Annotated in this window: 51 protein-coding genes (2 of these 51 cut by a window edge); 23 read left to right on the forward strand and 28 right to left on the reverse strand. The window is 68.9% G+C overall.

Annotation, left to right across the window (positions count from 1 at the left end):
* Both ilvD and ACFSJG_RS20630 read left to right on the forward strand, forming a co-directional pair.
* Positions 1–1,091 carry the 3' portion of a dihydroxy-acid dehydratase gene (ilvD, locus tag ACFSJG_RS20625; protein WP_378487102.1) on the forward strand. Its footprint begins 631 nt before the window's first position, so the window shows 1,091 of its 1,722 coding nt (coding positions 632–1,722); its start codon lies beyond the left edge, outside the window; the stop codon is at positions 1,089–1,091.
* Positions 1,084–2,109, forward strand: a complete 1,026-nt coding sequence (locus tag ACFSJG_RS20630) for an adenylate/guanylate cyclase domain-containing protein (RefSeq protein WP_378487103.1) — start codon at positions 1,084–1,086, stop codon at positions 2,107–2,109. The genes ilvD and ACFSJG_RS20630 overlap by 8 nt, the downstream gene beginning before the upstream one ends.
* Positions 2,110–2,181: 72 nt before the next feature.
* On the opposite strand, the gene ACFSJG_RS20635 is transcribed toward ACFSJG_RS20630, so the two are convergent.
* The 3 genes from ACFSJG_RS20635 to ACFSJG_RS20645 form a co-directional block, all read right to left on the reverse strand.
* The gene (locus tag ACFSJG_RS20635; RefSeq protein ID WP_378487104.1) at positions 2,182–2,943 is read right to left on the reverse strand and encodes a DUF6319 family protein; all 762 of its coding nucleotides are present in this window, start codon (positions 2,941–2,943) and stop codon (positions 2,182–2,184) included.
* A 6-nt stretch (positions 2,944–2,949) separates the two neighbouring features.
* Positions 2,950–3,603 carry a chymotrypsin family serine protease gene (locus tag ACFSJG_RS20640; RefSeq protein ID WP_378487105.1) on the reverse strand — a complete coding sequence of 218 codons (654 nt, stop codon included), beginning with the start codon at positions 3,601–3,603 and terminating at the stop codon, positions 2,950–2,952.
* 279 nt (positions 3,604–3,882) lie between these two features.
* Complete coding sequence (locus ACFSJG_RS20645) at positions 3,883–4,566, reverse strand: TetR/AcrR family transcriptional regulator (protein WP_378487106.1); 684 nt, start codon at positions 4,564–4,566, stop codon at positions 3,883–3,885.
* A gap of 106 nt (positions 4,567–4,672) precedes the next feature.
* Between ACFSJG_RS20645 and ACFSJG_RS20650 the strand changes: the two genes are divergently transcribed.
* Complete coding sequence (locus ACFSJG_RS20650) at positions 4,673–6,229, forward strand: MFS transporter (protein ID WP_378487107.1); 1,557 nt, start codon at positions 4,673–4,675, stop codon at positions 6,227–6,229.
* 60 nt (positions 6,230–6,289) lie between these two features.
* On the opposite strand, the gene ACFSJG_RS20655 is transcribed toward ACFSJG_RS20650, so the two are convergent.
* Positions 6,290–7,558 carry an acyl-CoA dehydrogenase family protein gene (locus ACFSJG_RS20655; RefSeq protein ID WP_378487108.1) on the reverse strand — a complete coding sequence of 423 codons (1,269 nt, stop codon included), beginning with the start codon at positions 7,556–7,558 and terminating at the stop codon, positions 6,290–6,292.
* The gene (locus tag ACFSJG_RS20660; protein WP_378487109.1) at positions 7,555–8,691 is read right to left on the reverse strand and encodes an acyl-CoA dehydrogenase family protein; all 1,137 of its coding nucleotides are present in this window, start codon (positions 8,689–8,691) and stop codon (positions 7,555–7,557) included. The genes ACFSJG_RS20655 and ACFSJG_RS20660 overlap by 4 nt, the downstream gene beginning before the upstream one ends.
* A gap of 215 nt (positions 8,692–8,906) precedes the next feature.
* Between ACFSJG_RS20660 and acuI the strand changes: the two genes are divergently transcribed.
* The 3 genes from acuI to ACFSJG_RS20675 are packed head-to-tail and all read left to right on the forward strand — an operon-like array spanning position 8,907 to position 12,885.
* Entirely contained in the window at positions 8,907–9,890 is a 984-nt protein-coding gene (acuI, locus tag ACFSJG_RS20665) for an acrylyl-CoA reductase (NADPH) (RefSeq protein ID WP_378487110.1), read from the forward strand.
* 10 nt (positions 9,891–9,900) lie between these two features.
* Positions 9,901–11,130, forward strand: coding sequence for an FAS1-like dehydratase domain-containing protein (locus ACFSJG_RS20670; RefSeq protein WP_378487111.1), 1,230 nt, complete (start codon positions 9,901–9,903; stop codon positions 11,128–11,130).
* A gap of 48 nt (positions 11,131–11,178) precedes the next feature.
* Positions 11,179–12,885, forward strand: a complete 1,707-nt coding sequence (locus ACFSJG_RS20675; RefSeq protein ID WP_378487112.1) for a class I adenylate-forming enzyme family protein — start codon at positions 11,179–11,181, stop codon at positions 12,883–12,885.
* Between the two features lie 114 nt (positions 12,886–12,999).
* On the opposite strand, the gene ACFSJG_RS20680 is transcribed toward ACFSJG_RS20675, so the two are convergent.
* The 5 genes from ACFSJG_RS20680 to ACFSJG_RS20700 are packed head-to-tail and all read right to left on the reverse strand — an operon-like array spanning position 13,000 to position 18,176.
* Positions 13,000–14,085, reverse strand: a complete 1,086-nt coding sequence (locus tag ACFSJG_RS20680) for an acyl-CoA dehydrogenase family protein (protein ID WP_378487113.1) — start codon at positions 14,083–14,085, stop codon at positions 13,000–13,002.
* Positions 14,082–15,278 (reverse strand): acyl-CoA dehydrogenase family protein, encoded by a 1,197-nt coding sequence (locus ACFSJG_RS20685; RefSeq protein ID WP_378487114.1) that lies wholly within the window; start codon positions 15,276–15,278, stop codon positions 14,082–14,084. The genes ACFSJG_RS20680 and ACFSJG_RS20685 overlap by 4 nt, the downstream gene beginning before the upstream one ends.
* Positions 15,275–16,069 carry an enoyl-CoA hydratase/isomerase family protein gene (locus ACFSJG_RS20690; RefSeq protein WP_378487115.1) on the reverse strand — a complete coding sequence of 265 codons (795 nt, stop codon included), beginning with the start codon at positions 16,067–16,069 and terminating at the stop codon, positions 15,275–15,277. The genes ACFSJG_RS20685 and ACFSJG_RS20690 overlap by 4 nt, the downstream gene beginning before the upstream one ends.
* Positions 16,066–17,019: an acyl-CoA dehydrogenase family protein gene (locus ACFSJG_RS20695; RefSeq protein ID WP_378487116.1), complete on the reverse strand. Its 954-nt coding sequence runs from the start codon at positions 17,017–17,019 to the stop codon at positions 16,066–16,068. The genes ACFSJG_RS20690 and ACFSJG_RS20695 overlap by 4 nt, the downstream gene beginning before the upstream one ends.
* On the reverse strand, positions 17,016–18,176 hold the full coding sequence (locus ACFSJG_RS20700; protein WP_378487117.1) for an acyl-CoA dehydrogenase family protein: 1,161 nt from the start codon (positions 18,174–18,176) through the stop codon (positions 17,016–17,018). The genes ACFSJG_RS20695 and ACFSJG_RS20700 overlap by 4 nt, the downstream gene beginning before the upstream one ends.
* 107 nt (positions 18,177–18,283) lie before the next feature.
* Between ACFSJG_RS20700 and ACFSJG_RS20705 the strand changes: the two genes are divergently transcribed.
* From ACFSJG_RS20705 to ACFSJG_RS20740, 8 genes are all read left to right on the forward strand, one after another.
* Complete coding sequence (locus ACFSJG_RS20705) at positions 18,284–19,084, forward strand: FadR/GntR family transcriptional regulator (RefSeq protein ID WP_378487118.1); 801 nt, start codon at positions 18,284–18,286, stop codon at positions 19,082–19,084.
* A gap of 382 nt (positions 19,085–19,466) precedes the next feature.
* A complete protein-coding gene (locus ACFSJG_RS20710; RefSeq protein WP_378487119.1) occupies positions 19,467–21,050 on the forward strand; it encodes an SMP-30/gluconolactonase/LRE family protein in 1,584 nt (527 codons plus the stop codon).
* Positions 21,047–21,904: an SDR family NAD(P)-dependent oxidoreductase gene (locus ACFSJG_RS20715; RefSeq protein WP_378487120.1), complete on the forward strand. Its 858-nt coding sequence runs from the start codon at positions 21,047–21,049 to the stop codon at positions 21,902–21,904. The genes ACFSJG_RS20710 and ACFSJG_RS20715 overlap by 4 nt, the downstream gene beginning before the upstream one ends.
* A 63-nt stretch (positions 21,905–21,967) precedes the next feature.
* Positions 21,968–23,344: an aromatic ring-hydroxylating oxygenase subunit alpha gene (locus ACFSJG_RS20720; protein WP_378487121.1), complete on the forward strand. Its 1,377-nt coding sequence runs from the start codon at positions 21,968–21,970 to the stop codon at positions 23,342–23,344.
* A gap of 46 nt (positions 23,345–23,390) precedes the next feature.
* A complete protein-coding gene (locus ACFSJG_RS20725) occupies positions 23,391–25,217 on the forward strand; it encodes a flavin-containing monooxygenase (RefSeq protein ID WP_378487122.1) in 1,827 nt (608 codons plus the stop codon).
* 39 nt (positions 25,218–25,256) lie between these two features.
* The gene (locus tag ACFSJG_RS20730) at positions 25,257–26,186 is read left to right on the forward strand and encodes an SDR family NAD(P)-dependent oxidoreductase (RefSeq protein ID WP_378487123.1); all 930 of its coding nucleotides are present in this window, start codon (positions 25,257–25,259) and stop codon (positions 26,184–26,186) included.
* Entirely contained in the window at positions 26,176–27,882 is a 1,707-nt protein-coding gene (locus ACFSJG_RS20735; protein ID WP_378487124.1) for a thiamine pyrophosphate-binding protein, read from the forward strand. The genes ACFSJG_RS20730 and ACFSJG_RS20735 overlap by 11 nt, the downstream gene beginning before the upstream one ends.
* A 36-nt stretch (positions 27,883–27,918) precedes the next feature.
* Positions 27,919–29,343, forward strand: a complete 1,425-nt coding sequence (locus ACFSJG_RS20740; protein WP_378487125.1) for an aldehyde dehydrogenase family protein — start codon at positions 27,919–27,921, stop codon at positions 29,341–29,343.
* 79 nt (positions 29,344–29,422) lie between these two features.
* On the opposite strand, the gene ACFSJG_RS20745 is transcribed toward ACFSJG_RS20740, so the two are convergent.
* The 3 genes from ACFSJG_RS20745 to ACFSJG_RS20755 are packed head-to-tail and all read right to left on the reverse strand — an operon-like array spanning position 29,423 to position 32,700.
* Positions 29,423–30,190, reverse strand: coding sequence for an enoyl-CoA hydratase/isomerase family protein (locus ACFSJG_RS20745; RefSeq protein ID WP_378487126.1), 768 nt, complete (start codon positions 30,188–30,190; stop codon positions 29,423–29,425).
* Between the two features lie 52 nt (positions 30,191–30,242).
* Positions 30,243–31,517 (reverse strand): acetyl-CoA hydrolase/transferase family protein, encoded by a 1,275-nt coding sequence (locus tag ACFSJG_RS20750; RefSeq protein ID WP_378487127.1) that lies wholly within the window; start codon positions 31,515–31,517, stop codon positions 30,243–30,245.
* A gap of 4 nt (positions 31,518–31,521) precedes the next feature.
* Positions 31,522–32,700 carry a CaiB/BaiF CoA transferase family protein gene (locus ACFSJG_RS20755; protein WP_378487128.1) on the reverse strand — a complete coding sequence of 393 codons (1,179 nt, stop codon included), beginning with the start codon at positions 32,698–32,700 and terminating at the stop codon, positions 31,522–31,524.
* Positions 32,701–32,784: 84 nt separating this feature from the next.
* On the opposite strand from ACFSJG_RS20755, the gene ACFSJG_RS20760 reads away from it, so the two are divergent.
* The 7 genes from ACFSJG_RS20760 to ACFSJG_RS20790 all read left to right on the forward strand — a co-directional run bounded on the left by ACFSJG_RS20760 (position 32,785) and on the right by ACFSJG_RS20790 (position 42,225).
* Positions 32,785–34,356 (forward strand): class I adenylate-forming enzyme family protein, encoded by a 1,572-nt coding sequence (locus ACFSJG_RS20760; protein WP_378487129.1) that lies wholly within the window; start codon positions 32,785–32,787, stop codon positions 34,354–34,356.
* Positions 34,353–35,129: an SDR family NAD(P)-dependent oxidoreductase gene (locus ACFSJG_RS20765; protein WP_378487130.1), complete on the forward strand. Its 777-nt coding sequence runs from the start codon at positions 34,353–34,355 to the stop codon at positions 35,127–35,129. The genes ACFSJG_RS20760 and ACFSJG_RS20765 overlap by 4 nt, the downstream gene beginning before the upstream one ends.
* Positions 35,130–35,351: 222 nt before the next feature.
* Positions 35,352–36,143 (forward strand): enoyl-CoA hydratase/isomerase family protein, encoded by a 792-nt coding sequence (locus tag ACFSJG_RS20770; RefSeq protein WP_378487131.1) that lies wholly within the window; start codon positions 35,352–35,354, stop codon positions 36,141–36,143.
* A gap of 83 nt (positions 36,144–36,226) precedes the next feature.
* Complete coding sequence (locus ACFSJG_RS20775) at positions 36,227–37,204, forward strand: ABC transporter substrate-binding protein (protein ID WP_378487132.1); 978 nt, start codon at positions 36,227–36,229, stop codon at positions 37,202–37,204.
* A gap of 128 nt (positions 37,205–37,332) precedes the next feature.
* Positions 37,333–39,672, forward strand: a complete 2,340-nt coding sequence (locus ACFSJG_RS20780; protein ID WP_378487133.1) for a CaiB/BaiF CoA-transferase family protein — start codon at positions 37,333–37,335, stop codon at positions 39,670–39,672.
* 62 nt (positions 39,673–39,734) lie between these two features.
* Positions 39,735–40,682, forward strand: a complete 948-nt coding sequence (locus ACFSJG_RS20785; protein WP_378487134.1) for a quinone oxidoreductase family protein — start codon at positions 39,735–39,737, stop codon at positions 40,680–40,682.
* Positions 40,683–40,716: 34 nt separating this feature from the next.
* A complete protein-coding gene (locus tag ACFSJG_RS20790; RefSeq protein ID WP_378487209.1) occupies positions 40,717–42,225 on the forward strand; it encodes an AMP-binding protein in 1,509 nt (502 codons plus the stop codon).
* 3 nt (positions 42,226–42,228) lie between these two features.
* Here ACFSJG_RS20790 and ACFSJG_RS20795 read toward each other — a convergent pair whose 3' ends face one another.
* The 15 genes from ACFSJG_RS20795 to ACFSJG_RS20865 form a co-directional block, all read right to left on the reverse strand.
* The gene (locus ACFSJG_RS20795) at positions 42,229–43,125 is read right to left on the reverse strand and encodes an IclR family transcriptional regulator (protein ID WP_378487135.1); all 897 of its coding nucleotides are present in this window, start codon (positions 43,123–43,125) and stop codon (positions 42,229–42,231) included.
* A gap of 140 nt (positions 43,126–43,265) precedes the next feature.
* Entirely contained in the window at positions 43,266–44,093 is an 828-nt protein-coding gene (locus ACFSJG_RS20800; protein ID WP_378487136.1) for an alpha/beta fold hydrolase, read from the reverse strand.
* A complete protein-coding gene (locus tag ACFSJG_RS20805) occupies positions 44,093–44,413 on the reverse strand; it encodes a 4Fe-4S dicluster domain-containing protein (protein ID WP_378487137.1) in 321 nt (106 codons plus the stop codon). Before ACFSJG_RS20805 ends, ACFSJG_RS20800 begins: the two co-directional genes overlap by 1 nt.
* A gap of 3 nt (positions 44,414–44,416) precedes the next feature.
* Entirely contained in the window at positions 44,417–45,427 is a 1,011-nt protein-coding gene (locus ACFSJG_RS20810; protein ID WP_378487138.1) for an NAD(P)/FAD-dependent oxidoreductase, read from the reverse strand.
* A 156-nt stretch (positions 45,428–45,583) separates the two neighbouring features.
* Entirely contained in the window at positions 45,584–46,372 is a 789-nt protein-coding gene (locus tag ACFSJG_RS20815) for a class II aldolase/adducin family protein (protein ID WP_378487139.1), read from the reverse strand.
* Positions 46,373–46,408: 36 nt separating this feature from the next.
* On the reverse strand, positions 46,409–47,242 hold the full coding sequence (locus ACFSJG_RS20820; RefSeq protein ID WP_378487140.1) for an ABC transporter permease: 834 nt from the start codon (positions 47,240–47,242) through the stop codon (positions 46,409–46,411).
* Complete coding sequence (locus tag ACFSJG_RS20825; RefSeq protein WP_378487141.1) at positions 47,239–48,048, reverse strand: ABC transporter ATP-binding protein; 810 nt, start codon at positions 48,046–48,048, stop codon at positions 47,239–47,241. The genes ACFSJG_RS20820 and ACFSJG_RS20825 overlap by 4 nt, the downstream gene beginning before the upstream one ends.
* The gene (locus tag ACFSJG_RS20830; protein WP_378487142.1) at positions 48,045–49,025 is read right to left on the reverse strand and encodes an ABC transporter substrate-binding protein; all 981 of its coding nucleotides are present in this window, start codon (positions 49,023–49,025) and stop codon (positions 48,045–48,047) included. Before ACFSJG_RS20830 ends, ACFSJG_RS20825 begins: the two co-directional genes overlap by 4 nt.
* 225 nt (positions 49,026–49,250) lie before the next feature.
* Positions 49,251–50,198 carry an NAD(P)-dependent oxidoreductase gene (locus ACFSJG_RS20835; protein WP_378487143.1) on the reverse strand — a complete coding sequence of 316 codons (948 nt, stop codon included), beginning with the start codon at positions 50,196–50,198 and terminating at the stop codon, positions 49,251–49,253.
* A gap of 81 nt (positions 50,199–50,279) precedes the next feature.
* Positions 50,280–51,152 (reverse strand): alpha/beta fold hydrolase, encoded by an 873-nt coding sequence (locus ACFSJG_RS20840; protein WP_378487144.1) that lies wholly within the window; start codon positions 51,150–51,152, stop codon positions 50,280–50,282.
* A gap of 37 nt (positions 51,153–51,189) precedes the next feature.
* Entirely contained in the window at positions 51,190–52,143 is a 954-nt protein-coding gene (locus ACFSJG_RS20845) for a DODA-type extradiol aromatic ring-opening family dioxygenase (RefSeq protein WP_378487145.1), read from the reverse strand.
* Complete coding sequence (locus ACFSJG_RS20850; protein WP_378487146.1) at positions 52,143–53,486, reverse strand: M20 family metallopeptidase; 1,344 nt, start codon at positions 53,484–53,486, stop codon at positions 52,143–52,145. The genes ACFSJG_RS20845 and ACFSJG_RS20850 overlap by 1 nt, the downstream gene beginning before the upstream one ends.
* Before the next feature lie 126 nt (positions 53,487–53,612).
* On the reverse strand, positions 53,613–54,926 hold the full coding sequence (locus tag ACFSJG_RS20855; RefSeq protein WP_378487147.1) for an aromatic ring-hydroxylating oxygenase subunit alpha: 1,314 nt from the start codon (positions 54,924–54,926) through the stop codon (positions 53,613–53,615).
* Positions 54,927–55,006: 80 nt separating this feature from the next.
* Positions 55,007–55,423 carry a hotdog family protein gene (locus ACFSJG_RS20860; protein ID WP_378487148.1) on the reverse strand — a complete coding sequence of 139 codons (417 nt, stop codon included), beginning with the start codon at positions 55,421–55,423 and terminating at the stop codon, positions 55,007–55,009.
* Complete coding sequence (locus ACFSJG_RS20865; protein WP_378487149.1) at positions 55,420–55,905, reverse strand: FAS1-like dehydratase domain-containing protein; 486 nt, start codon at positions 55,903–55,905, stop codon at positions 55,420–55,422. The genes ACFSJG_RS20860 and ACFSJG_RS20865 overlap by 4 nt, the downstream gene beginning before the upstream one ends.
* A 102-nt stretch (positions 55,906–56,007) precedes the next feature.
* Between ACFSJG_RS20865 and ACFSJG_RS20870 the strand changes: the two genes are divergently transcribed.
* Both ACFSJG_RS20870 and ACFSJG_RS20875 read left to right on the forward strand, forming a co-directional pair.
* Positions 56,008–56,859, forward strand: coding sequence for an alpha/beta fold hydrolase (locus ACFSJG_RS20870; RefSeq protein ID WP_378487150.1), 852 nt, complete (start codon positions 56,008–56,010; stop codon positions 56,857–56,859).
* Positions 56,856–57,671, forward strand: partial view of a multidrug effflux MFS transporter gene (locus ACFSJG_RS20875; protein ID WP_378487151.1) — the 5' portion only. Its footprint extends 420 nt past the window's final position; the window shows 816 of its 1,236 coding nt (coding positions 1–816); it begins with the start codon at positions 56,856–56,858; the stop codon falls past the right edge of the window. Before ACFSJG_RS20870 ends, ACFSJG_RS20875 begins: the two co-directional genes overlap by 4 nt.

Genomic DNA, 57,671 nt, shown 5'->3' on the forward strand with positions numbered 1-57,671 from the left:
CCTGCGGCGGCATGTACACCGCGAACACGATGGCCAGCGCGGCGGAGGCGCTCGGGATGTCGCTGCCGGGATCGGCCGCGCCGCCCGCCACCGACCGCCGTCGCGACGGCTACGCCCGGCGCAGCGGGCAGGCCGTCGTCGAGATGCTGCGGCGGGGCATCGTCGCGTCGGACATCCTGACGAAGGAGGCCTTCGAGAACGCGATCGCGGTGGTGATGGCGTTCGGCGGGTCCACGAACGCGGTGCTGCACCTGCTGGCGATCGCCAACGAGGCCGGGGTTCCGCTGTCGCTGGACGACTTCCGGAGCGTCGGTGCGCGGGTGCCGCACCTCGCCGACGTCAAACCGTTCGGCGCGTACGTGATGAAGGACGTCGACCACATCGGTGGTGTCCCAGTCGTGATGAAGGCTCTCCTCGACGCCGGACTCCTGCACGGCGACTGCATGACCGTCACCGGACGCACGGTCGCCGAGAACCTCGCGGACATCGCGCCGCCGGACCCGGACGGCAAGGTGCTGCGCGCGATGAGCGCGCCGATCCATCCGACCGGCGGCATCACCATCCTGTCCGGATCGCTCGCTCCGGGCGGCGCGGTCGTGAAGTCGGCCGGCTTCGAGTCGGACGTGTTCACCGGGACGGCCCGGGTTTTCGACCGCGAGCGCGCCGCACTGGACGCGTTGGAGGACGGCACCATCACGGCGGGTGACGCGGTCGTCATCCGCTACGAGGGCCCGAAGGGCGGGCCGGGGATGCGGGAGATGCTCGCGATCACCGCCGCCATCAAGGGCGCCGGGCTCGGCAAGGACGTGCTGCTGCTGACCGACGGCCGCTTCTCCGGCGGCACCACCGGCCTGTGCGTCGGGCACGTCGCACCGGAGGCCGTGGACGGCGGGCCGATCGCGTTCGTCCGGGACGGCGACTCGATCCGGCTCGACGTCGGGACGGGGCGGCTCGACGTGCTCGTCGAGGAGGGTGAACTGACCTCGCGAGCGCAGGGGTGGGAGCCGTTGCCGCCCCGGTACACTCGCGGGGTGCTTGCCAAGTACGCGAAACTCGTCGGTTCGGCGTCGAACGGTGCCGTGTGTGGCTGATCGCGCCCACGAACGGCGGCGCGCCCGCGAGTTCAAGATGATCCAGGCCGAGGTCGAGCGGAGCCTCCTCGGTGGCGAGGTCAAGTACACCGCCGAACAGGTCGCCGACCTCACCGGGATCCCCCTCGAACGCGCCCAGCGCCTGTGGGTCGCGATGGGATTCGCCCGCGACGACAAGCCCGACGAGCCGATGTACACCGACGCCGACGTTGACGCGCTGCGGGCGATCACCTCCCTGGTGGACGCTGGGATCATCGACCCCGCGCTGGAGGTGTCGGTGACCCGGGCGCTCGGCCAGGCGTTCTCACGGCTCGCCGAATGGCAGCTGGGCCTGCTCAACAGTCACATCGCGGACCGGGTGCGCAATCACGAGTCCGGGGAGGAGGTCGATCCCCGCGCCGTCGCCGCGGCGGCCTCACTCGTCGCCGAGCAGATGCTGCCCACACTGGAGAAGTTGCAGTCCTATGCGTGGCGGCGTCATCTCGCGTCGAACGCGGCCCGCTTCTTCGACAGCCGCGGCGAGGACAGCGACCGGCGCACCCTGGTGATCGGGTTCGCCGACATGGTCGGCTACACCAGCCTGACCCGGCGGCTCGACGTCGCCGAGCTCACCACCCTGCTCGAGTTCTTCGAATCCGCGGTGACCACCGTCATCAGCCAGAACCGTGGCTGGGTCATCAAAAACGTCGGCGACGAGGTGCTGTTCGCCGCCGAGGATCCCGTCGACGCCGCCCGCATCGCGCTCTCGCTCCAGGACGCCGCGCAGAGCACGGAGGAACTGCCGAACCTGCGCGTCGGCCTCGCCATGGGAGAGGTGCTGGTCCGTTTCGGCGACGTCTACGGCTCGGTCGTGAACATCGCGGCGCGGCTCACCAGCTCCGCCCGGCCGAGCACCGTGCTCATCGACGCCGCGATGGCCGAGGCGCTCTCCCCGGTGCACGAGTTCCAGCTGCGCTCACTGCGCACCCTGCGGGTCCGTGGCTACAGCCGGCTCAAGGCGTACACCCTGCAACGCTAGGGCATGTCTCCCAAGGGATTGGGAGACATGGCCTGACCACCTGGTTCCCCGACGGGGAACCAGGTGCGTTCGTCACGAGCCCAGCGACTCGAGCGCGCTGCGGGCCTCTTCGAGCTGCTTGCTCAGTTCCTCGACCCGCTTCGCGGCGGCCTCGCGGGCCGCCGACAGCACCGACGCGACGGCATCCTGCGCGGCGGGATCACCGAGTTCGTGGACGGCCCGCTCCACCGAGTCGGCGGACACGGGCGCGGCCTTGCCCGGGCGCTTCGCGCCGTGGGTGACGGTGACGGTCCATTCGCCGCCCGCCTCCGCGTGCAGCGTGACGCTGACGCCCACGGGCTCCTTCGTACGGCGGGGGCGCTTCGGAGCGGGAACGGGAGCGTCGGGAGTCGGGTTGGTCACGGCGTCCTTCGGTGTCGAGGCGGGAGTCGGGGTGATCTCTGGGGTTTCGGTCTTCGGTTGCGGCGGAGCCGATTTGGGGGCGGATGCGGCGGACCGCTCCAGCGCGGCACGTGCCGACGCGGACCGCGGCCGGGCCGTGGAAGCACTCGCCGCAGGCTTCGGCGTCGGCTTCGGCGCGGCCTGCGTCGGGTTCCGTGTCATCCGCAATTCGTCTGCCTCGAAAGGCAGTTCGTCGTTCACACCCTTCGGCCGGATGAGGACGGTCGTGCCGTCCACCGACACCACTTTCGCGGAGCATCCGGCGGGCAGGCCGAGGCTCGGTGTTGCCTCGTTGAGGTAGACGGTGGCGCGTTTTCCGTCGGCGACGGCCTGCGCGAGATCGGACAGATTCTGCTCGGTGAGGCGGTCACCGAGCCGGGAACGAGGTGGCATGTGCGGTCAGATCGGACGGAAACCCGCGCCGACGCCGCCGTGCGCGTTGAGGTCCGCCAAGATTACGTCGATGTCGGTTCCGAGTTCTGGGCCGATGCATGCGACCCCCAAGTAGGCGTTCACCATGCCGACCAATGTAGTCCCGCGTACGACAGGCGATCCCGAGTCACCCTGGATCACGCACATCTGGGTCCAGGTCTCGTTGGTCCGCAGCAGATCACCCCAGACGATGCCGCACGTGTTTCCGGTCCGAAGCCCCTGCTTGCAGACCACGTCCGGGAAGTTCGCGGGCGATCCGACCGACGTGATGGTGACGGGACCGATGCGGTTGACCGGGATCACCTTCGCGGGATCGAACTCGATCACCGCGTAGTCGAGTTCGCGACTCTTGCCGACCATGTGGCCGACGACGCCGACGTCCTGTCTGCGCTCGGGCACGATCTCGTACCCCGGTTCCCCGCAGTGCCCCGCGGTGAGGCCGACCAGTCGGCCACCGCTGTCGTGCCCGATCGCGGTGAGTGTGCACAGCGCCTCGTTCCCGAGGATCATTCCGGTGCCACCACCCATGACGGCCGGTGGCGCGGCGGCCGAGGTACCCACCCCCAGCCATCCGAGAAGTGCCGTGATCATCACGACAACGAAAGTCGCCTTCTTGGCCATCGTCCGACCTCCAGGAGGTTCGCCGCGCCGGGCCTGGCGCCCGGTCCGTGGGAGACGAGCTCGTAGGGCTGCCTCTCGGTTCCCTCGGATGCGCCTTCAAGGGCATTCGCTCCGGCGAGGGCACCGATACCACTCGGGTATCGGTTCCGGTGACGACGCAGCGGGGCGATGGCTCGCCGGGTTGCGCCGGCTGGGGGCCGCGAGGTCTGTCCCCAGTATCCGCGCATGCGCAACCCCCTGCAGTCGTTTGCCGCGATTACCCGAACCGTGACGTTCCGTTCACCGCGGGAGTGGCTGCGCCTCCCCCTCCGCGGCTGTCGTCCCGTCCGGCGTGGTGCGGCTGCGTGCGGAGAGAAAGTCGTCGACGATCTGCACGCGGGCGCGGGCGTCGAGGGGTGGCAGCGTCGCCAGTCGCGCGAACACGAGCGGTCCGATCAGCTGGGCGAGCGCGACGTCGTGGTCGAACTCCCCCAACCGGTCGCGACACTCCTCGCTCACGAACACGCGGTCGAACGGCTCCCGGTACCGCGCGACGATGCGCTGGCGGAGGGAGTGGAGCTCGGTGCGGTCCGCGCCCGCGGTCCGCCCGGACCCGGGATCGCCGATTCCCGGCCCCATCCCGAGCCAGCACAATGCGGTCAACTGCGTGGGCGCCTCGTCGATCACCCGGTCCTGCTCCTCGAGGAGAGCGATCAGCTGGTCGCGCAACGGCGCGCCCTCCGGGACCGACGACGCGGGCGGCACGAGTCTGGCGAACGCGGCGGCGAGCAGTTCCGTGCCGCTGTCGAAATGCCGGTACAGCGTCGCGCGGGCGACGTGCGCCGCCTCGGTGACCGCGTCGATGGTGACGGCGTCGATGCCGCCGCGGGCGAGCAGCGCGGTCGCGGCGTCGAGGAGCCGCGCGCGGGAACGCGCCCTGCGGGGATCCTCACGCGGGCCGTCGAGCTCGACCTTCCGTGCCATGACCATGCACCTCCGCGACAGGATGTTGTGGACGACGGTTCCTACAACGATACTGACAGTCTCGTTTCGATTTCCCGGGGAGAACCGACCGTCGAGGAGCCCACCGATGACCAGCCGCGTCCAGAACGACGGCTCACGCATGACGGCGGCGCAGGTATGGACCCTCGCCGTCGTGTGCTCCGCAGTCGCACTGGTGATCGCGGCCGCGGCCGCGCTGAACACCGCGTTGCCCACGATTGCGGTGGACACCGGCGCGAACCAGAACGAGCTCACGTGGATCGTCGACAGCTACACCCTCTGCCTCGCCGCGCTGCTCCTGCCGTCCGGCGCGCTCGGTGACCGCTACGGTCGCCGTGGCGTCCTCCTCGCCGGCCTCGCCGTGGTCGCGGTCGCGTCCGCACTGCCGATCTGGTTCGACGATCCGCAGCAACTGATCACCCTCCGTGCACTGGCCGGTGTCGGCGCCGCGCTGGTGATGCCGTCGACGCTGTCGCTGGTGAGCGCCACCTTCCCGCCCGGGCAGCGCGCCCGCGGGGTGGCGATCTGGTCGGGAGTCGCCGCCTGCGGAGGTATCACCGGTCTGCTCGTGTCCGGCTTCCTGCTCGAACACTGGTCGTGGCGGTCGATCTTCGTCGGCTTCGCCGTGGCGTCGGTACTTCTCTTCGTCGTCGCGTGGACCGTACCCGCGTCCCGCGAATCGGAGCCGCCCCCGTTCGACATCCCCGGCGCGCTGCTTGCCGTGATCGGCATCGGCCTGCTCGTCCTCGGCATGCTCGAGGCCCCGATCCGAGGCTGGACAGATCCGCTGTCGCTCGGCGCGATCGTCGCCGGCCTCGCCTGCGCGGGCGCCTTCGTCGTCGTCGAACTGCGCCGCACCGAACCACTGCTGGACGTCCGGCTGTTCCGGAACCGGGCGTTCGGGGCGGGCGCGACCTCGCTGGCGTTCCAGTTCTTCGCCGCGTTCAGCATGTTCTTCCTGGTCATCCAGTACATGCAGCTGGTGCTCGAGTTCAGCCCGCTGCAGGCGGGCCTGGCGATGGTGCCGATGTTCCTGCCCGTGCTGGTCGCGACGGTCGCCATGCCGTGGCTGCAGCCCCGGGTGGGCCTGCGCTGGCTGTCCGCCGTCGGGCTCGTCCTCTGCGGGGCGGGGCTGCTGGTACTCGCCACTCTCGGCGCCGAGGACAGCTTCGCCTCGGCCACCATCTCGCTGCTGATCTTCAGCGCAGGCATCGGTCTGTGCACCGCGCCGGCGACCACCGCGATCCTGGAGAACACCCCAGACGACAAGCAGGGCGTCGCGTCCGCGGTCAACGACACGACTCGCGAGGTCGGGGCCGCCATCGGCATCGCGCTCGCGGGCAGCCTGCTCGCCGCGACCTACCGTGATTCGATCGCCCCCGCGGTGGCCGCCGTCCCGGAGCCCGCGAAGGAGCCTGTCGAATCCTCGCTGGCGGCCGCGCTCGAGGTGGCGAAGGCTGCCGGAGCGCAGGGCGACGAGCTCGCCGACTTCGCGCGGGCCGCGTTCATGGACGGCCTGACGCACGCGTCCGTGACGCTCGGCGCCGTGCTACTGGTGGCCGCCGTGGGCATCGCCGCCTACGCCCCGTCACGCAAGGCGGCCGCAAGGAAGGCCGAGCCCGAACTCGTCGCGGACCGGGACTGAATCGTGGCCGCAGAACCGGCGACCGCCGCGGGCGCACCTACGGCGGTCACCGGCAGTCGGTCACCGCGACGGCGGACCCTTCGGGATGTCCCGGAAGGCGAGATCCGCGGGATGGGTCTTCTCCCGGGGCATGCCGAGCACCCGTTCGCTGATCGCGTTGCGTGCCATCTCGGTCGTGCCGCCTGCGATGCACCACGCCTGGCGCATCAGGTAGTCGGTGCCGCGTTCGGCGAGCGCACCGTCGTCGGCATCCCACGCCGCGCCGTCGGCGCCGGTGAACTCGTAGCCGATGGTGACGACGCGGGTCGCGGCGATTCCCGCCATCAACCGGACGATGCTCGCGGCCTGGTCGTTCATCGCGCCGCTCGCGATGCCGCGCACCACTCGATGCTGCAGCGCGTCCTTGACCACCTCGAGCATCTCCGCCTCACCGAGCAGGTCCCGCGCGACGGGATCGTCGAGACGTCCCGCGTCCCGCGCCACCGAGTACAGCTCCGGGGTCCGGGATCCGCCGAGCGTGCTCCCCGCAGGCACCGTCGTGTACGGCGAGCTGGCCATCATGCGTTCGTGGAACATCCACCGGATCCCGACGGTCCAGCCGTCGTCCACCTCACCGACCCGGGCGCTGTCCGGAACACGGACATCGGTCAGGAACTCCTGACAGAACTCCCGTGACCCACTGAGCATCTCGATCCGGTGCACCTCGAGTCCCGGTTGATGCAGCGGCAGCATGAAGACGGTGAGCCCGCGGTGCTTCGGGACGTCCCAGTTGGTCCGGACGAGGCACAGCGCCCAGTCGGACCACCATGCCCCGGTCGTCCAGATCTTGGAACCGTTGAGGATCCAGTCGTCGCCGTCGCGCACCGCCGACGCGACCGCTCCCGCCACATCCGATCCGCCGCTCGGCTCGGACAGCATCTGCATCCACAGTTCCTCGCCCTTGAGGATGGCCGGGATGTGGGTCCGCTTCTGCTCCTCGGTACCGAACTCGAGGAGCACTGCCGCGCAGGGAACGAAGGTCGGTGCCTGCAATCGGGCGGGGCTCTCGTACCCGGCGAGTTCGGCGTTCAGCGCCCGCTGATGTGCGGGGGTGAGACCCTGCCCGCCGTACTCGCGCGGAATGCAGATCCCCGCGAGGCCGGCGTCGAAGAACATCCGCTGAAGTTCGCGTTCCCGTTTCACCTCTGCGAGTTCGGCCTCGTCCTCGAGTTCCTTCCGGAGCACACCGACACTGGCCGCCAGGTCGACGCGCTTCAGGTTCTCCCCGATCCAGGTCCTGGCCCGCGCGCGGAAGCTCTCGACGGTTTCGATGTCGGTCGGGGTGCTCACGCCGCCTCCTGCGCGTCGACGATGTCTGCGATGAGTTGCCGGTGTTCGGCGGGGGTACCGTGGCTCGACCGGTTGGCGGCGGCCCGCCGCATGTACAGGTGTAGGTCGTGCTCGTAGGTGAGGCCGATGCCGCCGTGGATCTGCACACAGTCCTGCATGAGCTCGCCACCGTAGTCACCGATGAATGCCTTTGCGGCGCTGGTCAACCGAGCAGCGTCCCCCGATCCGGTCGCGACTGCGGTCGCGGCGGCGTCACTGATCCCGTGACACGCCTCGAGCCAGGTCTTCAGGTCGGCGCAGCGGTGCTTGAGTTCCTGGTACGACGCCAGCGGCCGCCCGAAGGAGTATCTGTCGAACGTCCACGCGAGGGTGAGGTCGAACGCCGACTGCAACGCCCCGACCGATTCGGCGCAACTGATCACGAGCGACCGCAGACGCGCCTGCTCGACGGCGGCGGCCGCGGCCCCGGCCGGTCCGACCAGCGCCGAGGACGGCAACCGCACGTCGTCGAATTCGACTGCGGCGTAACGGCGGGTGACGTCGATCGACTGCAGCGGGGTGATCCGCACCCCCGGAGCGTCGGCGGGTACGAGCACGAGGCTGACACCGTCTCCGGTGCGGCCGGACACCAGCAGCACGTCTGCCGATGCGGCGGCCTCGACGGGACGTTTCGTGCCGCGCACCACGACCTCGTCGCCCTCGGCGACGATCTCCACTGGTGAGGCACCGGCCCGACTCGTCGGACGCGGTTCGGTGTGACACCAGGCCGCGGTCACGCTTCCGTCGAGGATCCCGGCGAGAACGGCGGGGTCGGTGTCGTCGTGGTGTGCGTCGAGAGTCGCCGCGACGACGTTCGTCGGGAGCAACGGCCCGGGGGCCGCGTGGGCGCCGAACTCGTGCGCGACGAGGGTCAGGTCGAGCAGCCCCGAGCCACTGATCGACCCGCCGCCGCGGTCCTCGCCGACGAGCAGGCTCGTCCATCCGAGGTCGGCACCGCGACGCCAGTGGTCGCGCCCGTATCCATCCTCGTCGTCCCGGAGCCGACGCAGTTCACCTGCTGGAACGGTCTCCTTCAGGAACCGCGCAGTGGTGTCACGAAAGAACTCCTGATCCGGAGTTCGGTCCAGCAACATGCTCACCTCCGACTGGGCTTCGCGCCCGTGATCCGAACTCCCGCGACCGCGTTCAAGTCGTGACCGAAGTGCGAGAATCACATTATCCTCAGTTGACAATAAGATTCTGCGTGTCGGCGAGCAAGTATTGCCATCCTTGCAATGATTGACGTATCGTCCGCCCCGGGTAGCCACACCGACCGAGCCCGAGAGGCCGAGGAAAGGAACTCTCACAAATGTTTTCGGCAGTTGTGATCGAGAAGGGTGAGGCCGGACAGACGGTGACGACACAGTCCGTCGACGAATCCGATCTCCCCGACGGCAACGTGACAGTCGAGGTCGAGTACTCGACCCTGAACTTCAAGGACGCGCTCGCCATCACCGGCTCGTCGCCGGTGGTCCGCAAGTTCCCGATGGTCCCGGGAATCGACCTCGCCGGCGTGGTCGTCGACAGCGCGCACCCCTCGTGGTCCGCCGGGGACCGCGTCGTCCTCAACGGATGGGGTGTCGGCGAAACCCATTGGGGAGGGCTCTCACAACGTGCCCGTCTCAACGGTGACTGGTTGATCGCTCTGCCCTCTGCCTTCACCTCGCGCCAGGCGATGGCCATCGGCACCGCGGGCTACACCGCCGCGCTGTGCGTCGGTGCGCTCGAGGACTACGGCATCCACCCCTCGGACGGCGAGATCCTCGTCACCGGCGCGACCGGCGGAGTCGGCAGCGTCGCGATCTCGCTCCTGGCGAAGGCGGGCTTCACGGTCGCCGCCGCCACCGGGAAGACGTCGGAGGTCGACTACCTCCAGCAGCTCGGTGCGGCGGTCGTGGTCGACCGGGCCGAACTCTCCGAGGCAGGCAAGCCCCTGCAGAAGGAACGCTGGGCAGGCGTGGTCGACACCGCAGGCAGCCGCATTCTCGCCAACGCCTGCGCGCAGACCCGGTACGGCGGCGCGGTGGCCGCCTGTGGCCTCGCCCAGGGCATGGACTTCCCGGCCAGCGTGGCCCCGTTCATCCTGCGCGGGGTCTCGCTGATCGGCGTCGACAGCGTGATGGCCCCGATCGCTCGGCGGACCCGGGCCTGGGACCGTCTCGCTCGCGACCTCGACCCCGCGGCACTGGACGTCATCGCCGAGGAGATCGGCCTCGCCGATGCCATCTCGGCATCCACCCGGATCATCGACGGCACGGTCCGCGGCCGCATCGTCGTCGACGTCAATCGATAGGCGGCAGCACATGACCAGATCCACCCGGACGACCACACGCACGACCACCCGGAAGTCCACTCGGGCGAAAGCCGTCGAACTCGACCTGTCCGACGTCGACCACCGCGTCGGAAAGCCGGTCGGTGGCGGCCAGCTGTGGGATCCCTGCAGTACGTCCGACATCCGTCGCTGGGCCATGGCGATGGACAATCCGAATCCCCTGCACTGGAGCGAGGAGTTCGCGCGGGAGTCGCGGTACGGCGGGCTCGTCGCGCCGCAGTCGATCGCCGTCGCCCTCGACTACGGGCACGGCGCCCAGCCGGCCTGCGTCGGTCACATCCCCGGCAGCCACCTGATCTTCGGCGGCGAGGAGTGGTGGTTCTACGGATGCCCGGTCAGGCCGGGGGACAAGCTGTTCCAGCAGCGACGCTTCCACGACTACAAGGTCGCGGACACCAAGTTCGCCGGGCCCACGATGTTCTCCCGTGGCGACACCACGCACACCAACCAGAACGGTGCCCTCGTGGCGCGCGAGCGGTCCACCGCGATCCGCTACCTCGCGTCCGAGGCGACCAAGCGCGGGATGTACGACAACCAGCTCGGCGAGATCAAGAAGTGGACCCAGACCGAACTGCTCGAGATCGAGGAGCTGCGCCACTCCTGGCTGCTGTCCAACCGGGACGGAATCTCACCCCACTTCGACGAGGTCAAGGTCGGGGACACTTTGCCGCGCAGGGTGATCGGACCGCACAGCATCGCCACCTTCACCACCGAGTACCGCGCCTTCCTCTTCAACATCTGGGGCACGTTCGAATGGGTCGGCGTCCCCGGTGTGGCGGACCCCTGGATCAATCAGGATCCGGGCTGGCCCGACGGTTTCGCCTTCGACGAGGAGGGTGCCCGGATCGATCCCCGCAAGCGGGACGGCCTGTACGTCGGACCGTCGCGCGGGCACATCGACGGCGACAAGGCCAGTGAGGTCGGCATGGCCCGCGCGTACGGATACGGCGCGACGATGGGCGCCTGGTGCACCGACTACCTCGCCAACTGGGCGGGCCACGACGGGATGGTCCGGCACACCAAGGCCGACTTCCGTACCCCCGCCTTCGAGGGCGACGTCACCTACTTCGACGCCGAGATCGTGGACAAGGATCCCGAATCCTCCTGGGGTGTACCGCTCGTCCAGATCAAGCTGCGTCTGACGAACCAGGACGGTGCGGTGCTGGTGTCGTGCACGGCGGAGGTCGAACTGCCGTTCTGACGGCATCGCAGGCACTGACGACATCCACAGCACCGACAAGGAGACAGGATGAGTACCGAGGTCGATGCCGGCACGAGGCGGGCCGAGTCCGTCGTGTCCGGTCCGCCGCTGGACAGTGAGCCGGGGCTCGGCTCGCTGACACTGCCCGGCTTCCTGCGTGAGGTCACCGACCTGTACGCGGACCGGGAGGCGCTGGTTGCCCGGACCGACGACGGGGTGACGCGCTGGACGTACGTGCAGTTGTGGGAACGGTCGGTCGAGGTGGCGCGGGCACTGCGTGGAGCGGGGCTCGGCAAGGACGGCCGGGTCGGTGTCCTGATGACCAACCGCCCCGAGTGGTTGTCGGTCGTCTTCGGCACCGCCCTGGCGGGTGGTGTCGCGGTCACGCTGAGCACCTTCTCCACCTCCGCGGAGCTCGAACACCTGCTCGGCGTATCCGGGGTGTCCTTCCTGGTGGTGGAACGCACCGCGGCGGGCAAGCCCCTCGCCGGTCTGCTCCCCGATCTCGAACCCGCCGTGGCCACCTCGGAGCCGGGTGCGATCAGGTCCACAGTCTTCCCCCATCTTCGGCACGTCGCGGTGGTCGACGAGCCGGAGACGCGGGGCGCCCTCGAATCGTGGGAGTCGTTCCTGCTCAGGGGGAAGGACGTCGCCCCCGAGGTGGTCGAGAGTTCCGCCGCCGCGGTCGCACCGAGCGACACCGCCGTGCTGTTCTTCTCGTCGGGAACCACGAGCAAGCCGAAGGGCATTCTCAGTGCCCATCGGGGCGTGGCGATCCAGATGTGGCGGTTCCGCCGGATGTACCGGTTCGAGCCGGAGGACCTGATCCGCTGCTGGACCGCCAACGGGTTCTTCTGGTCCGGGAATTTCGCGATGGCGTTGGGCAGCACCCTCGCCTGCGGTGGATCGCTCGTGCTCCAGTCCACTTTCGAGCCGGAGGAGGCACTCACCCTCATCGAGTTGGAGCGGGTGAACTTTCCGTTCGCGTGGCCGCACCAGTGGTCTCAGCTCGAGTCGGCACCGAACTGGGAGACCGCCGACCTGAGCAGTCTGTCGTTCGTGGACCACAAGACGCCCGTCGCTCGCCACCGCACGGTCACCGGCACCTGGTCGGAGCCCGGGCACGCCTACGGCAACACGGAGACGTTCACGATCACCACCTGCTTCCCCGCCAACACTCCGGACGACGTGGCGGCAGGCAGCAGCGGCGAACCGCTTCCGGGGAACACCGTCAAAATCGTCGACGCCCTGACGGGCGAGGTCGTTCCGGTCGGCGAGCGCGGCGAAATCTGCGTCAAGGGGCCGACTCTCATGCTCGGCTACCTGGGCACCCCTCTGATGGAGACCGTCGATCAGAGCGGGTACTTCCACACCGGCGACGGCGGCTACGTCGACGGTGTCGGTCGCCTCTTCTGGGAAGGCCGCCTCACCGACATCATCAAGACCGGTGGCGCCAACGTGTCGCCACTCGAGGTCGACGAGGCGCTGGTCGCCCACCCGGGCGTCAAGGTCACACGCACCGTGGGCATTCCACATGACACCCTCGGGGAGATGGTCGTCGCCTGCATCGTTCCGCACGACGGGGTCGACCTGGACTCCGACGCGATCCGGGCCTACCTGAAGGAGCGGCTGGCGAGCTACAAGGTTCCCCGCCAGGTCCTGTTCTTCCTCGACGAGGAGATCGCGCTCACCGGCAGCGCGAAGATCAAGACCGCGGACGTCCGGGCCCTCGCGATCGAGCGACTGGCCGTCTGACCGACAAGGCGTGTCTCCCAACTCACAGAATTGGGAGACACGCCCGCGGGGTGGGTGGCGTCGTGCGACGACACCCACCCTTCGTCGTTCCGGCTCGATTCGAGCCTGCGTGACCTACCCTGCCCACCCGCGGTAACGCTGCGCGAGCAATCTCCGGCACGCGGTGGGTGATCCGTGCAGCGACCGGTTGAGGGTCGCACGCTTGAGGTAGCGGTGGACACCGCTCTCCCAGGTGTAGCCGATACCTCCGTGCAATTGCATTGCCTTGCCGACGATGTCGACTGCCGCCGCACCCGCGTACGACTTCGCCATCGCTGCCGCGACAGGAGCATCCGGCGCCGCCTCCGACACCTTGTCCGCCGCGGCCAGGACGAGCTTGCGCGCGATCGTCACCTGCACGAGCATGTCGGCGCACGCGTGCTTGACCGCCTGGAAGGACCCGATCTTGCGCCCGAATTGCTCACGGACCCCTGCGTAGCGCACGGTGGCGTCCATCATCGCCTCGCTCACTCCCAGACTGTCGCAGGCGACCGCGACCGCGGCACGCGCGTCCAGCAGTTCCGACGCACGACGTGGGTCAATGCCGAAGCTCCACACCTGCTCGTCGTGGACCGCGACATCCTGTGCGACGACCGTCCCGAAGCTGCGGGTGGTGTCGACAACAGGTTGCGTGGTGCCGGCGAGCGCGGCGGGATCGACGTCGACGACGACCGCGCTCCCATCCGGGTCGAGCGCAGGCACGAGCAGCCGGTCCGCGGTCGGCGCGTCGAGGACGAAGGATGCGCTGCCGTACAGGCGGAGGTCGCCGCCGCGCCGTTCGAGGCGGAACGACTCCGCGGCACGCCCCTGTCCGTCCAGTGCGAGGACCGGAACCGTGCTGCCCGCAGCGGTGTCTCGGAACAGCGCGTCCCGGGTGTCGGACGGTGCCAGCAGAGCCAGGGCGCCGACGGACAGGCCGGCCACCCCGGGATACGGTCCGGCCGACGCCGCCCGGCCCATCTCCCGGAGGATCACCGCGACCTCCGCGAAGGTCGCGTCCGCACCGTCGAGCCGGGCCGGAGCCTCCAGCCCCAGCCACCCTGCCCCGGCGATCAGCTGCCAGTCGACACGCTCGCCGGGCTCCCCGCTCGCGAGGAGGTCTCGTGCCACCTGCCCCAGTTCTCCGTGGAACTCGGACAGGTCGACGGTGTCGGCGCTCATCGCTCTCCCCTCGGTTCACGAGGCAGTCCGAGACCGCGCTCGCCGATGATGGTGCGCTGGATCTCGCTCGTCCCACCGGGGATCGTCCACTCCCACGACCCGATGAAGTCGAGGACCCACCGGCCCGACTCCCACCCGCTCGACCGCGGCTTGCTCAGTTCGGTGTGGACGGCGAGTCCCCCGACCTCGACCGCGAAGTCCGTCATGCGTTGCAGCAGTTCGCTGTAGACCAGCTTGACCATCGACGCGTCCGCGGGTCCGTCGTCGGCACCGGACACCAGGTCCGCGCACAACGCACGCAGTCCGGTCAGCTCGATCTCGAAGCCCGCGAGACGGTCCGTGACCGACGGGTCGTCCAACGGGACCGCGCCGTCCGCACCGGTACGCGTGCACAGCTCGACGAGCCATCGGAACCCGCTGTTGCCCAACCGCTCCGAGAGTTCGAGCATGGTCATCCCGCGTTCGGCGCCGAGCGTCTCCTGCGCGATCCGCCAGCCGTGGTTCTCCGGGCCGACGAGGTGGTCGGCGGGGACGACGACGTCGCTCAGGAACATCTCCCCGAAATGCGACTCCCCGGTCGCCTGACGAATCGGGCGGACGTCCACGCCGGCCGTGCACATGTCCATCAGGAAGTAGGAGATCCCGTGTCGCCTCGCCGCATCCGGGTCGGTGCGGGCCAGGAGCAGGCACCAGTCGGCATGCTCCGCGCCACTGGCCCACAGCTTCTGCCCGTTCACGACGTAGGTGTCGCCCTCTCGCCGCGCGGTCGTCCGCAGCGACGCGAGGTCGGATCCGGCGTCCGGTTCGGAGAATCCCTGGCACCAGATCTCGCCGTCGAGGATCGCGGGGAGATGCCGGCGACGTTGTGCATCGGTCCCGGCCGCGAGCAGGGTGGCCGCCGCGTGGTGGATCGACACGAACGGCAGCACGAGCCGCGGCGCATCGTGCGCGGCGAGTTCCCGGTAGAGCACGGCCTGTTCCGCGACGGACATCCCCCCGCCCCATTCGCTCGGCCAGTGCGGCACCGCGAATCCCGCCGCCCGCAGTTCCTGGAACCACGCCTTCTGAAAGGTGACGAAGCCTTCGTCCGAGACGTCGGTCTGCTCCTGACGCCACTGCGCGGGGACGTGATCGCGGCACCAGTCACGAACCCTGGCCCGGAACTCGGCGAGTTCCGGCGCGGCGGTCGTCACCCGCGTGCCGATCGTCGTGCCGCACCGTCTCTCACCGCGAGCAGACGTTCCCGGTGCTCGGCACTCTGCATGGTCACGACCTCCGCGGCGAAGCCCGCCTGCAGCGGCCCGGCGAGCGCCTGGGTGAGATGCATGTTGACGACCCGCTTGGTCCCCTGCACCGCCTGCCGTGGTTGCGCGGCGATCCGCTCGGCGAGCTTCCGGGCCTGCGGCAGCAGGTCGCCCGGTGACGTCACCCGCGTGGCGAGACCCAGTTCGAGTGCGGTCGCCGCGGGGATCCGGTCTCCGGTGTACAGGTACTCCCGCGACCGCAGGATCGGTGTGAGCAGCGGCCAGAACGCCGCGCCGCCGTCTCCCGCCACCAACCCGACGGCGACGTGCGGGTCCGCGAGGTGCGCCGTCTCGGACATCAACACCATGTCGCACAGCACCGCCACGCTGCAACCCAGCCCGACGGCCGGACCGTTGACCGCCGCGATGACGGGCAGCGGGAACCGCAGCATCTCCTCGATGATCTGCGCGCCCTCGCGGATGCTCTCGTCCCTCGCGACCGGATCGTCGAGGAACGAGGTGATCCAGTCGAGATCGCCTCCCGCGCTGAAGGCCCGGCCCGCACCGGTGAGGATCACGACCCGGGCCTCCGGGTCCGCCGCGATCTGTCGCCACACGTTCGCGAGCGCCCAGTGCAGTGCCGCATTGACGGCATTGAGCTCTTCCGGGCGGTTGATCACCACGGTGCGAACCGGTCCGTCCTCCTCGACGGTCAGTTCGTCCGGCAGGTCGTATCTCACGAGGCCACCTCCGCGACTGCGTCACCGAACGGTCCCTGCAGGCCGTTCCTGCCGACCCTGCGGGTCAGGACGTCGGTCGTGACGGACGGCCCGAACGGCAGGCGCCGCACGGGAAGGCTGTATCGGGACAGCCACGACAGTGTCGTCTCGTCGCAGAATCCCGATGCCCCGTGCAACTGGTGCGAGACCCGGAACACGACCTGCGCCGCCTCGAGCGCCGCGAGGCGAAGGGCGAGGGCGTCCTCGATCGCGTCGTCGGAGCCGGTCTGGATGCTCCACAGTGCGTATCGGGCGAGGACGTCGACGCCGGTGCGCTCGACCTCGGCGTCGGTGAGCTGGAACTGGACGCCCTGCATGCGGGCGAGCGGCTGACCGAACTGCTCGCGAACCAGAACGTGGTCACGGGTCAGCTCGAGCGCGCGGTCCAGCGTCCCGAGCAGCGTCCAGATCGGCAGCACGAGGGCGAGCGCGATGTCCTTCGCGCCGTCGCGGTCGACCGGCGTCAGGTCGAGTGGGACGACGAATCCGGAGTGTCGGGGCGAGCCGGTCGGCGGTCGCGGGGTCGCGATGCTGCGTTCGCCGTCGAGGGTGACCGCCGCCAGTCGGAGGTCGAGCCCGGCGACGGGAGCGACCATCTCTCCTCCAACCACGACGAGGGCGTCGACGTCGAGATCCGCGGGCCTGGAAAGCCTTTCCGCGACCGGATAGGGAATGCCCCAGTACCCGGCGCTGCGGCAGAGTGCTGCCGCAGCCTCCAACTCGTCGGCGTCGCCCCGCACGTCGAGGTCCCAGGCTCCGAGCTCGTCGAGCAGCGGCACCACCGCGTCGCCCCGCCGCGCCGGATCGGCGGACTCGGCCAGCCGCAGGAGTTCGTCACCGCCTGCCGCCTCCAGTGCCTTGCGCGTCTGGATCCCGTATTCGCGCGCTTCCGCGCAGAGGTCGATGTTCACTTCGCCGCCAAGAGGTGTCGTGCCAGCAGGATTCGCTGCATCTCGATGCTTCCGGAGGCGACCGTCGCCGCCTGCGAGTACCGCCAGTGCTCGTCGACGTCGAGGCGGAACCGACGGGCGGCGTCACCGTCGGTGCCCGGCCGATCGGGTACGTGGGCAGCGAGCTCGGACAGCACCTCCGCGCTGGCCTGATCGAGAGTGGTGACCGCGATGCGGTACGCGGCGGTGTCACCGGGCCGCACCCTGCCCTCGCTCTGCATCGACACCACCTGGTACGCCAGGAGCCGGGCCCGTCGGCAGTGCGCGAGCATCCGGGTCCATCGGCCGCGCAGTTCGGCGGGCACCTCGTCCCAGCGATCCCCGAGCGCGTCCGGGGCGGCCCGCAGCAGTCGCTCGCACCGGGCGTAGCGGGCGATGCCCACCCGCTCGAATGCGAGGACCTCCTGGACGACCGCCCACCCCTCGTCGACGGTGCCCAGGACGTCCTCCTGACCGACCCGCAGTCCGTCGAAGAAGACCTCGTTGAGGTGATGGGGTCCGAGCATGGCCCGGATGGGACGGACCTCGATCGCGGGATCGTCCATCCGGACGAGGAACACGGTGAGGCCCTGCTGCTTCGCGGTGCCGGTGGAGGTGCGGGCGAGCAGGAAGCACCACTGCGCCATGGTGGCGTAGGAGGTCCAGATCTTCTGCCCGGTGATGCGCCAGCCGTCGCCGTCGCGCCGGGCGGCGGTCCGCAGGGACGCCAGGTCGGACCCGGCGTCCGGCTCGGAAAAGCCCTGGCACCAGATCACCTCGCCGTTCGCGATGGGAGGCAGGTGCCGGCGCTTCTGCTCGTCCGTCCCGTGCCGCATGATCGTCGGGCCGACCCAGTTCACCCCCATGTACTGGGCGCCGCGGGGCTCGTGACGGGCCCACATCTCCTCCCGCACGACGGTCTGTTCCCAGACCGACGCCGAGCGGCCGCCGAATTCCTCGGGCCAGGCCATGCAGAGCTTTCCTTGTTCCGCGAGCAGGCGGCAGAACCGCTGCGCCACATCCAGATCGGAGGGATCGTCGGTGAAGGCTCCCCGGAAGTCCTCGGGGACGTGCATCCTCACCAGGTCTCGCAGCTCACCCCGGAGTGCCGTCGCGGCCTCACTCATCGTGAAGTCCATGGCGGCACAGTAGCTTTATCCTCATAAGGATAGCAATCCTTGATGGGTAACCCGTCCGAAGTTAGACTCGACGACGTCAGCAGTTCCCTGCACGAAAGGCGGTCCGCGTGACGAGCCCCCGACGCGGCCGAATTCCTCAGCGGCGCATCGCCGAAACGGTTGCAGACGAACTGCGCGACCGCATCCTCTCCGAGGACGACTACCGCCTCCCGACCCAGGAGCAACTGGTGCGGGACTTCGGCGTCAGCTTCCCGTCGATCAGGGAGGCGCTGCGCATCCTCGAGACGGAGGGCCTCGTCACCGTGCGCCGGGGCAACGTCGGCGGCGCCGACGTGCACCGCCCCGACGAGCATTCGGCCGCCTACCATCTCGGGCTCGCACTGCAGGCCGGCCGCGTCACGCTCCGGGACCTGGCATCCGGTCTCCAGATCCTCGAACCCCTGTGCGCCGCCGAGTGCGCCAAACGCGACGACCGCGCCGAGGTCGTGGTCCCGGCACTCGACGCGGCGATCGACGCCTCGGCCGAGCTGGTCGGCAACGGCGTCGCATTCACGCACTCCGCCAGGGAGTTTCACGACCTGCTCGTCTCCTTCACCCCGAATGCGACCATCCGCTACGCGGTCAGCAGCTACGTCGCACTGTGGTCCGCACAGGAGGAGGCGTGGGCGGAGGCGCAGACGCGACGCGGCGAGTACCCCTCGACTCACGACGCAGAGTGCGCGGTCGACATTCATCGCCGCATCGCCAAGGAGATCGCGGCCGGCCGCGTCGACGAAGTCGAACGCCTGTCCCGCGCGCACCTCGCCGCCACGCAGTCACTCCTCCTCGAACGATTCGACGAGAACGTCGTCAACGCCTCGGCCGCATCGACCCGCAGCCTGATCCGCGGACGCTCCGCGCGCGCCTGAGCCGCGCACCCGCGCCGGCCGACCGATCCCGCGCGACCTCACCCCGCACACCTCGACGGGTGTCCCGCCGACGGCCCACGTCGTCGCGCCACTGCCCCACGCATTGCACGCCGGTACGCGACGCAGGCTCCCCGCCCGTTGCCGCTCGTGAACGGTTGAAACCCCTCGCACACGCGACCGAATTGCGCGAGAATGCTGTTTCAACATGAAGAGAACGCTACTCTTATCCTGGTAAGGATAGCAATACTTGTAGTCCACCCGACCTGGTGGTTAAACTCCGCACCGACCAGTGGCCTACGTCACTTTCACAGTCGACATCGGTCGCTATACCTCAGCGAAAATCATGTTCTCTCCTTACGCCAGGAGGCTCACCTTGACCGAGATGTCCCGCTTCACAGACGGCACCTCCATCGCCACCGCGGACGGGTGGACCGTGACGCGACTGACCCCGCCCAGCCGCCTCTTCGGAGCCAACGGCCTGCGTACCGGCCCGGACGGCCGCGTCTACATCGCCCAGGTCGCGGGCAGCCAGATCAGCGCGCTCGACGTCGACTCCGGACAGTTGGAGACCGTCAGCGCGAAGGGCGGCCCCATCGTCGCCCCCGACGACGCGGCCTTCGACTCCCGCGGCGACCTCTACGTCACCGAGTACTACGACGGCAGGGTCAGCGTACGCGGCACCGACGGCACGACCCGACTGCTGCGGGACGATCTGCCAGGCGCAAACGGAATCACGTTCCACGGCAACAGGTTGTTCGTCGACGAGTGCCGCATCGGCGGCCGGCTCATGGAGCTCGACCCCGCAGGCGGAGCCCCCAAGGTCCTCCTCGACGGGCTGCCGATGCCCAACGCCCTCGAGGTGGGTCCCGACGGCAAGCTCTACTACCCGTTGCTCGGCACCAACGAGATCTGGCGGATCGATCCCGACGGCGGCGAACCGGAACGGGTCGCCGCAGACCTCGGCGGGCCCACCGCGGTCAAGTTCGACGCCGACGGCATGATCGTGAGCACCCAGGTGGGTGCGGGCCAGGTCCTGCGCATCGACCCACGCACCGGGGACAGCACGGTCCTCGCGACCATCGGACCGGGCCTGGACAACCTCACCTTCGTCGGCGGCAGGCTCTTCGTCTCCAGCTTCACCGGGCAGATCACCGAGATCCTCGCGGGCGGCCGCACCGAGACGGCGCTGCCCGACGGCCTGACCTGGCCGCTGGACCTCACGGTCGGCCCGGACGGCACCCTGTTCGTGGCCGACGGAACGTTCCTGCTCGCGATCGAGCCGGGCGGCGAACCGCAGACCCTGGGAATGCTCTTCAGCCCCGGCTATCCCGGCTACATCCGCGGACTCACCTCCACGGGCCCAGGCGAGTTCGTCGTCGCGGGCAACGGGACCGTGTCCCGCTACCGTCCCGGCGCCTCCGAATCCGAGGTGCTCGTCGAGGGTCTCGACCAGCTCTACGGCGTGGCGGTCTCCCCCAGCGGGGTCGTCGCAGTCGCCGATCTGGGCGCCGGCACGGTGTACACGGTCCGCGACGGCGCCGCCGAGGCGGCGGCGACCGGCCTGCAGGACCCGATGGGCGTCGCGTTCACCGCCGACGGCACCTGCCTGGTGTCCGAGGCGGGCGCCGGCCGGATCGTGTCCGTGACCAGCTCCGGCGTGGACACCCTGATCGACGGACTCGAACGCCCGCAGGGCATCCTCGTCCACGACCGTCGCCTGTACATCCTCGACGTCGACGCCAAGACCCTGATCTCCGTCGACCTCGAGACCAAGGCGCAGGAAGTCCTCGCCCGGAACCTCCCCGTCGGCGCACCCGCGGGGGTCACCCCCGCGCCGCTGCGCGGACTCGAGCCGTTCTCCGGGCCGCAGGGTCCGTTCGCCGGCATCGCCGCGGGGCCCGACGGCACCATCTACATCGCCGCCGACGCCGAGGGCAGCGTCCTCGCGCTCCGGGTCGCGTCGTGAGCACCGTCGCGGCGCCCGGGACCGTGAACCTGAGTAGGCGGGTCGTCATCGTCTCTGGAGCCACCGGAGGCGGAATCGGCACCTGGACAACACGACTCGTCGCGAGCGCCGGTGCCACCGTCATCGCGGTGAGCCGGTCCAAGGAGAAGCTCGACCAGCACATCCAGCCCCTGGTCGCGGAGGGGCTCCCGATCGTGCCGGTCGCCGCGGACGCCTCGACCGACGAGGGCATCGCGGCGGTCCTCGACCAGGCCCGGCGCGCCGACGGCGACCTGTACGGGCTCGTCAACGTCGCGGGCGGTGCGGCACCGTCGACGTGGATGCCTGCGACGCGGGTCAGCCGGGAGGACTGGCGGGCCCTCTTCACGCAGAACCTGGAGACGATGTTCTTCATGAGCCAGGCCGTGGCCGCGGAACTGCGCGCGCAGGGCCGGCCGGGGTCGATCGTGTCGATCTCCTCGATCAGCGGAATGAACACCGCCCCTTTCCACATCGCGTACGGGACGGCGAAGGCCGCGCTCGTCGCGGCGACCCGGACGATGGCCGTCGAACTCGCGACCGACGGCATCCGGGTGAACGCGATCGCTCCCGGCGTCACCGAGACGCCCGCGTCCGGCGCCTACGTCGACGAGGACCCCGAGCGGGACCGGCGTGCGATCGCGATGGGGCGGCGTGGCCGCCCGGAGGAACAGGCCGGGGCGATCCTGTTCCTCCTGTCGGACCTGTCGAGCTACGTCACCGGGCAGACACTGCTCGTCGACGGCGGACTCAACCTGAAGTGGACCCACATGGGCGCCGACCACACCTCCCTCTTCCTCAAGGACGAGAACTTCCGCGCAGCCATCACGCACTGACACGGAAGCAGAAGTGACACCGGAACAGCAGCCACCGGAACACCTTTCGCAAAGGAGCAACCCGTGAGCGATACGGTCGAAGCAACACGAGGCGACGTCGCCGAACAGCCTTACACGACCCCGCAGATCCTCCCCGTCGAGGCGTACACGTCACGCGACTACGCCCGCGCCGAGGGCGACAAGCTGTGGGCGAAGGTGTGGCAGCAAGTCGGCCGCGTCGAGGAGTTGCCCCGCGTCGGCGACTTCCTCACCTACGAGATCATGGACGACTCGATCATCGTGGTGCGGACCGCGCCCGACACCCTGCGCGCCTACTACAACGTCTGCGCGCACCGCGGCCGCCGCCTCGTCGACACCCCGCCCGGTGCCCGCGACGCCCGGGGGCAGGCCCGGCAGTTCATCTGCGGATTCCACGGCTGGCGGTACAACCTCGACGGTGAGAACACCTTCGTCGCCGAGCGCGAGGACTGGCCGTGCGGGCTGAATCAGCAGAACGCGGGACTCACCGACGTCAAGATCGACACCTGGAGCGGCTGGATCTTCGTCAACCTCGATCCCGACTGCGAACCGCTGCGGGACTACCTCGAGCCGGCGGCGAGCCTGCTCGAGCCGTTCCAGTTGCAGAACATGCGGTACCGGTGGCGGCGTTGGGTGGACTTCGACTGCAACTGGAAGGTCGCCTTCGAGGCGTTCATGGAGACCTACCACGTGCCCTACACGCATCCGGAGTTCATGAACTTCGGTGCCTTCCTGGGTTGGGCGCGGGCCCAGGGCAAGCACAGCAACATCGGGTACGACGCACCCAAGGGTATGGAGGAGAACCAGGCGAAGCTCCGCATCGGGTCCGGTCCGGACGCACGTCTGTCCACCATCGAACTGCAGAACTTCACCTGGGAGAACGCCAACACCAACACCACCCGGACCCTGGTCGACGCGGCGCAGCGCCTCATCGACGAACTGCCCGAGGGCACTCCGCCCGCCGAGGTGATGCGGCACTGGCTCGACTCGGCACGTCGCGACGACGAGGCGCGCGGGGTCGTGTGGCCGACCGTGCCGCCGGAGATCGTGGCGCAGAGCGGCACCGCGTGGCAGATCTTCCCGAACTTCCAGATCGGCCACGCCCTCAACAACATGCTCTGCTACAGCTTCCGCCCCTACGGTGACGATCCCGACCGCTGCTACTTCGAGGCGGCGGTGTACGAGCTGTTCCCGGAGGGCGAGGCACCCGAGACCGAATGGGTGTACACCCCGATCGACGATCCCGGCTGGCGAACCGTTCTGCCACAGGACTTCTCGAACATGGCTGCTGTACAGAAGGGCATGAAGACCCGGGGATTCACCGGGCCGAAGCCCAACCCGTACCGCGAGCGCAGCGTGGTGAACCTGCACCACAACCTGTCCACCTACATGGGCACCGGCGCACCCCGCGACCTGGCTTGATCGGCCACCCCCTCCACCGCACCGCCCGAACGAACCGAGGAATCCCATGCAGAACTGCGAACCCACGCAGACCCCCGAGGTCGACATCCCGGCACTCCGCACGAAGTACCTCGCCGAGCGCGACAAGCGTCTGCGCTCGGACGGGCAGAAGCAGTACATCGAGGCCGAGAACGAGTTCGCGGAGTTCTACGAGGCCGATCCGCACATGCCGGTGGCACCCCGCGAGCCGCTGACCGACGAGATCGACGTCGCGGTCCTCGGCGGTGGATTCAGTGGCCTGATCGCGGCACACCGCCTGCAGCAGGCCGGGGTGACCGACTTCCGCATCATCGAGCTCGGCGGCGACTTCGGCGGGGTCTGGTACTGGAACCGCTACCCGGGAATCCAGATCGACTCCGATTCGTACTGCTACCTGCCGCTACTGGAGGAGACCGGCTACATGCCCAAGGAGAAGTTCTCCAAGGGCGACGAGTGTTTCGAGCACGCCCAGCGCATCGGTACGCACTTCGGGCTGTACGAGCACGCGCTCTTCCACACGCTGATCCGCTCGCTCGAGTGGGACGAGTCGATCCACCGATGGATCGTCCGTACCAACCGCGGCGATGCGATCAAGGCCCGTTTCGTCGTCATGTGCCAGGGCCCGTACAACCGGCCGAAACTGCCCGGCATCCCCGGGATCAACGACTTCAAGGGCCACACGTTCCACACGGCCCGCTGGGACTACGACTACACCGGCGGCAACCTGCACGGTGGCCTGGACAGGATCGCAGACAAGCGGATCGCCGTCATCGGCACCGGATCCAGTGCAGTACAGGCCATTCCGCACCTCGCACGAGGCGCGAAGCACCTGACCGTATTCCAGCGCACGCCGTCCTACATCTTCGAGCGGGCCAACCACCCGACCGACCCCGACTGGGTGCAGTCGCTGGAGCCGGGCTGGAGGTCCGCCCGCCAGCGCAACTTCCACAACGCCGCGTTCGCGTTCTACTCCCCCGGCGAGCCCGACCTGATCTGCGACGGCTGGACCGAGGTGTCCCGCAACATGGCCGCCAAGCTGACCGAGACCAACGGCTGGGCCGCGCTCGCCGACCCGCTGAAGTTCATGGAACTCAAGGAGGTCGAGGACTACCGGGCGATGGAGCGCCTGCGGCAGCGGGTCGACAGCGTCGTCGACGACCCGGCCACCGCGGAGGTTCTCAAGCCCTACTACCGGAACATGTGCAAACGCCCGGTGTTCAACGACGAGTACCTGCCGACGTTCAACCGGCCGAACGTCACGCTGGTCGACGTCTCCGGAACCAAGGGTGTCGAACGAATCACCGAGAAGGGGATCGTCGTCGACGGAGTCGAGCAGGAGTTCGACTGCATCGTCTTCGCGAGCGGATTCGAGATCACCACGTCGCTCGACCGTCAGTACGACATCGCACCGTTCGCCGGCCGTGACGGCGTCTCGCTCTACGACCACTGGGGCAAGGGATTCCGCACGATGCACGGGATCACGGCGCACGGCTTCCCCAACCTGCTCTTCACCGGGTTCATCCAGGGCGGTGTCACCGCTGCGACCACCCTGATGTTCGAACAGCAGGCCGATCACATCGCGTACATCGTCAGCGCCGCGCAGTCACGCGGCGTGACCGCCGTCGAGCCGAGCGCTGAGGCGGAGGAGGAGTGGATCCAGACGATCCGCGACCACACGATCGACAACAGCACCTTCGTCTCCGAGTGCACGCCCGGCTACTACAACAGCGAAGGCGAGCCCAACGGACGTTCCTTCCTGGGCGAACCGTTCTGGGGCGGGTTCTACGAACTCTCCGAACTCCTCCAGGGCTGGCGTGAGAGCGGCGAGATGGAAGGCATGGTGCTCGACAAATGAGAGGCAATCCCGCCCCGTTCCGGCAAAGGGGGAGTTCGGATGTCCGGTGACCTGCGATTCGACGGCCGCGTCGCCGTCGTCACCGGCGGGGGCCGGGGCCTCGGCCGTGCCTACGCCGAACTGCTCGCATCGCGCGGCGCGCGCGTGGTCGTCAACGACACCGGCGCCGCGATCAGCGGCACCGACGGTGACACCGGGGTCGCGGAGTCGGTCGCCGCGGCCATCCGCGCCGCCGGCGGCGAGGCGGTCGCGAACAACGAGTCCGTCGCGACCGCCGACGGCGGTGCGGCGATCGTCTCCTCCGCGCTCGACGCGTTCGGGCGCATCGACATCCTGATCCACAACGCAGGCAACAACCGGTACGCGCCGCTCACCGAGATGACGTACGAGGACTTCGACGCCGTCCTCGACGTCCACCTGCGTGGCGCCTTCCACGTGGTTCGGCCCGCGTTCGGTCACATGGTGGAGGCGGGATACGGGCGGGTGGTGCTCACCTCGTCGATCGGCGGACTCTACGGAAACACGCGGGTCGCGAACTACGGCGCCGCCAAGGCCGGCATGATCGGCCTCTCGAACGTCGTCGCACTGGAGGGTGCCGACCACGGCATCCGTTCCAACGTGATCGTCCCGGCGGCGCTGACCCGGCTGGCCGAGGGCCTCGACACCTCGAAGTACCCACCGATGGACCCCGAGCTCGCCGCACCGGCCGTCGGCTGGCTCGCCCACGAATCCTGCTCGATCACAGGGGAAATGCTCGTCACGATCGCCGGTCGCATCGCCCGCGCCTACATCGCGGAGACACCGGGTGTGTACCAACCGGAGTGGACCGTCGAGCAGGTGGGCGAGCGCATCGACCAGATCCGGGACACGGCCGACTCATGGCTGCTCCCGGTCGTCCCGTCGGCACACGTCGACCACATCACCAGAAGCTTTGCGATGGCAACGGAAGGAAGCGCGCATGTCGGTTAAGGTCTACGAACGCATACTGGACCTGTTCGAAGCCGAAGGCATCAACACACTCTTCGGCATCCCGGATCCGAACTTCGTACATCTGTTCCACGCCGCGGAGGAACGCGGCTGGAATGTCGTCGCACCGCATCACGAGGAGTCCGCGGGGTTCATGGCCGAGGCCGTGTCCCGCATGACCGGCAAGGCCGCGGTGTGCATCGGCACGCTCGGTCCCGGACTCGCGAACCTCGCCGGCGCCATCATGTGCGCGAAGGTCGAGAACTCGCCGGTCATCTTCCTCGGCGGGCAACGCGCACGCATCACCGAGCAGCGCGTGCGGCGCGGCCGAATCCAGTTCGTCCAGCAGATGGCGCTCGTCGAGAACTCGGTGAAGTACCACGCGAGCATCGAGTACGCGGAGCAGACCGACGAGATCATCCGTCAGGGCCTGCGCACCGCGCTCTCCGGCACCCCCGGCCCGGTGTACATCGAGTACCCGCAGCACGTCATCCAGGAGGAACTCGACGTCCCCGCGGTGCTTCCGCCGGAGCGGTACCGGCTCGTCGGGCAGACGGCGGGCACCGATCGGATCGCCGAGGCCGCCGAACTCATCCGGTCGGCGAAGCAGCCGGTCCTGCTCGTCGGGCACGGTGTCCACACCTCCCGCGCCGGCGACTCGGTGCGCGAACTCGCCGAACTCATGGCCTGCCCCGTCGTCCAGACCTCCGGCGGCACGTCGTACATCGAGGGACTGGAGGACCGCACGTTCCCGTACGGGTTCTCCCCGTCCGCAATCGAGGCGGTGGTCGAGTCCGACCTGTGCCTGGCGATCGGCACCGAACTCGGAGAGCCGGTCCACTTCGGCCGGGGCAGGCACTGGGTCGCGAACGAGGCGAATCGCAAGTGGCTCTACATCGAGCAGGACGCCTCCGCCATCGGCGTGAACCGGCCCATCGACGTCCCGCTCGTCGGTGACCTGCGTGCGGTGGTCCCGCAGCTGGTCGACGCACTGCGCGACACCCCGCGGACCGCGACGCCCGAACTCGCACGCTGGATCGAGGAGGACGCCGCCCGACTCGCGGACCTCGCGGAGACGGCGCCGTCCGGCGGGTCACCGGTGCATCCGGCACGCCTGATCGTGGAGGCCACCAAGGACTTCCCCTCGGACGGCATCATGGTCCGGGACGGCGGCGCGACCACGATCTTCGGCTGGACGTACTCGCAGGCGAAGCCGCACGACGTGATGTGGAATCAAAACTTCGGCCACCTCGGAACGGGCCTGCCCTACGCGGTCGGTGCGGGTGTGGCGGACGGCGGCAAGCGACCGATGATGCTCATCACCGGCGACTCGTCGTTCCAGTTCCACATCGCAGAACTGGAAACCGCTGCACGTCTGAATCTTCCGCTCGTCTGCGTCGTCGCGGTCGACTACGCGTGGGGCCTCGAGGTGGGCGTCTACAAGCGCACCTTCGGGCACGGCTCGCTCGAGACCGGGGTGCACTGGAGCACCGAGACCCGGTTCGACAAGATCGCCGACGGATTCGGCTGCTACGGCGAGTACGTGGAGAAGGACGTGGACATCGCGCCGGCGATCAAGCGGGCGTACGCCAGCGGCAAGCCGGGCGTCATCCACGTCGCCGTCGACCCGAAAGCCAACTCCGAGGAGATGCCGAGCTACGACGAGTTCCGCACCTGGTATGCGGAAGGGCAGCAGTGACATTCGCGAACGATCACACGAAAGGGCCGGTAGGCAATGCGTGAGTACCTGAAGTTCTACATCGACGGACAGTGGGTCGACGCGGCCCAGTCGCAGACCTTCGACGTCGTCAACCCGGCCACCGAGCAGGTCGCTGGGCGGGTGGCCCTCGGAAGTGCGGCGGACGTCGATCGCGCGGTCGCCGCCGCACGCCGGGCCTTCCCCGCGTGGGCAGCGTCCGACCGGCAGGAGCGTCTCGACCTGCTGCGCCGGATCCTCGACGCGTATCAGCGTCGGATCGGCGATCTGGGCAACGCGTTGACCGAGGAGATGGGCGCTCCGCGTGAGCTGGCCAACGGATTTCAGGTGAACCTCGGTATCGGTCACCTGACCACCACGATCGACGTGCTCGAGAAGTTCGTGTTCGAGGAGCAGCGCGGCGCCACCCGGATCGTGAAGGACCCGATCGGTGTCTGCGGGCTCATCACCCCGTGGAACTGGCCGATCAGCCTGATCGCGGTGAAGGTGTTCCCGGCTCTCGCCACCGGCTGCACGATGGTGCTCAAGCCGTCCGAGCAGTCCCCGTTCAGCGGGCAGGTCTTCGCCGAGATCCTCGACGAGGCAGGAGTTCCCGCCGGTGTGTTCAACCTGGTCCAGGGCGACGGCCCCGGTGTCGGCCGGGCACTGTCCGGTCACCCGGACGTCGACCTGATCTCCTTCACCGGGTCCACCCGCGCCGGCATCGACATCGCCGCGAATGCGGCGTCCGGGGTCAAGCGGGTGTCCCAAGAACTCGGCGGCAAGAGCCCGAACATCGTTCTCGACGACGCCGACTTCGCCGCGAACGTCGGCAAGGGTGTAGGCACGATGATGCTCAACTCGGGTCAGACGTGCAGTGCCCCGTCGCGCATGCTCGTCCCGTCCGAGCGCATGGAGGAGGCCATCGGCGTGGCCCGGGAGGCGGCGGCGCAGGTGACGGTCGGTGACCCGCAGGGTGATTCGGCCATCGGTCCGGTCGTGTCCGGCGCCCAGTTCGAGAAGGTCCAGGCGCTGATCCAGAAGGGGATCGACGAAGGCGCCACCCTGGTCGCCGGTGGCACCGGACGCCCCGACGGCCTGGGCACGGGGTACTTCGTCAAGCCCACCGTGTTCGCGGACGTCAAGAACGACATGACGATCGCCCGCGAGGAGATCTTCGGACCGGTGCTCACGATTCTCGGCTACGACAGCGTGGACCACGCCGTCGAGATCGCGAACGACACCGAGTACGGTCTCGCCGGTTTCGTGGCGGGCGCGGATCTCGACGAGGCACGGTCCGTGGCGCTGCGTATCCGGGCCGGCTCGGTTGCGATCAACGACGCGTTCGACTTCTCGGCGCCGTTCGGCGGCTACAAGAAGAGCGGCAACGGTCGGGAGTGGGGCGAGTTCGGGTTCGACGACTTCCTCGAGATCAAGGGAGTTCTCGGCTACTCACCCGAGTAGCCGCAGGCCGACGCGAACGCCCGCACAGCACAGGTACATCCTGCTGTGCGGGCGTTGTGCCGTGGAGGTTCCGCGACGGTCAGCGTCCCTGCCAGCGCGGCGCCCGCTTCTGCGCGAACGCACGCGGGCCCTCCTGCGCATCCTCACTGAGATAGCAGGATTCCGACGCGTGCCGCGCCGCCTGCAGCGCGGCGGACCGCCCCATCTCGGTGGCCAGCATGACCGTCTCCCGGGCGGCCCGGACCGAGAGCGGTGCACCGGAGATGACGTCGCGGGCGAGGTCCAGCGCGGTGCTCATGAGATCCGCCGGCTCGGCGAGGCGGTTGACGAGTCCGATCTCGTAGGCGCGTTCGGCGGTGATCGGTCGTCCGGTGAGCAGGATCTCCATCATGATGCGCTGCGGGATCATGTGGATCAGCGGCGCCGCCCACGGCGAGCTGCGACCGACCCGGACCTCGGTGACCGCGAACCGGGCGGTGGTCGCGGCCACGCACAGGTCGCACGCCTGGGCGATCATCCAGCCGCCGGCGAACGCGGCCCCGTTGACGGCGGCGATGGTGGGTTTCGACAACTCGATGGAGTCGTAGGGCAGCGGGAACATGTCGCGCGGCGGCACACCCATCCCGGTGTCGACCATCTCCTTGAGATCCCCACCCGCGCAGAACGCCGTGTCACCCGCGCCGGTGAGAATCGCGATCCGCAGCTCCGGGTCGCGTTCGAAGCGGTCCCAGGCCGCGAAGAGGCCCTCACGGACGTCGCGCGCCAGGCAGTTCCGGGTCTCCGGGCGGTTGATGGTGAGCACGGCGATGCCGTCCTCCACGACGTCGAACAGCACGGCGTCGCTCACTGCGGACCGTCCCCGGGTCGCAGGTCTCGAATCGGTTGTGTGGGTCGCGGCATCAGAATCCTCTCTGCCGGATCAGGTGGGCCTCTCGATCGAGGGCCTCGCGGAAATCGGGATGCGCGATGTCGACGAGGCGGCGTGCGCGCTCCGCGAGGGTGCGACCGCGGAGTTCCGCGGCACCGAACTCGGTGACGATCACGTCCACGTCGCTGCGAGGTGTGGTGACCGGACCGGACAACCGTGCGGTGATACGACTGACGGTGTCCCCCTTCGCCGTTGCCGGGAGCGCGATGATCGCGTGGCCCCCCGGGGAGAGGACGCCGCCGCGCACGAAGTCGACCTGGCCGCCCGTCCCCCCGACATAGGAGGCGCCGCTCTGCTCGGCGTTCACCTGTCCGGTCAGATCCACCTCGAGTGCGGAGTTCACACTGACGAGCCGTTCCAGGCCTGCCAGCACCCCGGCGTCGTGGGTGTACGCCGTGGTGCACATCCGCAGCTCGTCGTTGTCGTGCGCGAAGTCGTACAGGCGTTTGGTTCCGATCAGCGCTCCGGTGACGGTCACCCCCCTGTCGATCTTCTTGCGCGCGTTGGTGACGACGCCCGCCTCGACCAGATCGACCAGTCCGTCACCGACCATTCCCGAATGCACCCCGAGATCCCGGCGGTCGGTGATCAGCCGGAGGATGGCGTCCGGGACTCCTCCTACGCCCATCTGGATGACGGATCCGTCCTCGACGTAGTCGGCGGCGTGACGCGCGATGGCCTCGTCGACCGGCCGGATCGGGCTCCCCTCGACCTGCACCGGCGGCCGGGACACGAACAGCGCGTGGTCGATTCGCGACGCGGGGAGCACCTCGCCCCTGGTGTACGGAACCTGGTCGTTCACCTCGGCCACCACGACACGAGCCCGCGCGACCGCGGCCTGCACGTAGTCGCTGACGAGTCCGAAACTGTGGTTCCCGTCGGCATCGGCGGGGCTGACCTGGACGAAGGCGACGTCGCATCCGATCTCGCCCGCCTCGATCATCGGCCCGACCCGACCGACGTGACACGGGACGACGTCGAGTGCGTGCGCCGCGGACATGGCGCGGAGCGCACCGATCGCGCCCATGCTCGACAGCCGGACGCCGCGTGCCGAGTCGGGGGTGAAGACCCCGGAGAAGCTGGTCGCGACGAACGCGGACAGGCCGCCGATGTCGCCGCCCTGTTCGATCAGCGCCTCCAGGAGAGTGGTCGGCTCCCCGCACGCCTGCCCGATGACGATGCGGTCGCCCGGTCGGAGCAGCGCGCGCAGGTCGATGTCGTCCCTCGTCGTGACCGGACTTCCCATGCCGTCAGCTCCTGTCTGTTCGAGCCAAATGGGAATCCGTTGGTGACAGCCGGAACTCGTCGGCCACCTCGGCGGTGTGCTCGCCGAGTCTCGGCGCCGGCCCCGCCACTCGCCCCGGTGTGCGGGAGAACCAGGTCGGCGGTCCGGGGAACCGCACCGGGCCGGTCTGGGTGTCGACCTCCTCGAACAGGCCCACCGCCTCCAGATGCGGGTTGTCGAAGAGTTCGTCGAGTGTGCGGACGGGCGCCGCGGGGATGTCGAGTGAACGCAGCAGGTCGAGCCATTCCTGCGTGGTCCGTTCGAGGAAGGTCTCCCCGAGGAGGGCGTAGACGGTGTCGATCCGGGCGACGCGCTGTTCGAGGGTGGCGAGATGGTCGCCGGCCCAGGGCGGCCGGACCGCCTCGACGAAGGCGCCCCACTGCTTGTCGTTGTAGACCAGCGCCGAGATCTGCCCGTCCTTGGTCCGGTAGGGCCGCCGGTTCGGCGCCACTGCGCGCGGGTAGCCGGCGGGCCCGAGGGGTGGACTGAACATCGCGCCGTTGGCGTGTTCCACCAGCATGAACGCAGCCATCGTCTCGAACATCGCGACCTCGACCTCCTGGCCTTCACCGGTTCGTTCGCGATGGAAGAGCGCCATCATGGTGGCGTACAGCGCGGTCATCCCGGCGACCTTGTCCGCGATGATGGTTCCGACGTAACCGGATTCGCCCGTCAGCCGTTCCTGTACGGACGGCAGCCCGCACTCCGCCTGGATGGTGTCGTCGTAGGCGGTGAGGTTCGCATCGGGGCCGCGTCGGCCGTAGCCGTAGCAGTTGGTGTAGACGATCGTCTCGTTGATCGCGGACACCTCGTCGTACCCGAAACCGAGCGCGGAGACCGCCGCACCCCGCATGGAGTGGATGAAGACGTCGGCCTGCGCGACGAGTCCGCGCAGCACGTCCTTGCCTGCGTCGGTCCGGAGATCGAGGACGACACTGCGCTTTCCGCGGTTGACGTTGACGAAGACACCGCTCATCCCGGGCTCGGGGCCGTCCGAGATGTATCGGGTGTTGTCGCCCGCCGGAGGTTCGACCTTGATCACGTCGGCGCCCATGTCGGCCATGATCTGCGTGCAGTAGGGGCCCATGACCATCGCGGTGAGGTCGACGACCCGCACACCCGACAGGGGGCCTGTGTGTTTCATGCGCCCGCACCTCACTCATCGCCTGAGAATTCCATTCTCAATCTAGCAGATGACTATTTCCATACATGGTGGTATCACTACCGTGTGACGAGAACACGCGACGCATCGGGGGTTGCGGATCGTCGCCCCGGCAGGGGCACCGCAACGATCGCCTCCGTGCTCGACGCCGCACTGGCGGCACGGCCGGATTCACCTGCGGTGGAAGCGGTCTCCGGCATCTGGTCGTACCGGGACCTCGACGAGCAGGCCCGCAGGGCCGCGGGCGCACTGTGGTCGCTCGGGGTCCGCCCCGGCGACCGGGTCGCCGCCTGCCTGCCCAACGACCTGGACATCGTGGCGGCCTTCCACGGCACCCAACGGATCGGCGCGGTCTGGGCGGGAGTCGGCGAGGCACTCTCGGCATCCGAACAACAGGACCTGTACGACGTCTGCACTCCGACCGTCGTCCTCGCCGGACCCCGGTGCCACCTCGACGGCCCCGGTTCGGTCGACATCGAACGCTGGCGCGACCTCCTCGCCGCCGACCACGCCGCACCCGACGTGGACGTCGACGTCGACGCCCCGGCCGGCATCGCCTTCACCAGCGGCACCTCCGGCCGGCCCAAGGCGGTCGTGCACAGCCAGCGCAACCTGCTGCTCCCCGGTGAAGTGCTCACCGCGACCCGGGGCTGGGGCCCCGAACTGCGCAAGGGCGACAGCTTTCCGCTGACGATCCTCAACCTGATGGTGTTGTCGACCCTGCTCACCGCCCAGGCGGGCGGCTGTTCCGTCGTGATGGACCGCCGCGACGTCGGGGGTGTCGCGGAGTGGATCTCCACCCGGAAGGTGACGGTGTGGAACGGCGCGCCGGCCCAGCTCTACGACCTCGCACGGCTCCCCGACGCCGATCTCCGCTCCCTCGACGAGGTGTGGTGCGGGGGCAGCGACACCCCCGACGGACTGCGGCGCGAGTTCGCCGACGTACACGGACGCGTCCCCCGGGTCACCTACGGATTGACCGAGGCGCCGACGGTCGTGTCCATTGATCCCGTCGGGGACGACTGGCGTCCCGGCAGCAGCGGCCGCGTCCTCCCCAGCATCGACGTCGCCGCCTACGACGACGACGGCCGTCGCCTGCCACCCGGCGAGCTGGGCGAACTGCGCCTCGCTCCGGCCGACGCGGGACCGTGGGCGGGTGTCTGGACACCACTGCTCGGCTACTGGGAGGACGGACGGGTCCGGAAACCGGACGCAGGCCCCTTCCCCACCGGTGACATCGGCACCGTCGACGCCGACGGCTGGCTCACCGTCCTGGACCGCAAGAAGCTGGTCATCATCCGGGGCGGCGCGAACGTCTACCCGCTCGAGGTGGAACGGATCGTCGCGGCGCACCCCGGGGTCGCCAAGGTGGCCGTATACCCGATCCCCGACGACCGGCTCGGTCAGCGGGTCGCCGCGGTCGTCGAGGCCGAGGACCAGGTCGACACGGACACGCTGGACGCCGTCTGCCGGGAGACCCTGGCCGCCTACAAGGTGCCCGAGAGGTGGTCGCGCGTCGACGCGCTCCCCCTCAACGCCATGGGCAAGGTGAACCGCGTCGGCCTGCACGACTTCGTCGAATCGAACGCACAGCCGCTGCCCCGGGGAGCATCGGCCGCCGAGGGAGGGCAGTCGTGACGTCACCTCGCGCCGCCGCCGACCGGATGTTCGACCTCACCGGCCGGGTCGCGATCGTCACCGGAGCGTCCTCCGGTCTCGGTGCGGCGATCGCCGAGACGCTCGCCGGGTTCGGAGCCCGGGTGGCGGTCGTCGCCCGCCGCAAGGAGCGGCTGGACGAACTCGCCGAGCGGATCGGCGGCCTCGCGGTCGCGGCCGATCTCGGTGATCTCGACCAGATCGGGACGGTGGTGCCCGCCGTCGCCGACGCGCTGGGACCACCCGAGATCCTCGTGAACGCCGCCGGGACCATGTTCACCGAGGAACGCGCGGAATCCGAACCACTCGACGCGATCAGGCGGACCGTCGAGCTCAACCTGCTCGCGCCGATGCGGCTCGCGCAGGGCGTGTTCCCGCACATGCGCGAGGTCGGGCGGGGCGCGATCGTCAACATCTCGTCGATCAGCGGGCGGGTGGGGATACCGGGCATTCCACAGGCGTCCTACGCGGCGAGCAAGGCGGGCCTGTCCGGCCTGACCGCCGAACTGGCCGTGCAGTGGGCGCGGCACTCGATCCGCGTCAACACCGTCGCACCCGGGTTCTTCCGCAGCGAGATCACCGGGCCTCTCTACGAGAGCGAACGAGCCCAGCAGTACCTGCGCCGCAACACCCCGCTACCCAAGGAGGGCACCGCCGACGACGTGGTCGGCTCCGTGCTGTGGCTGGTCGGCGATGCGGGCAGCTACGTCACCGGGCAGACCGTGGTCGTGGACGGCGGGTGGACCGCACGCTGACCGCATCGCGCGACGTGTGCACGAACCCGCGGTGCTATGTGAACTGCACGCGGGCGCGCGTTGTGAACGGACCGGTCCCGGTCAGGGCGGACGACCCTGTTACGAGCTGATTGCCGGTTCGCCCACCGGACCACTGTCCGTGTCTTCGTCGTGGACCTGGATCGATACTCGACCCCGCACAGCGGGTTCGAGGAACCCGATCCCGACCGACCGGAGCATGCGATGACGCCCACGGCCCCGACCGCCACGCCCCCCGTCCACGCAGCAGTCTCGAACGCGGTGGCCACCGTCACGATCGACAGGCCTCCGGCAAACGCTTTCGACCCCGCTCTGATCGTCGAACTCCTCGACGTCCTGACCCCTCTCACCCAGGATCCCGACGTGCGCTGCATCGTCGTGCGGGGAACGGGTCGATTCTTCGTGGCAGGGGCCGACATCCGGGTCATGCGAAATCTGACCGAGGAGACCCAGCGGGCGATGCGGCCGTGGGTCGACGTCCAACGCTTGCTGGAGACGGCCCCGAAGCCCGTGATCGCGGCCGTGAACGGACACGCGCTGGGCGGAGGCGCGGAACTCGCACTCGCGTGCGATCTGCGCGTGATGACGGAGTCCGCGATCATCGGGTTTCCGGAGATCGAACTGGGACTTTTCCCTGGAGCGGGCGGTAGCCAACGTCTGCCCAGGCTGCTCGGCGCGCACCGAGCGAAGCTGCTCATGGTCAGGGGTGATCGCCTGCCCGCCGAAGAAGCACTCCGCATCGGACTTGTCGACGAGGTGGTACCCGACGGCGAGTTCGATTCTCGGGTAGACGAACTCGCACGCGAGTTCGCCCGGAAGCCCACTCGGACCATCGGTCTGCTCAAGCAGATCGTCGAGCAGGGCCGCGCGTTGCCGCTCGACGCGGCCCTCGACATCGAGTTCGACGCCGTTCTCGAGCTGATCCGGACGGACGACACCGCCGAAGGCCTCCAGGCGTTTCTCGACAAGCGCGAGCCGCGCTTCACCGGGCACTGAGTCGCCCGCACCCCACCCGGCCGCGCCGACCTGCCTTGTCGGTCGATGCGTTCGGCCATCACCCCATGCGAAAGGCATCACACATGAAGACCAGATTGAGACGACGCCGCGTCGTCGCCGTCGTGGCGCTCGCCACGGTGTTCGCCGTCGCCGCGTGCTCCCGGCCGGCATCGGACACCGCCTCGTCCGCCCCCGACGGGCTGGTCCGCATCTCGGTCGGCGTCGATCCGTCCTACGCACCGTTCTTCGTCGCCGAGCACGAGGGGATGTTCGAGGCGGCGGGCCTGAACGTGCAGATCATCCAGACGGAGGGCGGTGCGGCCAGCGCGCAGAATGTCGTGGCAGGCACCTCCGAGATGTCCGGCAACGCCGATTCGACCGCACTGACGGTGATGGCCAACAACAAGAGTCTCCGGGCCCTCGGCGTGTACGAGGAGTCGGACCGGTACTTCCAGGTGGTGCTGCGCGAAGGGATCACCCCGCAGTCGATCAAGACCTTCGGAGTCTTCCCAGGCATCGGCCTGTACTTCACCGACGCGTACCTGCGCAGCCTCGGCGTCGACCCGGCCTCCGTGAAACTGGTGAGCACCAGCCCGCCCGAGCAGCCAGCCCTGCTCGCCCGCGGCGACATCGACGGCTTCATCTCGTTCGACCCGTGGATCGCGCAGGCCGTCGCGACCGGCGGACGCGTCGCAGGCACCAGCGGCGATTTCGGTGCCCGGTACTCGCAGTGGTTGCTCACCTCGGAATCGTGGCTGTCCGCGAACGAGGAACTCGCGGCGCGTGTGTTCGGCGTCGTCGCCGACGCGGCCGCGATCGTGAACTCGGATCCCGATCGTGCGGCCACCGCGATCTCGGCAGCGATCCAGATGGATCCGGCGGAGGCGAAGCGCACCGTGACCCAGATCGACTTCGTAGGTCGGGACTTCACCGCCGACGACACGGCCCGCGCCAACGACCTTGTCACGTTCTTCCGTGATCAGGGCAAGATCCCCGGACCCGTCGACACCGACACGGTGATGCTGCACGGCTGGGTCGGCGAGCACGCGAACAACGAATGAGAGGACACGTTCTGCTGACCGGACAGCCCCGGTTCGGTCAGCAGAACGGAATCGTTCCCCTGCGCCCGTGACCACCTTAGGGTCGGCGCACCCACTGAAGAACCCACAACCCGATCGGAGCAGCAGCCGTGGTCGAATCCGCAATCCGGGTGGTCGAACTGTCGAGCCCCTTCACCCGCTTCGCAGGGCGGATCCTCGTCGGCCTCGGCTACGACGTCGTGCTCGTCGAACCGGTGGGTGGGGATCCCGGCCGGCAGGAGTTCGGCGGACACGCCTTCGGCCACTGGCATGCCGGGAAGAAGTCCGTTGTACTCGATCTCGAGTCCGACTCCGGCCGCCGCGATCTCGCGCGCCTGGTCGCCACGGCGGACGTCTTCCTCGACGGCAGCGCACCGGGAGCCGAGGCCGTCACGCTTCCGGTCGACTCCACCGTGCACGTGCGGGTGACGCCGTTCGGCGTCGACGGGCCGCGCAGCGGCTGGGCTGCAACGGATCTCACGGTGGCAGCCCTCGGCGGCATGATGGCGCAGGTCGGCGACCCGGACGGTCCTCCCCTGCTGCTTCCCGGAGGTCAGGCCGAGCAGTTGGCGGGAGTCAACGCCGCAATCGGCGCGCTGCTGGGTCTGCGGGCCCGTCGACGAGAACCGGTGCCGCTCGTCGACGTCTCGGCTCAGGAGTGTGTGGCCGCGAGTCTCGAGGCCGGCGCCCTGGCGTATCTCCACGAGGATCGAGTGCCGCCGCGACCGGGGCGAGTGCACCCACTCGTGCCGCACGGGCTGTTCCGCGCGGCCGACGGTTTCCTGGGTGGGGGACTCGGAGGCAGCCCGCGCATGTGGGACGCGCTGTTGGCCTGGCTGGTCGAGGAGGGCGCGGCCGACGACCTCGACGATCCGCGCTGGAGCGATCCGGCGGAACGGAAGCGGCACCAGGACCACGTCTTCGAGGTGGTGCAGCGGTTCCTCGACAAGTGGACGAAGGAGGAGTTCGCAGTCGCGGCGCAGTCCCGCAAACTGCCGTGGTCGGCCGTCGACCGCCCGGACGAACTGCTCGTCAACCCGCAACTGAACGACCGCGACTTCTTCGTCGACGTGGTCTCGCGTGACGGCGTGACCCGCGACCTGGGGTTCGGTTTCGCGTTCCCGGAGGGTGCCCGGGCCCGGGATCTCGCAGTGGCCGATCTCGGCGAGCACCAGGCGCTGACAGATCGGCCGGCCCCCGCTGATCACGCAGCGCCTGAAGGGGATTCGCCGGGGCTCCCGCTCGCAGGTGTCCGAGTGCTCGACCTGACGTGGGTGCTCGCCGGACCCTACTGCACCCGCATCCTCGCCGACCACGGCGCCGACGTCGTCAAGGTCGAGTCCCTCGGCCGCCCGGATCCCACGCGGTTCGCGCCGTTCATGCACCTGTCCCGTGGTCCTCACGACGACCCGGACACCAGCGGGTACTTCAACGACGTCAACCGGAACAAGCGCAGCATCACCCTCGACACCCGCTCGCCTGCCGGACTCGAGGTCCTGGCCGACCTGATCGCACAGAGCGACGTCGTCGTCGAGAACTTCAGTTCCTCCGTCATGGAGAAGATGGGATTCGGGTACGAGCGCATGCGCGAGCTGCGCCCCGACATCGTGTACGTCTCGATGTCGGGAATGGGACACACCGGCCCCCGCAGAGACTGGGTGTCGTATGCCGACATCGTCTCCGCTGCAACGGGGTTGACCGCACTGACCGGCTGGAGTGCCGACCAGGTGGTGGGCGTGATCTACGGCCACGGCGACATCGTGGCCGGGCTCCAGGCCGCGACTGCCGTCCTCGCCGCACTCGAGCACCGCGACCGAACCGGCCGCGGCCAGCACGTCGACCTGTCCCAACTCGAGGCGATGGCCACACACATGGGCACCAGTGTCGTGCAGGCGACCGGCACCGGACGATTCCCCGAACCGATCGGCAACGCCCATCCCGCGATGTTCCCGCACGGGGTCTTCCGTTGCCTCGGTGCCGACCGCTGGTGCGCGATCGCGGTCCGCAACGACGCCGACTGGCGACTCCTGTGCGACACACTCGGGCTGCCGGAATGGTCCCGTGACAATCGTTTCCGCACCGCCGACGCGCGGCGTGAGCACGAGGCCGAGATCGCTGCCGCGATCACGGCATGGACGGCGTCCCTCCCTGCGGAGTCCGTGGCCGAACGACTTCAGGCGGCCGGTGTCCCCGCCGGCACCGTCCAGAACGGTCGCGACCTCGTCGAGAGCGACCCGCACCTACGGGTGCGCGGCTACTACCAGCCTGGTGACCACCCGAAGGTCGGCCGTTTCCTGCACGAGGGCGCCCCCGTACGCGTGGGTGCGCCGGTGACCGTCCGCCGGGCGGCACCGCTGCTCGGCGCCGACACCGACGACGTGCTGCGCGATGTCGCCGGGTACCCGCCCGAGATCGTCGCCCGGCTGCGCGCCGACGGTGTCCTGACCTGACCCGACCTGATCCCCCGGCCCACCGGACCGATCCCGTTTCGAAAGATCCAGAAGGAGAACACATGCGCGCCGCTCGGCTCCACAGTTTCGGACAGGCTCCCGTGATCGACGAGATCGACGGCCCCGTCAGGGAACCCGGCCAGACCCTGGTCCGAATCGACGCGGCCGCTCTCGGTCACCTCGACATGACGGTCGCGAGCGGGAACTTCAACGTCCGGCCGACCCTCCCCCACATCGGGGGCACCGACGGCGCCGGTACCGTCGTCGAATCCGACACTCTTGCACCCGGAACCAAGGTCCTGGTGCGCGGCGGCGGGATCGGACTGTTCAAGAGCGGCTGCTGGGCGGAGTACCTGGTGGCCGCCGACAAGGCGTTCACACCATTCGATTCGGGACTCGACCCTGCGGTCGCTGCCACGTTCCTGCTGCCCAGCACGACCGGTTACGTGGCCGTGCACGATGTCGCGAACGTGGCGGCGGGTGAACGGGTGGTCGTCTCGGGCGCATCCGGCGCCGTCGGCTCGATGGCGGCCCAGTTCGCGCTGCTCGCGGGCGCCGCCGAGGTGATCGGCGTGGTGCCGCGTGAGGACCAGGTCGCGCTGCTGCCGGAGGGCGTCCGCCCGGTCGTCGGGCGCGGCGCGGAGGTGGCCGAGGCACTCGGGCCCGATCCGGTCGCCGAGGTCTTGATCGACACCCTGGGCGGGGACGCGCTGCCGCACCTGCTCGCCCGCGTCGTGCCAGGCGGGCGCGCCGCCCTGATCGGCTACACCCTCGGGACACAGCTCACGGTCGACCTGCCGAACTGGCTCCTCAGCGACGTTGCGATTCTGCCGGTCAACATGATTCGCAAGACGGCGCGACAGGCCGAGCTCGCCCCGGACCTGATCGCGCGGCTGGTGGCCGGCGACATCCGCCTCGCGGTACAGCAGTTCCCGCTCGACGAGATCGCCGACGCACTGCACCTGATGCGCGAGGGTAGGGTAGCCGGCCGTGCCGTCGTCGTTCCGTGACACGGTGACCGGCACCATCCCGCTACCGGAGCAGATGACCGTTCCGGCCTTGCTTCTCGACCGCGCCGATCGGCGCGGTGGTCATACCGCGCTGCGGGTCGACGACGTACGGCTCACCTACCGTCAGCTCGCCGACCGCGCGGCCGCGATGGCCGGGTCGCTCGCCGGGCGCGGAGTCGGGCGGGGAGATCCGGTGGCCGCGATGACCTCGAACCGCCTCGAGGCGATCGACCTGCTCCTCGGGTGCGCATGGCTGGGGGCCGTCGCGGTGCCGCTCAACACCGCGTTGCGCGGCGACGCCCTGAGCCACGTCCTCGCGACATCGGGTGCGCGCCGACTACTGATCGAGCCGGAGTATGCGGAGCGGGTCGCGGCGGCGGGCTTCCGTGACGAGCTGTGGATCGTCGGAACTCCGTCCGCGCCTCGGCCGGACTCGCCGCCGCTGCCACCGGTCGAGGACATCTCGGCCCACGATGTTGCTGCGGTGCTGTTCACCTCCGGCACCACAGGGTTGCCGAAGGGCGTGCGGTGCCCGCAGGCACAGTTCCTGTGGTGGGGACGCGGCGTGAGCGAGTCACTGGAACTCGGACCGGACGACGTCCTCTACAACGAGTTGCCGTTGTTCCACACCAACGCCATCAACGCGTTCTTCCAAGCTCTGGTGGCGGGCGGCACCTTCGTCCTCGGACAGCACTTCTCGGTGCGCGAGTACTGGAGCCGCGTCGCCGATGCCGACGCGACCGTCGTATACCTGCTCGGCGCGATGGTCGCGATGCTCGCCGGCCGTCCGCCTGCTCCACACGATCGGGCGCACCGGGCGACTCGCGCCCTCGCGCCCGCGACACCCGAGCGACTCTCACAGCCCTTCCACGACCGGTTCGGCGTCGAGCTGATCGACGGATTCGGCTCCACCGAGAGCAATCTCGTCATCGGGACCACGTCACGTGAACGGCGCGCGGGCTACCTCGGCACGGTCATGCCGGGGTACGACGCGCTCGTCGTCGACCCTGCTGGCACACCCGTGCCGGACGGCTCACCGGGCGAGCTCCTGGTGCGCACCGAACTCGACGGCGCCTTCGCGCTCGGCTATCTCGGCGACACGGCCCCCGCACCCGGCAACTGGCTCGCCACCGGCGATCGCGTGGTCCGCGAACCCGACGGCTGGTTCCGGTTCGTCGACCGCATCAAGGACGTGATCCGCCGACGGGGCGAGAACATCTCGTCGACCGAGGTCGAGGGTGTGCTCGCCCAGCACCCCGACGTCGCGCAGGTCGCGGTGTTCCCGGTTCCCTCCGAGCTTGCCGAGGACGAGGTGATGGCCGCGGTCGTCCCTCGTCCCGGTCGGACCGTCGACCCGATCGCCCTGCGGCGCTTCGCCGAACCGGTCCTCGCCCACTTCGCCCTGCCACGCTATGTCGATGTCGTCGACGCGTTGCCCCTCACCGAGACCGGCAAGGTACGCAAGGCCGAGCTGCGGGACCGGGGTGCCAGGGCGGGGACGTGGGACGCCGAGGCCGCCGCGCCCACGCGGCGCGGCGGCTGATCGTCACTTGCCGCAGCCGTTGAACGAGCACATCGTCGGGCTGCACGACGGCGTCCGGGTAATGGAGTCGAACGCCGAGTGCGTGCACTTCATCGCGTGCAAGGTGCGGCTGATCCCCACACCCGCCGTACGCAACGCGCCCGTCACCCGGCTCACGTTCATCCGGACGGTGGGCCCGGTCACCGACAGCGCGCCTGCGATGCTGGTGGGGCCGCTGAAGACCGGCACGGCGACACTCATGTAACCCAGACGTGTCTCCTCCACCTCCACGGCCAGCTGGTCCTTGCGCATCCGCTCCAGCTGCTGGCGCAGCACCGACACCGACATCGTGGTGCGGGTGGTGAGCGCCGTGAAGCCCTGCTCGACAACCTCGTCGAAGACCGACTGCGGCGAGAACGCGAGGATCATCTTCCCGGTCGCGGTGCAGTACAGCGGCAGCCGTCCGGCAACGCGGGACTGCTGGTTGAGGCCACGGTGCCCGATGATCTTCTCGATGTAGAGCACGTCGATACCGTCCCTGACCGCGAAGTGCACGGTCTCCTGGGTGGCGAGCAGGAGGTCCTCCATGTAGGGCAGGGCCGCGTCCCGCAGAATCCGCTGGCGCGGAACCAGCTGCCCCAGTTCGAACAGACGCAGACCGAGCCGGTACTTCGTCCCTGCGCGCTCCAGGAGTCCCCACTCGACCAGTTCGCCGGCCAGTCGATGAACGGTCGCCTTCGCGACTCGGCTCCGGCGCGTGAGCTCCGTCAGCGAGAGGTCGCTGTGGTCGTTGTCGAACGCGTCGAGAATCAGACGAGCCTTGCCCAGCACCGAGGACATCTCACCGCCCGCCATCGGCGCGGCCGCCTTGAGGGATACCACCGAACCGAGATCGACCGATCGCTGCGCGGCTGTCGTCACTGTTGGCCTCCTGCCACCTTGGGGAGCTCGCCCGGCCTGAGCCGGGATCGCGACCTACACCCCTGATACAGGCGACGCTAGGGTCCAAAGTCCCGAGACGCACGTCACACGGTCCGGTCAGTGGACCCGTCTCACAGTGTTTACATACTGCTGGTCACAGGCCGATTCACATATGTGGCCGCGAACGCGCGGACGGCCTTCGCGACGGAGGGCGCCTCCCGTTCGACGAGTGCGACCGTGCCCTTCTCGATCACGACGTCGACGACTGAGGACGCCCCTGTGAGACGCTCACGCAGCGTCGGGAGGTGTGGCATCGAGAACGGATCGGCGCCGGCCCCGATCAGCAGCACCGGCGCCCGCACCTCGCCGATCCGGTCCTCCATCCGGTAGCGCCCACAGGCACGGTGCCCCTCCGCGGGGTCGACTCCGTACGCGAGCGCGTCGTGGACGAACCGGTCCAGCAGGTCGGTGACCGGTTCCGGGTAGTAGGGGCGCCGCAGATCCCACAGCGTCCGCAAGTGGCCGCCGTCGGGGACACGCTCGGCGCAGTCCACCCCACCTGCCCCCGTGTGACCGGCCCGATACTCGGCGTCCGCCCACGGGCACGACGACAGCACGACGGCGTCGATCCGGTCTCCGGGCGCCGCGGCCATATCCATCGCGACGGCGGCACCGGTGTGATGCCCGAGGACGGACACCCGCTCGACGCCGAGAGCGTCCAGCAGTTCCCAGGCGCCCTGCGCGAACGCCTCGATGGTTTGCGGCGCGTCGAGCGTCGCGCTGGCGCCGAAGCCGACCATGTCCATCGCGATCACCCGGAAGTCGGACGCGAGCAGCGGGATCAGCTCACGGAACTCGTCCCACGAGCGCGGGGTCTGGTGCAGGAGGAGCAGAACCGGCCTCGTGCCCTGCTCGGCGTAGTGCAGTTGACCGAACGACGTGTCGGCGTACCCGAACCGCACGCCCATCAGAACGCGGACACCATCTCGGTGTCGACGCCGATCACGTCGATCTTGGCGGCGCCGCCCGGGTTGCCCACCGGTTCGCTGCGCGTCGGGAGAATCTCGAGGAAGAAGCGCTTGGCGTCCTCCTTGAACTCCGGGTCCGCCTTGCGGTCCACGGTGATCGCCTCCACCGGGCACGCGAGTTCACATGCGCCACAGTCGATGCACTCGTTCGGGTTGATGTAGAGCTTGCGTTCTCCCTCGTAGATGCAGTCGACCGGGCACTCCTCCATGCACGATCGGTCCATGTAGTCGATGCATGCCTCGCCGATGACGAAAGCCATTGCTCAGCCCTCCTGTTCGGTGGAATGACCGGGAAAGATCTCGGCGTCGGGATCGAGCACCGCGGCCGCGTTGTTGATCGCGGTCGCGGCCTCGCCGAAGCCGACGGCGATCAGCCGTACCTTCCCCGGGTAGTCGGTGATGTCCCCGGCCGCGTACACCCGCGGCACGGTGGTCTCCATACGGGTGTTGACGACGATGTGCCTCGAGTCGATCTCGAGGCCCCAGTCCGTCATCGGACCCAGGTCTGCGGTGAAACCGAGCGCCGCGATCACCGATTGCGCAGGCAGCGTCGTGGTCGTCCCCTCCGGCTTGTGCGCCACGTCCACCTCCGCGATCCAGCCGTTGCCGCGCACGGCCGAGACGTCCGCGTTGACGAGCATCCGTACAGTGCTGTCGCGGACCTTCGTGACCGTTGCGCCGTGCGCCCGGAACTTGTCGCGGCGGTGCACGAGCGTCACCGAGGACGCGATCGGCTCGAGATGCACGGCCCAGTCGAAGGCGCTGTCGCCACCACCGACGATCACGACGTCCTTGCCCGTGTGCGCCGAGAGATCGGGCACGAAGTAGCTCAGACCGCGATCGAGGAAGTCGAGACCCTTCACCAGCGGGCGGGGGGTGAACGTGCCGATCCCGCCGGTGATCACGACCGCGCCCGCGGTGACGGTGCGGCCGCTGCTCGTTCCGATCACGACGCGTCCGTCGTCGGTGTGCGCGAGGGTCTGCGCCTGCTCCCCGAGCAGGAACGTCGGGTCGTAGGGCGCGGCCTGTTCCAGCAGGCCGGCGATGAGGTCACGCCCCTTCACGGACGGGAACCCGGCGATGTCGAGGATCGCCTTCTCGGGGTACATGGCACTGACCTGCCCGCCGGGTTCGGACAGTGCGTCGAGGACGGCCACGCGAAGCCCGCGGAAGCCGGCGTAGTACGCGCCGTACAGCCCGGCCGGGCCTGCGCCGATGATCAGGATGTCGACGTCGAGACCGGAACCGGTCGACGCGGTCAGCGAAGCGTTCATGCCGGCAACGCTAATGACGTTGCTGCACTTGCCAAATGAAACGGGTCCGGTCAGCAGACTGGTTTCGACCCGATCCGGGGAGTCCTTCCACACGACAAGGCGGGCACACCGGCGCAGGGATGCGGGTGTGCCCGCCTCTGCGGGACTCGACTGCCCCTAGGGCGAGCCGAAGACCTCCGGTTCCTCGGCAGCGATCTTCTGGATGATGGTCGAGTACGCGAACCAGCCGACCTTCTCGGTGCCGACGGCCTCGTAGGTCTGCGCGGCGATCTCGTCGTGCAGCGCCACCGGTTCACCCGCGGCCCGCGCAGCCAGTTCGGCCTGCATCGACCGCTCCATCGACACGTACCACCACACCGCGCTCTCGACCGACGTCCCGACCGTGAGGTGCCCGTGATTGGTCAGGACGACGGCCTTGTTCGACCCGAGCGCCGCCGCGATGCGCAGGCCTTCCTCCTCGTCGAGCGCGACACCGTGATACTCGTCGTACACGGAGTGGTCCTCGAAGAAGGCGCACGCGTCCTGCGTGATCGGGCTGAGCAGACGGTGCAGCGAAGAGAACGCCTTACCCTGCAGGCCGTGCGCGTGGACCGCGCCGATCACGTCCGGGCGAGCCTCGTGCACCTTGGAATGGATGACGAAGGCGGCCCGGTTGAGCGGACCTTCTCCCGACAGGACGGTGCCGTCGGAGTCGACGTGCAGCAGTTCGTCCGGCAGGACGCGGGAGAAGTGCCTGCCGAACGGCGCCGTCCAGAAGGTGTCGGGACGCTCGGGATCGCGGGCGGTGATGTGCCCAGAGATGCCCTCGTCGAGACCGAACCGCGACAGGATCCGGTAACCGCCGATCACCGCGACCTTCCTGCGATGCCGCTCGGTGTCGACGTCGCCGGATTCGGGTCGTCCGGGGATGCCCGCCAGCTCGGCGATGGTGGGTGCGTGAGTCATTGCGTCCCTTCGTGTTCGACGGATGGGGTGGACGGACTACTTGACGCCGTACCGGGCGAGATACCGCGTCGAGAGCAGGCGCAGGATCCGGTCGAACACGAACCCCATGATGCCGAGCACGATGATGCCGACGAAGGTCCAGTCGATGCGTCCGTAGTTGCGGGCCTGCCAGATCATCGACCCGATACCGTGGTCGGCCGCCACGATCTCGGCGGAGACGATCGTCAGGAAGCTGTTGCCCATCGCGAGGCGGGCGCCGGTGATGATGCCCGGTACCGACGACGGCAGCACGACGGTCTTCATGATCTGGAGCTTGCCCGCCCCCAGGTTCGTCGCGGCCTGCAGCTTGTTCTCGCTGATCGCGACGGTGGCGGCGATGGTGCTCACCGTGACGATGAAGACCGAGGTGTAGAAGATCAGCACCACCTTCGATGTCTCGCCGATACCGAACCAGACCACGGCGAGGGTCACGAACGCGATCGGCGGGATGAAGCGGAAGAACTCGATGTAGGGGTCGAGCAACTGGCGCACGATGTTGACGCGGCCCATGAGGATGCCGATCGGCGCGCCGATCACGACGCCGAGGGTCCACCCGATGAGAATGCGTTGCGCCGACGCCCAGATGGACGTCCACAGCACACCGCTCTCGGCCAGTTCGGTTGCGGCCTTCCACACCTCGACGGGAGAGGCGATCGTGGTGGGCCCGTACCACCAGGCGAGGAACGACCAGACCGCCAATCCGATCACGGCCGACGCGATCCACAGCAGTGCGGTGCGCGCGGCGGCGCCGGTGGCACCGGCGGCCTTGCGCCGGGCACGTGGCGCACGCGCGGCGCGCACGGTGGCGGGGGTGTCGGCGACGGCGGTCACAGCTGGTCCTCCTCGATGCCCTGGTTGCGCAGCGATGCCACGACCTCCGCGCGAATGTCGTCTCTCAGTTGCTCGTACAGATCGATCACGTCGGGGTGTGCCCGGTCCCGCGGCCTCGGCGCGTGCACCTCGTAGATGCTCTTGATGCGGGCCTTGGGGCCCGCGGACATGACCACGACGCGGTCCGCGAGGGTCAGCGCCTCGTCGATGTCGTGGGTGACGAAGACGACCGTGCAGCCGGTGTGCCGCCAGATCTTGTCCAGCTCGCTCTGCAGCACCTGCCGGGTCTGCGCATCCAGTGCGCCGAACGGCTCGTCCATCAGGACGAGGGAGGGCTGATTGGCCAGCACCCGTGCGATCTGCACGCGCTGGCGCATACCGCCGGAGAGCTGGGCCGGGAACTTGTCACCGGCATGTGGCAGGCCGACCATCGCGAGGTACTCGGCGGCGATCCGGGCCTGGGCAGCCTTGTCCGCCCCGTGCATCCGCGGGCCGTACGCCACATTCTGGCTCACGGTCATCCACTCGAACAACGCTTCCGAACTCTGGAAGACCATGCCCGCGTGCGGATTGCTGCCGTAGACCTCGTCTCCGTCGCAGACGATGTCGCCCGCGGACGGCTTGACGAATCCCGCCATCGCCGACAGCAGGGTCGACTTGCCGCATCCGCTCGGTCCGAGCAGACAGACGAACTCTCCCGGCCGGACGTCGAGGTCGATTCCCGAGACGATCTCGGCGGCACCGAAACTGATGCCGAGGTCACGGACGTCGATGGGGACGCCCTTGATGGTGGTTGTCGCGGTCATTGCTTGTCCTCCTGATACCAATCGAGCATCATCGCCGAGGTGAGGTCGGGCTGCTCGGAGAGAACGCCGATCTTCTTGTAGAAGTCGACGATCGACTGTGCTGATTCCACGTCCTTGCCGGTGAGATTCTCTACACCGAAATCGATCTCGCCGACCGCGGTGATCGTCTGGTCCTCGGCGACGTTTACAGCTGCCTTGGTCGCGGTCGCGGCGATCTGCGGATCGGCCTCGACGCGTTCGCTCGCCTCGGCCAGAACCTTCGCGATCGCGCGGGCCGTGTCCTCGTTCTCCGCGAGCCACGGCGCAGTGGTGATCGCCCAGTGGTGATAGAACCAGTCGTAGTCGCCGGTCACGGCCACGACATGTCCGCTGCCCTGGGACAGCGCAGTGGCCGGCCACGGCTCCCAGAGGACGTAGCCGTCGATGTCGCCGCGGCTCAGCAGGGCGGGCATGTCGGTCGGAGTTGCCGACACCATCTCCACCGAATCCGTCGGGACACCGTTGGCCTCGAGGTACTTGTCGGTGGAGATCTGGCTCAGCCCCGGGACGATGCCCATCTTCTTGACGCCGGCCGCCGAGTCGACTCCGTTACGCAGGACCACCTTGATGTAGTCACCCGACACCTCGTACGAGTACATGGCCCGGAGCGACGGGTTCTGGCGCAACTGCGCGATCGTCGTGGTGTCCGAGCTGCCCGCCACCTGGACCTGTCCGGTCGCCAACGCGTCCACGGCCTCGCCGCCGCGGCCGAACTGGACCAGTTGGACGTCGAGTCCGGCGTCCGCGAACATCCCCTCCTGATCGGCGACGAAGAACGGCGCGTAGGAGGCATCGATGCCGACTGCGATCCGGAGGGGACCACCACCCGTGTCGGCCGTGCTCTGCGTGGCGGGGCGACTGCACGCCCCGGTAGCGACCGTGAGGACCAACGCTGCTGATGCAAGGGTCACCTTGCCGAATCTCGATCGCCAGGCCATGTCTGCACACCTTCGTTCTGTGATCTGGGCCGCATTCGCGGGGTCGTGGTGAAGAAACCTAACGGCGCGGGAAGTCCGCGAAAACCAACACGGTCCGCCGTGCGGACCGGACCGCGGAACTTACCCGGACGCAACATCGCACCTGGTACGGACGGGTTCTCCGAAACTCCGACGAAACACGAGCGGGCATCTGTTTCGCGGTATCGCGTGGTCCGGGTGGCGGAATCACACCGTCCACAACGGCGACGCACCCCCGCACACGCGTGCCACGTTCGCAGCGGTCATCTCGTAGATGCGCCGACGCGCGGTGGCGCTGCCGCCGGCGACATGCGGACTCGCCAGGACGCGATCCAGCGACCGCAGCGGGCTGTCGGCACCGAGTGGTTCGGTGTCGAACACGTCGAGCGCGGCGCCTCCGACACGGCCTGTGCGCAGGGCCGCCGTGAGAGCCGTCTCGTCGATCACCGGCCCCCTCGCGACATTGACCACGATCGCGTCCGGTGGCAACAGGCCGAGTTCACGCTCGCCGACGAGCCCGCGCGTCCGTGCCGTCAGCGGGACGGCGACGACGAGGACGTCGGATTCGGTGAGCAGGTCGTCCAGCGGCAGATACCGCACCGCTGTGTCGGGCCGGGAGTGCCGGGCGGTGTAGGCGACGGCGCAACCGAACGCCTCGAACAGGGTGGCACAGCGCCGTCCGATGTCGCCGAATCCGACGATCCCCACCCGTCGATCACCCAGATCGCGGCAGCCGTGGTCGAGGATCGCCTGCTGCGGCCAGCCACCGGAACGGATCTCGTTGTCGGCCCACGCGATCGACCGGCTCACCGCAGCCGCTGCCGCGACCGCCCACTCGGCGACCGACGCGGCATTCGCACCCGGAGTGTTGGCCACCGGGACACCCACGCTGTTCCAGGCGTCGACGTCGATCCAGTTGGTCCCCACACCCGGCTGCTGGATAAGCCGCAGATGCGGTGCCAGCGCGGCTTCGGTTGCCCCCAAGGGGAGTTCGCCGCTCCAGTCGCCGACCACGATGTCCACTCCCGGCAGCAGCTCCCACAGCTCGGCCCGGGTCCTGGCGGTCGGCCGGAACACCTCGTGACCGACCGCGGCGGCCCGCACCGCGACGGTGAGTCCGTCCTCCTCGTTGGGGGCCAACAGTAGGATTCGCATCCGCGAACCGTCCTCTCGATGAGTGAAGCCGGCCGCGCACGGGGCACGGCCGGCTTCGAGATGTCCGGGTCCTTCGGTCGGTCAGGCCACGTTCTTCGCCCGCTCCGATGCCTTCGCCAGGAACTCGAGGCTGAGCGGGTTGTACAGCGCCGCCTGCTCGTGCTGCGGCCAGTGTCCGCACTCCGGGTACAGCTGCAGCTGCGCACCGGGGATGTCCGCGGCCATCTTCTTCGCCTCCGGCACGTCACCGAACGGGTTCTCGTGTCCCCACACGACGAGGGTCGGGGCCTGAATCCGCGCCAACCGGTCGGGCCGGAGCAGGTTGCGCTGGCGGGTCTCCATGTCCTGCAGCGACAGAAGGTTGTGGATGTTGGCAACGAAGTCAGGCTGATGGTAGATCCGGTGCCGTGCCTCGACGAGTTCCTCGGTGGCGTTGACCGGATCGTGCATGAGCAGATGGAGGCGCGCCCGCGTCAGCTCGATGTCGTCACTCTGGACGGCCTTCGCGGTCGAAGTTCGGATCCGCTCCATCACCTCGGGATTGGCGACGGTCCCGCCTGCCGCGAGGAGCTGCAGCGACAACACTCGCTCGGGCTGCTCACTCGCGAGGTGTGCGGCGACCCAGCCACCGAGCGACTCACCGACGAGGTGCACCTTCTCGAGCCCGACGGCATCGAGGTAGTTCACGAGATGCTCGACGTAGCGCGGAATCTCGTACGGGTAGTCGGGCTTGCCGGTGTAACCGTGCCCGAGCATGTCGATCGCGTGGCACTCGTAGTACGGGGCGTGCGCGGCGATGTTGCGGGAGAATGCCTCGAGGTGACCGCTCGTGCCGTGCAGGAACACCACGGCCTCGTCACCCGAGCCGGCCTGCAGCGAACGGGTGGGAATGCCTGCCGCGTCGACCGTCTTCACCGCGAAGTCGAGTCCGGCCAGTTCGTTCCAGATTGTCATGTGCATGTCCTTTACAGAGGTGGAGAATGATGAACGATCAGGGTTCGACCGGATGCTCCGCCGGGTCGAGGACGACGGCGCCCATGCCGGTGAGCCACTCCGGAATCGCCTCGTACGCCAGGCGTTCTGCGGGGATGTAGTCCAGGATCGCGGCCATCATCAGCCAGGTGCGAAGCTCCTGGGCACCGTTACCCGCTTCGGCCTCCAGTTCGCTCGTCGAGTAGCCGGCGAGTTCGGCGGCCTTGCCGGTGGCGAACAGGTCGAGGATCCGGTCGTCGAACTCCGGTGAGATCGCGGCCTCGGCGGCCCGGATGATCTGGCGGCGGCGGACGTCGTAGTCGGACCAATTCTCCCGGCCGTCCAGCCACGCCTGCACCATGAAGTCCTCGTCCTCACCGTGCGGATCGCGCCAGTCAGGCCACGGCAGACGATGCGACAGTCCACCGGACGCGATCACGACCACCCGCTTGTCCTCGGGATACGACGCGATTGCTTCACGGAGTGCGAAGGCGAGTTCCTCACATCGTCCGAACGTCGGGAGCGGCGGCGCGAACACGTTGACCACCAGCGGAACGATCGGGACGTCGAGGCCGGTCAGCAGGTGCTGGATGGCGTGCGACTGACCGTGGTCGATCTGGAGGCGCGCCGAGAACGCCAGGTCGAACCGGCCGCTCTCGACCACCTCACCCGCCAGGTGCCGTGCGAGATCGACGTCGACGTTCTGCGGCCCCTTCGGGGTACCCGACTCACCGCTCGCGTTGCACTCACCCACTCCCAGGGTGAAAGGCGGGATGAGATCGAGCCAGAATCCTCGGAAATGGTTGGACCCCATCAGGATAACGACATCGGGGCGCGCAGCGGCGATGCGGTCGCGCGCCGCGTACAGCGCGTCCCGGAACCGCTCGGCCTCGGCCTTGTGAGTCGTCTCCTCCCAGTGTGTGTTCATGAGGGTGCTGTGCGAGGCACCGACCCCCAGCACGATCTTGGCCATCAGCCGACTCCTACTTCCTCGAGTGTGCGGGTCACCGTGTCGACCACGACACGGACCAGGTACCGGGTCAGCCTCTCCGCCTCGCGCAGATCGACGGTGTTCATGCCCATCGCGAAGTCCACGTCGAACGGGGCATCCACCACCTTCGGCATACCCACCCGGACGGTCGGGATCCCGCGACCACGCAGGATGTTCGCGTCGGTTGCGCCACTGGCATCGAGAAGCTCCCGATGCGGCTGCCCCTCGAATGCTTCCCACGCCTGTACTGCGCTGCGGGACAGCCACATCTGCTCGTCGGATGCCTCACCGGGGATCGCCAGGATCTGCTCGACGTCGATGCGGACATCCAGGTCCGAGGCGATGGACTGCACCGCCTCCACCAGTTCACGTTTCGCCGCGGTCGGCGTCGTCCGCGGGCTCAGCCTCAGGTCCACCGTCATCCGCACCTGCTCGGGCGTGAACGACGCGGTGCGTTCCCAACCGCCCCGGATGTTGGCGACCATCCCCTGCGGGAACACCAGTCCGTCGCGGTGCCGCGCCGAGTACTGCGGGAACCAGTCCTCGAGACGTTGCGCCACCGCGCCTGCCAGGGCCACCGGGTTGCGGTAGGGCAGGCGGTGACGCGAGCCGACGTAGGTGTGGCTGCCGTGCACCGCGATCTCGAACCAGGCCAGTCCCACCTCCTCCCACGACACCGTCCATCCCGGCTTGGCGATCAGCGCGAAGTCCGCCCACACACCCTGTTCGAGCAGGAACGAGCAGCCCACACCCTGTCCGGTGTTGCGGCGCGGGTTGCCCACTCCGGGGCGGGCGTTGGTGGGCATGCCTCCGGCGCCGAAGCCGGCGAGAAGGTCACCGGTGAGGGGGATGCCCGCGGCCCGGACGGCCTCGACCGCAGCCATCACGCACGCCGCATGCCCCTTGGGGTTCGAGGCTCCGAGGCCCACGACGTAGTCACCCGTGCTGTGCGCGACAGCGGTCATGTCCGGGCGCAGCACGTCTCCGGCCCACGGCAGGTCCTCGTCCGCGTTGCCGCTCGTGACGGTGTCGATCGGGGCGTACAGCAGTAGGTCGGGACCTGTCCCGTCGCCGCGCAATCGGGCCCACGAGTTCGCCTGTCTGTCGTCGAGGCTCATCGTGTGGGCCTCGATGCCGCAGGCGGTGAACGTGTCGGTGATGTGGCGTGCGAGCGGCGCCTCGTCACCCGTCGGGCTGGCAACGTCCACCATCCCGACGGTCAGGTCCCGCAGCAGCTCGAGATCCACTTTCGCCCACGCATGTTCGGTCCACGCGCTGCGCTGCTCGTCGAGACCGGCGAGAGGATCGACGGCCCCCGCGGTCACGAGTTGACCTGGTGTACCTGGGTGTTGCTGCGTACCGCAACGTAGCGCCAGGCAAGCGGCGCACCGGTGGCCAGGAGGACGCCGAGCATCGTGCCGACGAGAGTTCTGAGCATCGAAGGTTCTCCTCTATTCGGTGTCGGCCGCGGCGGACACGCTCGCCCCGTTGGTCGACTCGGTGGGGGCGGTCGCCGACGCTGTGCGGGCGGCCGGGGTGCGGCGCTCCCGAACAGGTCGGACCGGAGGATCAGGCGTGAAAGCCAGTGCGGCCGCGATCTTCTCCGAGTACTCCTCCTCCGCGAGGTTGCGCCAGGTGGTCAGGGAAACGTCGGGCCGGTACAGCTTCTCCGGCGGTGCGTCGGTGACGCGGACCATCCACTCGTCCTGACCCGAGAACTGACCGTGGAACAGCCACCGGATCGCGCCGAGGTACTTGGCGACGAAGCCGAGCTTGCGCACGCCGGTGACGAAGTTGACCATGAGACCGACGTACAGGTGGTTGTCGTCGTCGACCGGCACGTAGAACTCGTAGTGGATGAAGTTCGGGTACGCGATGCGCAGCACGCCGGGCATCGACAGCGACGCGAATCCCGGGAAGTTCTGGGCCGCGATCACCGGGTTCACCTTGAGACCGGCTCCGACGTTGCCGATCTGCGAGATCTGGCTCTCGTCGGGCTTCTTCTTCCACCAGCGCTTGTTGGTCCACTTCCCGACTCCCGGGAAGTCCGCCTCCCAGTACACCTCCTCCTGGACGCGGTAGATCCAGCGTCCCTCGGGAATGATGCTGGTGATGTTCCACGTCGGCATCGGCTTGAACAGCCGCCACAGTGCGGTGCGGTGCAGGTACTTGGCGTGCCCCTCGTCGAACCCGTTCTCGCACGCGAACCGCCAGTTGCCGCCTCGCGGCTGGATACGGCCGCCGACGATGCCCTCGTTCTCGACCAGTTCGCGGGGCAACTGCTCGTCGATCGGCGGAGCCGGCTCACTCGCGATGGGTATGTACACCCACACGAGGCCGAGCCGTTCCTCCACCGAGTAGGTCTGCACCGACAGCTTGCCGCAGATCTTCGAGTCGGGGCCGTCCGTGATGACGGCGGCGAGTTTGCCGTCGGTCAGGCGGAAGGTCCAGCCGTGGTACGGGCAGCTGACTGTGCCCGGGAACTGCTGGTCGCCCTCGGACAGCGGGACACCACGGTGCGGGCAACGATCGTGCAGCGCATAGGCCTTGCCGCCGTCGCGGATGATCGCGAGCTTCTCGCCACAGATGGTGTAGCTCTTCGGGTCCTTGGTGATGTGGCTGGACCACGTCACCGGGTACCAGTATCCCCGGTAGCCGCTACCGGCCTCGTTGTATCGGGGCCATGCCGTCCAGTCCTGTCGACCGGCCGCACGCGGCCTCTCCGGGAGCGCCTGCGCGGCGCCCGGCGCCTCGACACCAGTCATGTGAAGTCCTCTCGACACGAGATCTTGTGGTACGCAGATCTTCCGGTGAACCGCCGCTCGCTCCAACGGATCGGGTTCGCTCAGCAGACCGGGTTCACCGTCGGGAGAACGATCGCCTCACCGGCGGCGCAGAGCGTCCCGTCACCGCTCCGCTCCTCGAGCGCGAGGGTGACGCGGCCGCCGTCGACCACCCGGACCGTTCCGGTGACGGTGAGAGTGCACCCCACGTAGGCCGGTGCCCGGTTCTGCCACCCGACCGACACGACGGCATCCGGGTCTCCGACGAACCGCGCCGCGGCGCGGAAGAAGAGCGACCCGTGCAACTGCGCCATCACGACGCGGTCCGCGAGCCCCTCGCTGTGCGCGTGAGCGGTGTCGTAGTGAATGCGGTGCGCGTTGTGCGTGGCGGCCCCGAACCTCAGGACTCGGACCGGGTCGGTCTGCAGCACAACGGGTTCGATCTCGTCCCCGACTGCGGAGGCGACATGTTCGCTCATCGGACGATGAACCTCTCCGTGACGGTGGCCAGTACTCCCGACGTGGCGGCGCGGTATGTCTTGGCCACGGTGATCAACAGGAACCGGGACTGGGGACGCCCCTTGAACTCGACACTCTCGATCGTGCGACTCGCCTCGATCTGCTCGCCGAGGGGCGTCGACCGGTGGAACTCGATGTCCTGGCCACCGGCCATCAGGCGCACGTCGAGTCCGGCGGTCCCCGGCACCTCGTCGGCGAACATGCCGTCGGCCCGGTACTCGTCGTCGAGGCCACCACGCGGCCCGCGCAGGAGGCTCGGCAGATACATCGGGTGCACGGTGAAGTCGGGCCGTGCCGGGTCGAGGTGGCGCGGATCGTCCTCCGCGCACGCGCGGGCGAATGCCACCGCCTCGTCGACGCGGACCACACCGAGCGGGCGCCGCTCCTCGGCGCCGATCATCGACGTGGACCGCTCGTACGCCGTGTCCAGTTCAGTTCCCATGCGGCGACGCTAGGGTCGCGACGACCTGCGCGACCACAGACCGGGACCGCCTGCCGGACCGCGAGCCTTTGCTCCCGCGCTGCGATCGGGTCAGGTGTCCGCATGACGAATCGACCGAACAGCTTGTACGCCACCGCAGCCGGCGTGAAGTTCCACTACCACGACCTGGGGGAGGGCTCCCCCACGATCTTCCTGCACGGCGGCGGCCCGGGCTGCACCGCGTGGTCGGACTTCGGGCCGGTGGCACCCCTGTTCGCGCAGGATCGCCGCGCGATCCTCGTCGACATCCTGCAATACGGACTGTCCGACAAGTGCACCATCACCGGGCCGATGTGGGACTTCCACGCCGCCAAGATCGTTGCCCTCATGGACGAACTCGGCATCGACCGTGCCGACTTCGTGTGCAACTCGTGGGGCGGCACGATCGCGCTCAACCTCGCGGCGAAGTACCCCGATCGGGTCCGGTCGCTGGTGATCACCGGCAGCATGCCGGTGTTCTACGGGCCGCTGGCCCCGCTGCCCGAGGACGGTCGCCGCGGCCGCAACGCACGCGACGTCTACTACGGCGGCCAGGGCCCCTCACGCGAGAAGATGCGAGCGCTCATCACGAAGCTCGAGTGGTTCGACGGCGATCGGCTCCCCGAGGAGACGCTCGACATGCGCTACGAGCAGAGCCTCGACCCCGACGAGATGGCGCTGGCCGCGGCGTCCGACAACCCCCGCGGTGACTGGCAGGATCTCACCGCCGAGCTCGGCGTGATCAAGGCTCCGACGCTGTTCGCGTGGGGCATGCACGACGCGTTCCTCACACCGGACTACCCGCTCATGCTGGCCCGGATGATCGAGCACGGGCACCTGTACGTGATGGACAAGGCCTCGCACCATCTGCAGGAGGAGCGGCCGTACGACTACTACACGGTGGTCACCGGGTTCCTGAACCAGCAGCATCCGTGACGTCACGGGTCACCGACGCGGCGGTTCCCGCCGGCTCCGCCACCGTCACGCCGGCTCCCGAGGGCGGGAGCAGGATCCGTCTGGTTCTGATCCTGGGTCTGCTCACCGCTCTCGGCCCCTTCACTGTCGACATGTACCTGCCTGCGCTGCCGGCGATCGCGGACGACCTCGCCACTTCGGACGCCACCGTCCAGCTGACGCTGACCGGCACATTGCTGGGGCTCGCCGTGGGACAGCTGGTGATCGGCCCGCTCTCGGACGTCCTCGGACGCAGGCGCCCCCTCGTCGTCGGAACGTCCGTGCACGTCCTCGCATCGCTCGCGTGCTGGTTCGCGCCGTCGATCACCGTGCTCGGAGCACTGCGGACGCTTCAGGGTCTCGGTGCGGCCGCGACCGGGGTGATCGCGATGGCCGTCGTCCGTGACCTGTACGCGGGCCGCGACGCCGCCGTCGTGCTCTCGCGTCTGATGCTGGTGATGGGTGTGGCCCCGATCCTGGCCCCGACTGCGGGTGGACTGCTGCTGACCGTGGTCTCCTGGCACGGGATCTTCCTCGTGCTGGCCGGCCTGGGTGTAGCGATGATGCTGCTCGGGGGCCTTGCGATGCCCGAGACCCTCCCCCCGCACACCCGGGTTCGGGGTGGGATCCGTCCACTCCTGCGAACCTACGGGACCGTGCTTCGGGATCGTCGATTCGTGATGCTCGCGTTGGCCTGCGGTCTGGGACGGGCCGTCCTCTGGGCGTACATCGCGGGATCCGCATTCGTGCTGCAGGAGCAGTTCCATCTCTCCGCCCTGACGTACGGGCTCGCC

Source organism: Rhodococcus gannanensis, from assembly GCF_042681175.1.
Lineage (GTDB): Bacteria > Actinomycetota > Actinomycetes > Mycobacteriales > Mycobacteriaceae > Rhodococcus_G > Rhodococcus_G gannanensis.

Bases quoted from the DNA above. Each gene is read 5' to 3' on its own strand.
- ACFSJG_RS20835 (WP_378487143.1), bottom strand. From the start codon at position 50,198: ATGCGAATCCTACTGTTGGCCCCCAACGAGGAGGACGGACTCACCGTC.
- ACFSJG_RS20725 (WP_378487122.1), top strand. From the start codon at position 23,391: ATGCAGAACTGCGAACCCACGCAGACCCCCGAGGTCGACATCCCGGCA.
- ACFSJG_RS20865 (WP_378487149.1), bottom strand. From the start codon at position 55,905: ATGGGAACTGAACTGGACACGGCGTACGAGCGGTCCACGTCGATGATC.
- ACFSJG_RS20855 (WP_378487147.1), bottom strand. From the start codon at position 54,926: ATGACTGGTGTCGAGGCGCCGGGCGCCGCGCAGGCGCTCCCGGAGAGG.
- ACFSJG_RS20840 (WP_378487144.1), bottom strand. From the start codon at position 51,152: ATGACAATCTGGAACGAACTGGCCGGACTCGACTTCGCGGTGAAGACG.
- ACFSJG_RS20675 (WP_378487112.1), top strand. From the start codon at position 11,179: ATGAGTACCGAGGTCGATGCCGGCACGAGGCGGGCCGAGTCCGTCGTG.
- ACFSJG_RS20825 (WP_378487141.1), bottom strand. From the start codon at position 48,048: ATGACCGCGACAACCACCATCAAGGGCGTCCCCATCGACGTCCGTGAC.
- ACFSJG_RS20805 (WP_378487137.1), bottom strand. From the start codon at position 44,413: ATGGCTTTCGTCATCGGCGAGGCATGCATCGACTACATGGACCGATCG.
- ACFSJG_RS20680 (WP_378487113.1), bottom strand. From the start codon at position 14,085: ATGAGCGCCGACACCGTCGACCTGTCCGAGTTCCACGGAGAACTGGGG.
- ACFSJG_RS20640 (WP_378487105.1), bottom strand. From the start codon at position 3,603: ATGGCCAAGAAGGCGACTTTCGTTGTCGTGATGATCACGGCACTTCTC.
- ACFSJG_RS20670 (WP_378487111.1), top strand. From the start codon at position 9,901: ATGACCAGATCCACCCGGACGACCACACGCACGACCACCCGGAAGTCC.
- ACFSJG_RS20660 (WP_378487109.1), bottom strand. From the start codon at position 8,691: ATGTTGCTGGACCGAACTCCGGATCAGGAGTTCTTTCGTGACACCACT.
- ACFSJG_RS20740 (WP_378487125.1), top strand. From the start codon at position 27,919: ATGCGTGAGTACCTGAAGTTCTACATCGACGGACAGTGGGTCGACGCG.
- ACFSJG_RS20635 (WP_378487104.1), bottom strand. From the start codon at position 2,943: ATGCCACCTCGTTCCCGGCTCGGTGACCGCCTCACCGAGCAGAATCTG.
- ACFSJG_RS20755 (WP_378487128.1), bottom strand. From the start codon at position 32,700: ATGAAACACACAGGCCCCCTGTCGGGTGTGCGGGTCGTCGACCTCACC.
- ACFSJG_RS20785 (WP_378487134.1), top strand. From the start codon at position 39,735: ATGCGCGCCGCTCGGCTCCACAGTTTCGGACAGGCTCCCGTGATCGAC.
- ACFSJG_RS20775 (WP_378487132.1), top strand. From the start codon at position 36,227: ATGAAGACCAGATTGAGACGACGCCGCGTCGTCGCCGTCGTGGCGCTC.
- ACFSJG_RS20700 (WP_378487117.1), bottom strand. From the start codon at position 18,176: ATGGACTTCACGATGAGTGAGGCCGCGACGGCACTCCGGGGTGAGCTG.
- ACFSJG_RS20830 (WP_378487142.1), bottom strand. From the start codon at position 49,025: ATGGCCTGGCGATCGAGATTCGGCAAGGTGACCCTTGCATCAGCAGCG.
- ACFSJG_RS20750 (WP_378487127.1), bottom strand. From the start codon at position 31,517: ATGGGAAGTCCGGTCACGACGAGGGACGACATCGACCTGCGCGCGCTG.
- ACFSJG_RS20800 (WP_378487136.1), bottom strand. From the start codon at position 44,093: ATGGGCGTGCGGTTCGGGTACGCCGACACGTCGTTCGGTCAACTGCAC.
- ACFSJG_RS20710 (WP_378487119.1), top strand. From the start codon at position 19,467: ATGTCCCGCTTCACAGACGGCACCTCCATCGCCACCGCGGACGGGTGG.
- ACFSJG_RS20730 (WP_378487123.1), top strand. From the start codon at position 25,257: ATGTCCGGTGACCTGCGATTCGACGGCCGCGTCGCCGTCGTCACCGGC.
- ACFSJG_RS20790 (WP_378487209.1), top strand. From the start codon at position 40,717: ATGACCGTTCCGGCCTTGCTTCTCGACCGCGCCGATCGGCGCGGTGGT.
- ACFSJG_RS20870 (WP_378487150.1), top strand. From the start codon at position 56,008: ATGACGAATCGACCGAACAGCTTGTACGCCACCGCAGCCGGCGTGAAG.
- ACFSJG_RS20770 (WP_378487131.1), top strand. From the start codon at position 35,352: ATGACGCCCACGGCCCCGACCGCCACGCCCCCCGTCCACGCAGCAGTC.
- ACFSJG_RS20650 (WP_378487107.1), top strand. From the start codon at position 4,673: ATGACCAGCCGCGTCCAGAACGACGGCTCACGCATGACGGCGGCGCAG.
- ACFSJG_RS20815 (WP_378487139.1), bottom strand. From the start codon at position 46,372: ATGACTCACGCACCCACCATCGCCGAGCTGGCGGGCATCCCCGGACGA.
- ACFSJG_RS20645 (WP_378487106.1), bottom strand. From the start codon at position 4,566: ATGGCACGGAAGGTCGAGCTCGACGGCCCGCGTGAGGATCCCCGCAGG.
- ACFSJG_RS20860 (WP_378487148.1), bottom strand. From the start codon at position 55,423: ATGAGCGAACATGTCGCCTCCGCAGTCGGGGACGAGATCGAACCCGTT.
- ACFSJG_RS20735 (WP_378487124.1), top strand. From the start codon at position 26,176: ATGTCGGTTAAGGTCTACGAACGCATACTGGACCTGTTCGAAGCCGAA.
- ACFSJG_RS20845 (WP_378487145.1), bottom strand. From the start codon at position 52,143: ATGGCCAAGATCGTGCTGGGGGTCGGTGCCTCGCACAGCACCCTCATG.
- ACFSJG_RS20810 (WP_378487138.1), bottom strand. From the start codon at position 45,427: ATGAACGCTTCGCTGACCGCGTCGACCGGTTCCGGTCTCGACGTCGAC.
- acuI (WP_378487110.1), top strand. From the start codon at position 8,907: ATGTTTTCGGCAGTTGTGATCGAGAAGGGTGAGGCCGGACAGACGGTG.